Source organism: Streptomyces sp. NPDC039424 (assembly GCF_055639495.1).
Window position 1 is genome coordinate 111,082 of the sequence record NZ_JBVKAI010000002.1, and the last position, 56,130, is coordinate 167,211.

Below are 56,130 nucleotides of genomic sequence, written 5' to 3' on the forward strand. Positions count from 1 at the left end.
CCCGCCGGTGGACTTGCCTGCCCCCTGCGGGCCGGTGAGGAACGGGGCCGGGACGGGAACCGTCGGCCCCAGACAGCCGATGAGCCACGCGATGGCCAGGCACTCGGTCTCGGCGGTGGCGAAGTTGCACAGCCGCTTCAGCAGATCGATGCCCTTGCCGTCGGTGTCCTTGACCGGCAAGGGCAGCTCCCCCGTGAGCTGGGTGCGCCGCCAGCAGACTTCCTGCGGGTCCGGGGTGAGGATGTCCCATCCGGTGGGGTGGATACGCACCGACTGCCCGTCGCTGCGCCCGAGGTCCAGCCATGTGGCCCCGTCGTACCCGGGGGCGACGCGGATGTGCACGGGCTGGACGTCCTCGGTCAGCGCGAGTGCTTCGATGAGGTCGAGGGCTTCCTTCATGGCGGTGCCGTTGAACACGCCGATGCCGTCCTTGAACAGTCCGACCATGAGTTCCTGCCGGTGGCTTCCGGTCGTGCCCTGAGAGCGGATCGGGCGGGCCACGGGGTGGCCGTTCCTCTGCGCGTACACGGTCCCGTCAGCGGTGCGGAAGTACCGGAAGTGCGATTGGGCGTAGTCGGTGATGATCTCGCGGGCGGGGTTCTTCTCGTCGTCGGACATGGTCACAGTCCCAACGTGGTGCGGGCGTTGGTCCACGCGTCAGTGCAGTGCCGCGGAGACTCGCCCTTGGCCTGCGCGGCGGTGAACAGCCGCGCGACATGGGCGTCAGTGAGGCAGCCGCACCGGCCATGCGTGGACAGCACGGCGAGGAACGTGCGGTACACGGTCGCGTGAACCGCACTCCGAGCGGCGGTGATGCACTGCTCTGCCATGGCGATACCACGGTCCAGATAGGTGGGAGTGCGGTGCGGGCACTCGCCCTGCCCGGCCGTCAGGGGCACCGTGAGGGTCTGTGGCGCCCTGCGCGCCGTGGACGGCTCCTTCACTGCCAGAGCGCGCACAGCGTCCGCGAGAGCGGCCGTGGCGCCGTTTCCGTGTCCCAGCCAACGCACGTACGCCATAAGCGACTTGATGTCCACGCCCGGCCGTACGGCGTTCACGGACCGCATGGCGCCCCGGTAGATCCAGTGTTCGCCCCGCGTCGTCGCCACGGTGCGGGTGGCGGGCAGGGTCTCGCGGGCCCACTGGACGGCGTCGGGGGTGTCGAGGTCGACCACGGTCAGCCCGGCCCCGCCGGGGTGGTAGGCGACGGCCACGGCCTCACGCCACGCCGGCGCCCACGCGGGCGAGGTGAGGACGTGCGGATCGGTGGTGGCGGCGGCCCACGCGTGGCACGGGGCGAGGCAACGGCAGGGCCCGGCGGTCTTCATGTTCGGACGTCCGCCGCAGACGTTGCCCATGCAGGAGCGGCAGTTGCCAAACGGCACCTTACCCAGGCGTAGAGGGAGTACGGGCACGTTGGCAGCGGCGAGGCTCAGCGCCACTCGCCGCAGGCGGGTGGGTTGGGTCATGCTGGATGTCTCCAGTTCCTTGATAGGTGACTGGCTGGACAAGGGCGGCCCCGCGTTCATTGGCGTGAGGTGGGGGCCGCCCTTGGCGTAGCTAGCCGTGGAAGTGGTTGCGCTTGAAGATCGCTTTGCGGATGTTGACCGTGGTCCCGCCCTGGTGGCGGTTGCTGCTGAAGACCTGCACGGCGATCCAGCCGCCGAAGATGACGGCGGCGAGAGTGATGAGCTGGGTGATGAGCGCCGTGAGCGCGGTGATGAACGTGGTGAGCAGCAGCAGTCCGCCGCACACCGCGAGGAAGCCAACGCCCCCGAGGGCGACGTTCACGGCCGCGCGGGAGACCGCCGGCTTGACGGCGACCGGTTCCGGCTTGCCCGGCTCGATGGAGTAGCCGGTGACGACTCGGCCGTCCGGCAGGACGATGCTCGCCACCGCCGGGACGCTGCCCGGCTGGACGGGAACGACCGGCGCTGGATGCACGGCGGCGGGGGTGATGGACGTGGGCTGGTGGACTTCCACGGCCCGTACAGCGGGCGCGTGGCGGACAGGTTCGGGGTACATGTGGAATCCCTTCGGGTCGTGGGGCAGGGAGGCGGGGGCACCCCTTGTCGGGTGGGCTGTGGAGGGGGTTTCTGGGGGGTGACCTGGGGTGCCTCCCTGCCTCCCTGCCTCCCTGGACGATCATTGATGCAGGTCAGAGCCAGGGAGGCGGGGCAGGGAGGGGGTCAGGGAGTTCTCCCTGCCTCCCTGCCCCGCGCGGGGGCGCCTCCCTGTCATTCGGAGGCGGAAGCGGAACCGTCCGTGTCGCGGTCGGCGAGGGCTCGGGCGAGGCGGTCGCGGCCGACGACCATGACGCCGTCGGACTTGTATGGCTCGGCCCCGGTGCCGTCCAGTTCGCGCTTGAGGTCGAGGAAGGACCACTTGCCGTAGGCGTCCGCGTCCAGTACCGCGAGCCGCTTGAGGATGTCCTGCGTGCGCACCCGCGTCGCGTCGCCGACCACGGATGCGATGTCCGCGAGGCGGTCGCGCTCCTCGCGGTCCTCGACGACGTGCAGGGTGGTGACGCCGTCGCGCAGGGCCTTGGCCCGGTCGGCGATGGCCTCGGCCTGGTCGTCGTCGATGAAGTGCGTGCGCACGGTGATGGATGCCTGGCCGGCGGGAATGGCGATGCCGTCGGAGGCGACGACCAGGGTGCCCTTGTCCAGACCTTGGCGCAGCAGGTGCGGGGCGGCCCCGCCGTTGACGGCCTTGTCGCCCAGCGCCATCCGCGACTGCTGCTCGGTGCCCAGCGCGAGCGAGGCCCGCGTGTGGGCGCCCTCGCGGACCAGCTTGGGAAGGTTCTGGTCGGTGGGGTCCTGCGTGCCCTGCCACATGAGCACGTCGACCGCACGGCCCTGGTTGTGAATCTTGCGGACGGCCATGAAGTACCGACTGGTGGCCTTGGAGCCGCCGTAGGGGCGGCCCTCCTCGTCCTTGGCCGGGCACATGAACGCCACCTGCGCTTCGTCGACCAGGACGATGAGCGGCGGGAACTTCGCGTGCGGGTCCTTCTGCCGCACCTCCAGACGCCGGTTCATCTCGGTCACCGCGTTCTCGACCATCTCGGTGGCCTGGATGACGTGGTCGTCCGTCGGCCCCTGGATGAGTACAGAGGCGATGCCGACGAAGTAGCGCCAGTCGCCGGCGCCCTTGAGGTCAGCAAGCCAGAACTGCACCGACCGGTCCAGCGCCAGCCACAGGGCGAGGGCGCGCAGCGAGGCAGTCTTGCCCTGGTTCGACAGACCCGTGACCAGCAGATGCCGCTGATACACGCTCAAGGCGGCAGCGTCCCCGCGCAGGTCCTGCCCCCACGGGGCGCGGCCCTTGACGTAGTCGGCGGTCAGACTCTCGTCGGTGACCAGCGGGGACGGGCCGATCGGCTCGTCCAGCGCGCCGGAGTCGGCGACCCACAGCCGGACCGTGCGCGCGGCCTCGGGAAGCGTGATGAACACTTCGTGCTCGTGCCGGGTCAGGTTCTCGGCGAGCTTGCGCCGCCGCTGCTGCACCTCGACCGTCGACACCCCAGACGGCAGGGTCACGTCGACCTCTACCCCGCATCCGGCGATCCGGATCGGCCCGAGCATGGACGCGCCGGCGTCGCCCATCTCCTTAATGGCGTTGCGCAGGGCCGGGACACCGAGGTCGCGCAGGGCCTTGACCACGATCGACGGGGTGATGGGCTCACCCTCCCCGTTCCGGACGTTCGCGGGCAGGGCCCACTGCGGTGCGGCTTGCTGCTTGCTGCCCACGGCCCACAGGGCGAGCAGGGCCAGGAACGGGCCGATCGTGAGGGCGGGGCCCCATACGATCTGCACGATCCGGATGAGCGTGGCGATGAAGTCGATGGTGGCCGTGAGGGGGGTGATCACGTCCCCGACGTGCTTGGAGTTGAGGGCCATCACGATCCCGAGGGCGACCAGCACGCCGATGCTCATGCCGGTGCCGACGGCGACACCCTTGGCCGCGTCGACCGGGGAATGCAGCAGGTCCATCCGGCGGCGGTGCCGGGCCTCGCGGAAGCGCTGCAACCGCTCCTCCCACTCCTCCGCCACCTCGTAGTTCCCGGCAGCCTCCGCGGCGCGGAGCATGCGCTCATAGCGGGCGCCGGTACGGCCGTCCCACGTGCGGCGGGCCACGATCCGGCTCCCGTTGAATGTGTAGAGGCCGTGCCGGGCGACCGCGCGGACCACGGTGCGGGTGTGCTCGTGCGTGACCGTGTGCTTGATAGCGCGTCCGGAGCGCACCCACAGCGGCACGGGCGCGTCCGGCGCCGGGTCGGGCACCACGGTCAGCGTGGTCACAGTGGTCGCATCGGCGGACGGTTCGATGTCCTTTTGCAGGTGAACGACGGTGTCGCTCATGACGGAAACACTCCTGACTGCCCCGGGCAGGGGCGAGGAAGTTGAGAGGGGTCGCCCCGCCCGGCGGCGGGCCGGGCGGGGCGTGTGCGGCTCAGGCGGTGAAAGCGCCTGTCGGCTGCGCGGTCACCACCAGCCGGAGGACTTCTTGGCGGCCTTGGTCTTGGCGGCCTCGCGTACGATCTGCTGCCGCTCGATGTGCAGCGCGGTGATTTCGGCGATGAGCCGCGTCTCGGCCGCGCTCCATGCGGACTCGATACGCTGTTCGGCGCGGTCGGTGCTGCGGCCCTTGACGGTCCGGTAGGAGCCGCCGACGGCGGCGCGCAGGATCGCGCGCCGCTCGGATCCGTCCAGCGGCCACAACTCGCGCTTGCGGACCGCCTCAAGCTTGCGGTTGGTCTCTCGGATCGCTCGGTCCAGCCGGCGCGTGTCGGGCTTGCCCATGGTCAATCTCCTTCAGGGACGTGTGATGGGGCGTGCGCGCGCGAGGGCAGCGGCGGGGCCCGCTAGGTCATGCACCAGCCGGAGTCACAGCCGGAGTCCCACTCGTCGAAGGGCAGGGTGTCGACGCCGTCCGGAATCGCCGCCCGTAGCGGCCGGTTGAAGCGGGTGAGCCAGACGTGGTCTTTGCCGAGCGTGTCGCGGCGGCGGTTGAGGAGTTCTTCGAGCTGGCACGCGCGCTCGAACAGCTCGGGTTCGTTGCGGCGCATGTCGTGCCAGGTCTCGGGCCGGTGGAAGGGGCAGAACCAGCAGGAGGATTTCGGCGGGACGGGCAGGCCAGCACCGCGGATGATGCGGGCGCAGTCGATGCGCCGGATACCGCGCTCCAGCAGGGGGTATTCGATGCGCTCGTGCGGTTCGCAGCGCCGCTTGTTCGCGCGGTCGATCTCGTCCAGGCTGATGCCGATTCCGACCGTGGCCGGCGCGTCTTTCGTGGCGCCGCGGCGTTTGAGTTCGTCCGCGATCACCAGGATTTTGAAGCTGGCCGTGCACGAGCGGGTGCCGGGGGCCCCGTTCGACATCCGTACCGGGATCTTCAGCGACCGGGAGCCCTCCCGGGTGAGGTCCTGATAGAGCGTGCGGACCTCACCCGAGCGCTTCATCACCCGGTCCAACACGACCAGCTCAAGCCCGTGGGCTTGGGCGTAGGGATGGCGTACTGCCGCAGGTAGGCGAGGGTGCCGGGGTGCTCGGAGTCGTCCCCCACGTTCGCCATCAAGAACGTGCGGTAGTCCAGCTCACCCTTGGCCGCGAGGACCAGGGCGGCCGTCGACTGCACCCCACCGCCGAAGCTGAACGCCTTGACCTGTGTGACCGCGAGGCTGCTCACGCGACCACCCGCTTCCACGCGGCCCGAAGACGGACCTCGGAAGCGGAGTGACCAGCCGCCCGGAAGCGGACGGCCATCTCCCGGTAAGACAGGTTCGGTACTTCGCTGTGCCGGATCTCGTCGACCAGTGCATCCAGCGCCGCATCGGTGAGTGCGGGTGCCGACTCCAGCGCGGCAACTGGCTCGCAGGGACCCCATACCGGGAGTTCCCATGAGGGTGTGACGTCGGGTGTGACGCGGCTCGTCACGCTGGTCAGGGCCCGTCCGGTGCTCTCGCCCTTCCGGGCCGTCTCCAGCGTCGACCATGCCCCGGCGAGCGTCTCAGCGGTCTTGGCCTGCACCCGTGCGACGCGTGCCCCGGCTTCCGTCACGGCGGTCAGCCGCGTCTCCTCGGTCGCGGCTTCGGCCCGTAGGCGGGCACGGGCTACGGCCCCGTCGTCGCGGGCTTCCTGCTGAATGCCCCGGATCGTGTCCAGCGCGGCCGGGGTGAGCGCGGTGCGCTCCCACAGCCCGTGGACTAGCCACAGCGCTTTGGCAGCGATCGGCAGCCAGGCCACCGCCAGCCACGCCCCCGTCGACGTCTCGGCGGTCAGGGCGTGCGTGATCAGGACGGCGGAGGCGAGGGCGCCGAAGGACCAGCCGACGGCGGTCACGGCGTTGCTGTGGTCGCCCTGCGCGGCCAACCTGCGCTCATAGGCGAGGGTGGCCAGCCAGCCACCGTCGATGCCCAACCCGACGACCAGGGCGACGTACCAGGGCACGGCCGTGCCCAGCCACATCATGACCACGGCCAGGGTGAGCACCATGGACACGGCCGTCATGGCGACGGCCGGCAGCACGGTCAGCAGCGTCTTGGCGTTGATCCTCATGCCGCACCGCCCAAGGGCTGGACGTCCACCGCCGCCAGCAGCTCCACGCGGTCCATGACACCGCTGGGGATCTCCTGCCACTCCCACGTGGCGTCATCGGCGACGCGGTAGCCGAGCAGGGCCAGCGCATCCGCCCGTTCCTGCAAGGTGGGCACCGGTGCGGTCCGCTCGAAGGGGTGCTCGGGCCATTCCCGGCTCGTGCCGTCGGTGACGACGTACAGCTCCCACTCGCCGACGAAGCTGTTGGTCAGACGCGCGCTGTGCCTCACGCCGCACCCCCGGGCATGCTCACCCCGGAGGTGCGGTTGGCCAGGGTCGCCCGCGCGGCGAGCACCCGGGCCAGCGCGCGGCGCGTGCGGCGGGCGTCCAGCTCGGTCGGCGTGCGGTCGAGGGTGATGATCTGCGCGTCGATGAGGTCGACTTCCGCCAAGATCAGCGGCATCTCTCGCTCGATCGCGTTCAGCTCCGCGTCGGTGGGCTCCAGCCACTCCGCGAACGCGGTAACAGCTTCCTGAACAGTGACGATGTGGTTCATGGGTCGTGTGTCTCCCTAGCAGGTGAAACGGCCCGACAGCGGCGTCCGGGTGGCCTCCCGGGCGCCGCGCGCCGTTGTGGGTGAAGCCGCGTCAGGTACGCGGCGAAGATGGTCTAGCGGTCGTTGACCTCGGTGATCTTCACGTTCCGGCCGTAGCCGTCCCGCAGGCGCACGAGCGTGAAGCAGGACCCGCCGACGTCCGTGATCCGGTGCGGCTCGCCCTCGTACTCGACGTCCGTACCGACCTGGTCGACGTTCGGGTGCTTGGGGTTGGTGATCCGGCGCATTGCTTCCCCTCTCGGGTCGCTGGACTGATGGATGACCGACCCGCCCGCGCGGCGGTGGGCAGATATCCGGCTCCCCTCAGCCCCGCCCGTACGGACTCCGCAGGGTTGCGGGCCCGGACGGGCGAGGGAGGCAACCGGCCGCAGCGCACGTCAGCACGCTGCGGATGGTCTAACGTGCGCGGTTCTTGCTCCGCGCGGGCCGCCTGCTTGAGGCACAGGAGAGGCGGCGATCCTTGGCACGCTGTTGAGTTCTCAACCAACTGACGCTTCCTTCGTACTCACCCCTGCGGGCTTTCCTCCGGGCGGTTGTTGCAGTACCTGTTTTACAGGTACTGCATTGGGGTCCGTCAAGTACAGGCACGGAACTTCTTGCTTCTGCGCCGGGACTTCTTGGCGCACAATCAGAATCGCGCCAGGTCAGGGGAGTTGGTCACCCCGTGCGTGGACAGCTCGCGGAGTTCTGGCTACGGTCGAGAAGTCCCTAGACGTCCCGCCGGGGGTACAGATGTCTAACGAACGTTTGCGGTCCGCCTTGTTGGCGCGGAACATGACTGTTCAGGCACTGGCCGCAGCAATTGAGGTCAACCCGAAGACGGTCGAACGCTGGATCACGCAGGGCAGGGTGCCCTACCGGCGTCACCAGTACGCGACGGCCGCAGTCCTCAAGGTCGACGTCACGGCGTTGTGGGAGGACGCGCGTACGGTCGACACCGCAGCAGACCTTTCCAAGGCCGAGATTGCCACGGTCTACCCGCACCGCCACACGGTGCCGCCCAGCTTCTGGCGTGACCTGTACAGCAGGGCACAGAAGAACCTTGACGTCCTGGTGTACTCCGGCCTCTTCCTGTCGGAAGACCCGCTGTTCCACGACCTACTCAAGGCAAAGGTGGCGGCCGGCGTACAGGTGCGCATCCTGCTCGGCGACCCTGACTGTGGGGCTGTCCGACAGCGCGGCATCGACGAAGGCCACCAGATCATGGACGGCAAGATTCGCAACGCCCTGGTGCTCTACCGACCGCTTATGAAGAGTCACCCGGACATCGGTTTCCGGCTACACGATTCGACTCTCTACAACTCGATCTACCGGTCCGATGACGAGATGCTCGTGAACCCGCACGTCTATGGCATCGGCGCCTACATGGCACCAGCGTTTCATCTGCGCCGCCTGTCGGATGGCGGGCTGTTCGAGACGTACGCGAATAGCATCGAACACACCTGGGAGAACGCACGCCAGATCACAGCCGACGACGTCACGAGCATCACGGGAGCCTGACCATGGGACGCATCGACTACCTGCACGACCCGGACGCCCCGCCGGCCAACTCGGTCGTGCCCTCGGTCGTCGCGTTCGTGCAGAACAATGCTGGCGAGGTGCTGATGATCCAGCGGTCCGACAACGGACGCTGGGCCCTGCCCGGCGGCGGGCACGATGTGGGCGAGTCCATCAGCCACACCGTGGTGCGCGAGGTCTGGGAAGAGACCGGGATCAAGGCCGAAGTCATCGACATGTCCGGGATCTACACAGACCCCGGTCATGTCATGCGATACGACGACGGGGAAGTCCGCCAGCAGTTCAGCATCTGTTTCCGGGCCCGGCCGGTCGGCGGTGAGGTGCGCACGAGCAACGAGACGACACAGGTCCGCTGGGTTGCCCCGGCAGACCTGTCCGAACTCGACATTCACCCCACGATGCGGCTCCGGATCGAGCACGCCATGGACCGGACGCGGGCAACCCCCTACATCGGCTGACGCTTTACGGCCACCACCCGTTCGAGCACGCGCGAGGTGCACGCGAGGATCTCCGGCTCAGCCCGCCGGATGAAGGTGCCAATCAGACTGTCGGGCCCGTACCGTCCGGCGATCTCGTTCACACGGTCAATGGGGTTCGTGGGCGTGCCGTCCGGCGTGGTGTTCATGTCGCAGAAGCAGAGAGCGTCGTTGAGGTGCGCCAGCTCGCGGGGAAACTCGCCCTCCAGCTCCTCGCGCAGACCTCGCGCCTCTGCCTCCATCCACGCGCAGGAGTGGTGCGCCACCAGGTTCACGACCCGTTCGTCAGCGTTGGCCACGTCCCGGAGGTAGCGGGCACCGTCCAGCGGATGAAAGCCAGTCTTGGCGAGGTCGGGCGAGTAACCGATGTCGTGCAGCACGGCCGCGGCTTCCAACAGCTCGGCATCCTCCCCGAGGATGGGCGCGATGATGCGTGCCCGCTCGGCCACGCCCTGACAGTGCCGCCACCGACGCGGCAGCGGCTCGGCAAGCAGCGACTCGGCGAGGGGATAGGCCCACTCCGTCAGCTCCGACAAGCTACGAACGCTCCTCTCGAATCGGCACGGCGCGGACGGTCCGCACCCTGCCCTGTCCTCCCCCCGCCAGCACGCCGGCGGTCTCCAGCTTCTCCAGTGCCTTCGTCACTGTGGGGCGTGAAACCCCGAACCGCTCGGCCAGCGCGGAAGCGCTTGGAAAGGCTTCCCCTACTTCGAGCCCGTCAGCCCTGATGATGTCCGCGATGCGCTGATCGAGCGGGCGCCGGTCCACTTGCGCGCCCGAGCGCACGACGCGCCACCGCTCTCCTGGTGCTGGTTCGGCCATGCCTTGCTTCCGCAGCACACCGAACGCTCGAATTGCAACGCCACGCGAGACCTCGTGGTCGCGTACGACCTCGGCGAGAGACGGAAGCTCCGTCATGCCAGGATCCGCCTCAATCCGCGCCTTCAGCGCGTCAGCGACTCTTAGGAACGTTCCCCGAGGGTTGGCCTGCTGTGACACTCCCTCTCCCTCTCCGCTCGTCCTCACCCCAACTCTCCCACGACTCGCGACCGCTGCCGAGAGACCCCGGACGGGCGACGGCATGACCGCTCGCTCTCATAAGCCGAGACACTTTGGCGGCATCCGTCCGCAGTCATTGAGGTGGAAGGTTCCGCGCAACTCGAATCGCGGGCGACCTTGGAGGCTCAGTCACGTCGGCGTCCGCCATGTCGATCAGCATGCTGAAAAGCCAGACAAGCCTTACAGACCTCAGAACACCAAGCACGAGAAGTGCTTCGATTATCCAGCCGATTACTCCGATCCCCTTGGCGTTGTCTCGCATCAACGCGAACAGAGATCCACCAGAAACAGCAAGCATCGAAATTAGGATACCTGACCAATTCTTGCGCAGACTCACCCCAAAGCGGCGGCGCAGTTCTAGCATTCTGCGCCCATTAGCCGTTGCGTACTGACTAATGGCGGCAGTACCGAATCCACCGATTAGCGCAGAGATTGAAGCCAATGTCATGTAAACATCGCCCCGACGATCGGGGGGGATGCTCTGAAATACGGAAGAATGGATGGAGAAGTGCACCCATGCTAAGTGGACAGTGACAGCGGAAATGGAGAGCCACCAGTCAATCACTGGCCGCTCGCTCCACACGATCCCTAGGCGGTTCTGGATAGTACTTGGTCGCAGCATCGTCTACCCCCACTGTCGATAGGTGCACGATAGCCCTACCCACTGACAGCGGCTGTGAGGTCGCCCCTGTGCTCGTATGCAGCCTCCATGATGGCTTGCACGGCCACCGCGTGGCGCGGCCGCGACTCCTCGTCTCGCACCTCCACACGCTTCTTTGCTGTGACGTGGTGCTTCAGGAAGTCGAGGGCTTCTTCCTTCAAATGACCGTCCTCGGTTGGTGATGTCACCAATGCGCGAGCACGTTCAATGCCACTGGGGCCGACAAGATAACCGAGGCCAGAAACGATGCTCACAGCATCATCTTGCAGCCGCCTATGGCCGCGGGCCCTCGAAGTTGGGCCACTACCGCGTTTCGGCACCTCGACTTTAATGGTGATGCGATGATCTGCATACCGTTCGCCCGCCTCTCTACTAAACCCGAAAAGCGAGACCCCTTCTTGAGGCATGAAGGCAGGATTGGGGCGGAATGTGAACTCTACGTTGTGAACGGCAGATGCGTTTTCTAGCTTTTCCCATACACTCTTGGAGATCACGGGCCATAATGCCACGTCTTCCGTGATCATCCCGCACGCGTTCATCCAACGTTGAATGGCAGACGATCTAGGTGCCGCTTGATTGCCATGCATGATGCCAATGATGTTGGAATAATCGAGAAAGCAAACCGTAGTCGTGTCGATGAAGCCGCGATTTCCTTCAAGTCGAAGCTCTTCGATGTGTCCATGATCGAGGTCTACAGTCTGCATATTCCCCGCCCCGATCCGTCCAACGATCAGGTGCATTTGATTCGAGTAGGCGACGGATTCACCGATATAAGTGTCACCGTCAGGTGAAGTGAATGTTCTAAGGGCCGGAGGTCTATGCATGATTCCGTCCAGGGCGTCCTGCCAGTTCACGGGATCCATGCGTGGGTTGTGATCATCTTTGCCCCGAACTACTTCATAGAACGAGACAGTGCGTAGGCGGCTCTGAGTCACCGTTTCCCCCCGGCTCCAGCGAAGATCCAGCGTTGGCATCGTACGCCGAACTCGGCGCACCTGACGTGGTGTCCGCACAACGCCGCGGATCAATGCTTGCCCATGGCATGGAACCTCTCGCCCCAATCCGGAGATGCTCATCTCTCTTCGTCGGGACCCAGGAGCACCGCTTGTTCGCTCGCGACCATCCGACAATGTGCAAGAGCAGTCGGCTGCGGACTCCAGCGCGAGCGAGGGTGACAGACCCGGCGGGGCAGATCAGCGGCAGCCGAGCTAGTGACCTGAGTCGGAGATTTTCGGGTAGTTCTCGTGATCCGCCCATCGTGTTTGAGACCGGACACGAACAGGTCAGGCAAGACCTGGCGGCCGTACGGCATCGGCTGATGGCAGTCGATCTGACGAAGAACTTCTGACTCAGGTCACTAGCCCGCTCTGAATCTGCGGCACCCTAGCCGGGCCGTCTCCGGGCCGTCCGAGGGTGGCCGTCGACCACCAAGGACGACCAACGCAAATCACGATCGCGCAGGTCTGCGGTGGGGTGCGGAGCAAAGCCGCACCCCACCGGGGGCAGTGTTCACAACCAGCGCTACTGACACCGCCGGACGATCACGCACGCCCTCAACTGGCCGCGCGCGCCCTCTTGTTGACCTCCGCTTTACCTGCCACTCTGAGAGCACCCTCATTTGTGAACTTGTGAATCGGTGAACCATGCCCGTCACGGGTTCGTCGGATTCGTAGGAGGTGGCTCCATCCCATGCTCGTCCGTGACGCCATGAGCACGGTGGTCCTCACCGTCGGCCCCGCCCACACCCTCCGCCAGGCAGCCGCCCTGATGTCCGCCCGCCGGGTGGGCGCCGCCATCGTCCACGACCCGGATGCCGGCGGCATCGGCATCCTCACGGAGCGGGACATCCTGAACTCCGTCGGTCTCGGCCAGAACCCGGACACGGAACACATCCACGCCCACACCACCAACGACGTCGTGTTCGCCGCCCCGACCTGGACTCTGGAGGAGGCCGCCCGCGCCATGGCGCACGGCGGCTTCCGCCATCTCGTCGTCCTCGACCGCGGCGAGCCCGCCGGGATCGTCTCGGTCCGCGACATCATCCGCTGCTGGGTCCCGGCCCGGCAGCACGTCGTACCGGCCTGAACACGGTGACGGGCCGGGCCCGCGAGGGGGCTCGGCCCGTCACCGGCGCACGTCAGCCGCGCAGCGCCCGGACCGCGATCTCCAGCCGCTTGCCGAAGTCGCCGTCGGCCCGGCGGAAGTTGTCGATCGCGCGCTCGGCGATGTCCTCCCGGGAGACCTGGGCGAGAGAGCCCGCCAGGTTCTCGACCAGGCGCTCCCTCTCGTCCTGCGACATCAGCCGGTAGAGGTTGCCCGCCTGGACGAAGTCGTCGTCCTCGGCGTGCACCGGGGCCTCGTGGTCGCTGGTGACGCCGGAGACCGGGAGCGGCTGCCAGAGCGGACGGCCCGTCTGGAAGGGGCCGCCGAAGCTGTTCGGCTCGTAGTTCTTCGCGCCCTTGTGGCGGCCGTCGTACAGGTGACCGTCACGGGAGTTGGTGCGCGCCTCGGTGGCGTGCGGGCGGTTCACCGGCAGGTGGTCGGCGTTGATGCCGACGCGGTAGCGGTGGGCGTCGCCGTAGGCGAAGAGGCGGCCCTGGAGCATCTTGTCCGGGGACGGGCCGATGCCGGGCACGAAGTGGGCCGGGGAGAAGACCGACTGCTCGACCTCGGCGAAGACGTTCTCCGGGTTGCGGTTGAGCTCCAGCTTGCCGATCTCGATGACCGGGTAGTCCGCGTGCGGCCACACCTTGGTCAGGTCGAAGGGGTTGAAGCGGTAGGCCGCGGCCTCGGCGGCGGGCATGATCTGCACACCGACGGTCCAGGTCGGGTACTCGCCGCGCTCGATGGCCTCGCGCAGATCGCGCTGGTGGGAGTCGGGGTCCTTGCCCGCGAGCACCTCGGCCTCCGCGGCGGTGAGATTCCTGATGCCCTGGTCGGTCTTGAAGTGGTACTTGACCCAGAAGACCTCGCCGGCCTCGTTGTTCCACTGGAAGGTGTGCGAGCCGAAGCCGTCCATGTGGCGGTAGGACGCCGGAATGCCGCGGTCGCCGAACAGCCAGGTCACCTGGTGGGTGGACTCGGGCGACAGGCCCCAGAAGTCCCAGACGTTGTCCGCCTCCTGCGAGCCCGTGTACGGGTCGCGCTTCTGGGTGTGGATGAAGTCCGGGAACTTGATGGCGTCCCTGATGAAGAACACCGGGGTGTTGTTGCCGACGAGGTCGTAGTTGCCCTCCTCGGTGTAGAACTTCAGCGCGAAGCCACGCGGGTCGCGCACGGCGTCCGCGGCGCCGAGGTTGCCGGCCACGGTCGAGAACCGCAGGAAGACCTCGGTCCGCTTGCCGACCTCGGAGAGGAACGCGGCGCGCGTGTACGAGGTGACGTCGGCGGTGACCGTGAAGGTGCCGTAGGCGCCCGCGCCCCGGGCGTGCACCACGCGCTCCGGGATGCGCTCACGGTTGAAGTGGGCCAGCTTCTCCAGAAGGAGCTGGTCCTGGACGAGCACGGGGCCGCCGACGCCCGCGGTCTCGCTGTGCTGGTTGTCGGCCACCGGCGCGCCGGCCTCCGTCGTGAGCGGTCCCTGCGTCACGTAAGCCTCCTGCGTCACTTCTGTCATTTGCTGTCACTCGACCAAAGTCAGGTTCGATCCTACATTGGACAAAGTCCAAGTCAAGCTGAGATCCAAAGTCACACCTATTCGGAAACTGGTCACCTTGCTGTTAGGCTGGTGCGCATGAGTGACCTTCTGGAACGGCTGCGCGGACGCGGATGGCGGATGACCGCGCAGCGGCGCGTCGTGGCCGAGGTCCTCGACGGCGAACACGTCCACCTGACGGCCGACGAGGTCCACGCGCGGGCCGTCGCCAAGCTGCCCGAGATCTCCCGGGCGACCGTCTACAACACCCTCGGTGAGCTGGTCTCCCTCGGCGAGGTGCTCGAGGTCTCCACCGACCAGCGGGCCAAGCGGTACGACCCGAACGCCCACCAGCCGCACCACCACCTGGTCTGCGCCCGGTGCGGCGCGATCCGGGACGTGCACCCGACCGGAAACCCGCTGGCCGACCTCCCCGACTCGGAGCGCTTCGGCTTCACGATCTCGGACGTCGAGATGACGTACCGCGGTGTCTGCCCGAACTGCGCGGCGGCCTGAGGAAAGCATTCGAAAGCCCCGGCATCCTGATGGGTGCCGGGGCTTTGCGTTGTCACACACTCCGTAACTACCGCACACGCACCGAGGGCCGGAACCCATTTCTGGATTCCGGCCCTCGGCCTTCAGTAGCGGGGACAGGATTTGAACCTGCGACCTCTGGGTTATGAGCCCAGCGAGCTACCGAGCTGCTCCACCCCGCGTCGGTGAACACGACACTACGTGAAGGATGCGGCGAAGAGCAAATCGCTTGTCGGTCGCCCCCGCGTGACCGTCACGCCGACAGCTCCTGGCGCAACGCGTCCCGCAGTCGGGCCGCTCGCTTCGCGACCTCGGCCGGTCCGAGCGCCACCGCGCGGTCGGCCCACCGCTGTCCCACCGCCAGCTCACCACGACGCGCGTAGACGAGGGCCAGCCGCAGCGCCGCCCGGCCGTGACCGGCGTTCGCGGCCCGCTCCCACCACACCGCGGCCTCCGGCTCACTGCCCTCCCGGGCCAGCAGCAGCCCCAGGTTGAACGCCCCGTTGCGCGAACCGGCCTCGGCCGCCGCCCGGTACCAGCGCGCCGCCTCGACCACGTCCCCCCGGGCCGCCGCCAGCATCCCGACGCGCACCTGCGCCCGCCGGTGCCCCTGGGACGCCGCCCGCTCGTACCACTCCTCGCACTCGGTCTTCTCGTGCACGACCTCACCCAGTTCGTGCGCCGGCTCCGCGGGCCGCCGCGCGTCGAGCACGGTCGCCAGCCGGTAGGCGGCCTCCGCGCTCCCGCCGCCCGCCGCGCACCGCAGGTGCCGCTCGGCCTCCTGCTCGTCACCCTCCCGCAGCCGCGCGATCCCGACCTGCAGCGCCGCCTCCGTGTGCCCGGCGGAAGCCGCCCGCTCGTACCAGCGCAGCGCCATCTCGTCCTCGCCGCGCCCGGCGTACAGGATCCCCAGGTTGAACGCGGCGTCCACGCTCCCGGCCTCGGCCGCCTTGGAGAACCACGGCTCCGCACCCGTCGTGTCGCCCCCCTGCAACAGCAGGATCGCGAGGGCGTTCGCCGCCTCGCGGTGCCCGGCGTACGCGGCTCTGCGGTACCACTGCTCGGCCTGCGTGACGCGCCCCTGCTCGGCGCAGAGCAGCCCGAGGTTGTAGGCGCCGTTGTCGTCCCCGGCGTCCATCGCCGCCCGGTACCACCGCTCGGCGGTCTGCGTCTCGCCGCGCTCGGCGTGCAGCGCGCCGAGCGCGTTCGCCGCGTTGCCGTCGCCGTCCTGCGCGGCCCTGAGCCACCACACGGCCGCGCTCTCGGTGTCCCCGGCGTCGCGCAGCAGGAAGCCGAGCGCGCAGGCGGCCCGGGCCTCGCCGTCCTTGGCGGAGGTCAGGTACCAGCGCCCCGCCTCCTTGAGCTCACCCCGCTTCTCCAGGATCGCCCCGAGGTGCAGCGCGGCCCGCCGGTGTCCGCGCGCGGCGGCCTGGCGGTACCACTGTTCGGCCTCCTCGACAGCGTTGTCGGTACCGGCCTCGTCCTCGCCCGCGACCCTGCGGTCGAGCGCGCGCGCCAGCCGGTAGGCGGCCTCCCGGTGTCCGCGCTCGGCGGCGGCCCGCATCCACTGCTCGGCGCCGGCGTCCGCACGGTGCTCCAGCAGGTCGGCGAGCGCGTACGCGCCCAGCGCGTGCCCCTGCTCGGCGGACTGGCGCAGCCAGTACTCGGCGGCGGGCTCGTCCCCGCGCTCGCGGTGGTGGCGGCCGAGCGCGTGCGCGGCCGCCGCGGAGCCGGCGACGGCGGCGATCCGCCACCATCCGGCGGCCTCCTCGGCGTACCCGCGCTGGTGCAGGAGGACGCCCAGGTTGTTGGCGGCGGCCCGGTCACCGGCGGCGGTGGCTGCGCGCAGATGGGATTCGGCCCCGTCCAGGTCACCGCGGCGCAGCAGCATGGCGCCGAGGACACTCATCGCCTCGACGTCACCGGCCTCGGCGGCGAGCCGCTGACGCGCCTCTTCAACGGCCTCGGCGGCCTCGTCGCGGTCGGCGGGCCGCACAAGGTCGGCAGGCTGCACAAAATCGGCATCCTGCGCATAGTCAGCAGGCTGCACAAAACGCCCTGTCTCCAACAGAGTTGCCTTGTCCCCCATAACGTCCATCGTCGCACCACCTACAACCTGGGTACACCCGGTATACCGCAGCCCGTGAGGTCACTTCAGCGTTTTGTCGACATGCCCACAGAGAGACAAGTCAAACACAGATCGGCCAACTCCCCACGGCGGCGCGGCGAGTTACCGCACCGGCACATGCGTTCGCCGCCCGTCCGCACACCACGAAGGCCCGGATCCATGAGGATCCGGGCCTTCGATTCAAGTAGCGGGGACAGGATTTGAACCTGCGACCTCTGGGTTATGAGCCCAGCGAGCTACCGAGCTGCTCCACCCCGCGCCGTTGCGTTGCAACCGTATCACGGCGCGGGGGGCTACTTGATCAGCCGCTGCCACCACCGGTCTTGTCGGCCTTGGACTGCGCCGCCTCGGCCCGCTGCAGCGCGTCCTCGAGGTCCCGCTGCGCCTTGGCGTACGCCTCCCAGTCCGGCTTCTTCAGGGCCTCCTGCCCGGCGTCGAAGGCCTTCTGGGCGTCCTGGAGCGCCTCCTGGACCGTCGGGTTGGCGGAGGTGGGCGGAGTGCCGGTGTTCTCGTCCGGTGGCGTACTGGTCGAGGGCTTGGCCCCGAAGACCACGTTGAGGGCGTCGTCGAGGGTGTTCTCGAAGGCGGTCTTGCCCTCGTAGGTCACCAACACCTTGCGCAGCAGCGGGTACTTGAGTCCGCCACCGCGTACGTAGACCGGTTCCGCGTACAGCAGGCCGCCGTCGAGCGGCACGGTGAGCAGATTGCCGTACTCGATGTCGGAGTCTCCGCCCTTGAGCAGCTTGATGGACTCGGCGATCTTCTGTTCGGAGTTGAACTGGCTCTGCACCTGTTTGGGTCCGTCGACCGTCGTACTGGTCGGCAGTTTCAGGATTCTGATCTTGCCGTACTCGCCCGTGCCGGCCTCCGCGTCGACCGACATGAAGGCGCTGAGGTTGTACCGGCCGTTGGGCGTGAACGTCGTCGACAGCGAGAAGGCCTGCGACGCCTGGCCGGGCATCTTCATGCTCAGGTAGTACGGCGGCACCGCGTTGCCCGACTTGTTGGTCGGGTCGTCCGGCACCTGCCACACCTCGCTGCCGGTCAGGAAGGTCTGCGCGTCGGTCACGTGGTAGCGGGTCAGCAGCTCGCGCTGGACCTTGAACAGGTCCTGCGGGTAGCGCAGATGGGCCATCAGCGAGTCGGAGATGGCCCCCCTGGACTTCACCGTGCCCGGGAACGCCTTCATCCAGGTCTTCAGCACCGGGTCCTTGGTGTCCCACTGGTAGAGCTTGACCTCGCCGGTGTACGCGTCGACGGTCGCCTTCACCGAGTTGCGGATGTAGTTGACCTGGTTCTGCTGGGCCACGACCGCGCGGTTGTCGTTGGTGGCGGTCAGCGAGTCGGCGGTGGTGTCACCGAGGGTCGTACGGGAGGCGTACGGGTATCCGTTCGTCGTCGTGTACGCGTCGACGATCCACTGGATGTGGCCGTCCACGACCGCCGGGTAGGCGTCGCCGTCGATGGTCAGCCAGGGGGCGACCGCCTCGACGCGCTCCTTGGGCGTGCGGTTGTACAGGATCCGCGAGCCCTCGCCGATCGCGCCCGAGTAGAGGATCTGCGGCTCGCCGAAGGCCACCGCGTAGGCGGCGCGGTTGACCGGGCTGGAGAGGCTGACGCCGCTCTCGCCCTGGTAGCTGGTCATCTTCTCGCCGTCGTCGTCGGAGTAGTCGATCTCCTTCTGGGGACCGCCGACGATCGAGTACGTGGTCGTCTTCTCGCCGTAGTAGACGCGCTGCTGGTACGTGCCGAGGTCACCGGTGGACGGCAGGTCGGACTCGGTGAAGACCGGACGGCCGTCGTTCGCCTCCGTGCCCTTGGCGGCGACCACGCCGTAGCCGTGGGTGTAGCGGAAGTGGTTGTTGATCCAGCTCTTCTTCGGCAGGCCGTCGAGGTTCAGCTCGCGCAGCCCGATGACGGTGTCCTGGTCCTTGCCGTCCTTGGTGTACCGGTCGACGTCCAGGTTGGTCGGGAAGCCGTAGTAGTTCCGCATCTGCTGCAGCTGCTGGAACGTGGGCGAGACGATGTTCGGGTCGAGGATCCGCAGGCTCGCCGCCTTGCCGACGTCGTCGCGCAGGGTGGTCTTGTCCTTGGTGGTGCTCTTGCCCGCGTACTCGGAGACCTGCGCGTCGTCGATGCCGTACGCCTCGCGCGTGGCCTTGATGTTCTTCTGGACGTACGGCGCTTCCTTGGCCTGCTCGTTCGGCTGGACCTGGAACTTCTGGACGATCGCCGGGTACAGGCCGCCGATGAGGATCGCCGAGAGCACCATCAGGCCGAAGCCGATCATGGGCAGCTGCCAGGTGCGCCGCCACAGGGTGGCGAAGAACAGCAGGGCGCAGATGACCGCGATGCAGAACAGGATCGTCTTGGCGGGCAGGTAGGCGTTGGCGTCGACGTACCTCAGACCGGTCCAGTTGCCGGTGGCCTTGAAGTCGCTGGATTTGACCGCCAGCCCGTACCGGTCGAGCCAGTAGGCGACCGCCTTCAGGGCGACGAAGACGCCGAGGAGCACCGACAGGTGGCCGGTCGCCGCGGCCGTGGCGCGCGCGCCCGGGCTGGTGACACGCAGCCCGCCGTACAGGTAGTGGGTGAGCGCGGCGGCGATCAGGGACAGGATCGCGGCGGCGAAGCCGAAGCCGAGCAGGAACCGGTACCAGGGCAGGTCGAAGGCGTAGAACGAGACGTCGAGGTGGAACTGGGGGTCCTTCTGGTGGAAGGGCACTCCGTTCACCCACATCAGCCAGGTCCGCCACTGACCGGCCGCGGACGCGCCCGCGATCAGCCCCACCAGGGCGGTGATCGCGAACAGCAGCCACTTCTTGTACGGGGCGATGCCCATCCGGTAGCGGTCGAGGCTCTGCTGCTCCATGGACATGGCGCTCAGCGGGGGCCGCAGCCGGTGCGCGAGCCAGATGTTGACTCCGACCGCGGCGGCCATCAGCAGTCCGAAGACGAAGAACAGCCCCGTCTTGGTCCACAGGGTGGTGGTGAACACGGACGAGTAGTGCACCGAGCGGTACCAGAGCCAGTCCGTCCAGAAGCCCGCGAACATGGTGAACGCCATGCCGAGGGCGGCGAGGACGCCCAGAGTCATCAGCAGGGTGCGGGCACGCCGGGACGGGCGGCCCACTCTGATCCGCGGCCCCGTCGGGCCTCCGCCGCGGTCAGGCATCTGGAAAGCCAAGGTGCGCACCTCGAAGTTCGCTGTCGATCCGTCAGACCCTCGTGTTCGCGGGCCCTCCGTGGCCCCCCGTGATCGTGGGCCCACACCTATGCAACTTACTCACGGTTTACTCGGTTCCCGATTCCGGCCGGGAACGAGGCAGGATTGTGACCATGTCCAACACTCCCATGGCAGCGAACCCGCTCACCCGGGCCGTGCTCGAGATCGACGAGTACGCCTCCGGCCTCGGCTGGGACCAGCCCGCTCGCCTCTTCGCCCTCGTAGACACCGCGCGGCTGCGGGCCCAGGAACCCTCGCTCGCGGCGCAGCTCGGCCTGCAGGACGAGCCGGAGACCACCGGTCTCACCCCGATCGAGCAGGACGAGATTCCAACGAACAGCCCGCTCGACGAGTTCCTCGGCACCATCGCCTGGCCCGACGCGGTGGTCGGCTGCGCGCTCACCGTGGAGCGCCTGATGCTGCCCCCGTCCGCCGAGGCCCAGGTCCCCGAGGGCCTGAGCGAGGCGAAGCTGGCGAAGTGGGTGGCCGGCCACCCCGAGCGTCAGGAGGTTCGCATGACGGTCGCGGTGCTGCGCGACGGCACCCGCGAGTCGGCGCTGCGCCTGCGCGAGAAGGACTCCCCGACGGAGGTCCTCACCGGCCCCGAGCTGGTGCCGGGGCTGGCGGAGGCGCTGGCGGCGACCTTCGAGGACTGAGGCCGTCCGCTGCCGCGACCCCGCCGGGTCAGCCCTTGGTGGTGCACTTCGGCAGGTCGGCGGTGTCGCCGCCGCGGATGTCCTTGAGGGCCTTGAGGGCGTCCTGGATGGTGTTCACCTTGACCAGCCGGAGCCCGCTCGGGGTGTCCTTGGCGGCGGACGCGCAGTTGTCGGCGGGCGTCAGGAAGTACTGGGCGCCCTTGTCACGCGCGCCGACGGTCTTCATCTCGATGCCGCCGATGGGCCCGACCTTGCCGTCGTCGTCGATGGTCCCGGTGCCGGCGACGAACTTGCCGCCGGTGAGGTCGCCCGGGGTCAGCTTGTCGTAGATACCCAGGGCGAACATCAGTCCGGCGCTGGGGCCGCCGACGTCGGCGAGCTTGATGTCGACGGTGAACGGGAACGTGTGGTCGGTCCCGGCGGAGATGCCGACGATGGCGCGCTTGGGGCCGCTGTCCTTGGACGTCGCCGTCGTGATCTTGACGTCCTTGGTCGTGGTCGCGGTCCGGTTCGCCTTCTCGGCGGTGGCCTGCTCCTTCGCCGGGACGATCTTGAAGACGACGTCCTGTCCGGGCTTGTGCTTGGTCACCAGTTCGGCGACGTCGTCCGGTTCCTTGACCGCCGTACCGTCCACGGCCTTGATCACGTCACCGGCGTGCAGCCGGCCCTCGGCCGGCTCCCCCTTGGCCACCGTGGAGACGATCACCCAGGACTTCACCGGGATGTCCAGCGCCTTCAGCGCGGCGACCTTGGCGCTCTCCTGCGACTGGGTGAACTCCTCGGCGTTCTCCTGGGTGGACTGCTCCTCCGTCTTGCCGTCCGGGTAGAGGGTGTCGTGCGGCACGACCTTGTTGTCGTGCGCCAGCCACCCGTAGACGGCCTCCACGAGGTTCATCCGGTAGTCGGCGCTGGTGACCCGGACGGTGGTCATGTTGAGGTGCCCGGAGGCCGCGTACGTCTTGTGCCCGGAGATCTGCAGCACCGGCTCGCCCTCATGCTCGCCGAGCGTGTTCACGGTCGGCCCCGGGGACATCTCCGAGTACGGCACGGGGATGAAGACTCCCGCGCACAGGAGCGCGATCAGCATCAGGGTGGAGGCGAGCATCGTCGCGGTGCGGCGTGGCATGCATCGACAGTACGGGACGCTTCTGTCAGCGCACCGTCAGGTACTCGAGTGGGACCTCTCCATGGCCTCACGAAAACGGGCGTATCCGTCCAGCTCGGGACCATCGCTCCTGGCCCTGCGTGTCCGGTTGGCCCAACTGCCCCACAGACCGGCGCCTATCGCGGCCACCAGCGGAATCAACAACCAGGCGAGCGCCGCCATGCCGACCTCCCAACCCCATGCGAGTGTCCGCAACTGACTGATCAGCAGATTAACCATCCGCACTGACAACGCTCACGGCAGGGGTGCGGTTACGCAACCGGAGTGCTCAGCAGGCGCCGACCCACTCCTCGGTGCCGTCGGAGAACTTCTGGTGCTTCCAGATCGGCACCTCGTGCTTGAGGTCGTCGATGAGCTTCCGGCAGGCCTCGAAGGCCTCTCCCCGGTGCGGGCACGCCACGGCGACGACTACGGCGAGGTCCCCCACCCCGAGGTCACCCACGCGGTGCACGGCCGCCAGCGCCCGCACCGGATACTCCGCCACGACCTTCTCCGCGATCCGCCGCATCTCGGCCTCCGCACTGGGATGGCACGAATACCCCAGCGCGTCCACATCAGCGCCCCCGTCATGATTCCGCACCGTCCCCACGAACAGCGCGACCCCACCCGCGGCATCGTCCCCGACCACCCGGAACACCTCGTCCACGGACAGGGGCGTCTCCCTGATCCCGATCAGCTTGATGGGGTCCTGAGCAACAAGCTCTCCGGGATGCTCACGCATGGCTGCCATACCCCCATCGTGCCCCACACCCGGGATCACACGAAACGCCCTGCCCAACGGGCACGCGCGCGTACATGGCTCCTACAGTCCGCAGCCGGCCCGCCCGACGCCTGAGAACGAGTCCGCCCAGCCGGACGTCCAGGGGCCGGAGCCCTTGGTGGGATACAGGGGGCGCACCCTTTGGGGGTGCCAGAGGCGCAGCCCAACAAAGGCCCAGGAGGCGCGACCCCGCTGCGTGGACAGAGGCAAAGCCCCGCAGGAGCCCAGGCACGCAACCCTGGCGGGGCACAAGGGCAGAACCCCACAGGGGCCAGGCGGGCAGCCGCGCAGGAGCCCAGTGGTCGAGCCTCTGGCGGGGGCGCAGGGCGCAGCCCCGCAGGAGTCCGGACCGCAGCCCTCAGCGGGTGCAGGGGCGCAGCCCCGCAGGGGCCTGGGGCGCAGCCCCGGCAGGGGCCCGGGCGCGTAGTCCCGGTGGGGCGCAGGGGCGCAGCCCCGGCAGGGGCCCGGGCGCGTAGTCCCGGTGGGGCGCAGGGGCGCAGCCCCGGCAGGGTCCAGGGGCGCAGCCCCGGCAGGGGCCCGGGCGCGTAGTCCCGGCAGGGTCCAGGGGCGCAGCCCCGGCAGGGGCCCGGGCGCGTAGTCCCGGCAGGGTCCAGGGGCGCAGCCCCGGCGGGGTCGAAGGGGCGGGGCCCTGGGGATGGGAATGGGTAGGGGCGGCGGGGGCGGGATCCGTCAGATTCGCCGGCGCGCCTTCCGGGCCCTCCGCACCACGGCCGCCGCACCCAGCAGAGCGACCGTCGCCCCGGCCGCGCCCGCCGCCGTCGCGTCCTTGCGCCCAAGCCGCCGCCCGGCGACGGTGTGCCGCCCGGAAACCTCTTCCAGCAGTTCCTCCAGGACCTCCTCGTTGGTCCACTTCGGCCGCCACCCTGCATCGTGCAGCCGGCTCCCGCTCACCACCCAGGGGTACATCGTGTACGCGAGGTCCCCCGCCGGCGACGGGGTGAGCCCGATCCGGTGCAGCCGCGCCGCCGCCCCCAGCGCGACCGCCGACGGCAGCTCCATCCGCCGGATCCCGCTGAGCTCCTCGACCTCCTCCTGCTCCAGCCACCCGTCGCACCCGACGGCCAGTTCCCCGTCGACCTTCTCCAGGACGGCGTACTCCAGCGCACCGCACAGATCCTCGACGTGGCAGAACTGCCAGGCCGGCCGCGACCCGGCCACGACGAGCAGCCGAGGCGACTCGAAGTACCGGGTCAGCGCCGTGTCGGTCCCGCCGACCAGCACCGCGGGCCGCACGACGGTGACGTTCAGCCCCGGATGCGCCCGCGGAGCGCGCCGCGCCAGCCGCTCGATCTCCAGCAGGTCCCCGACCCCGGTCGCCTCCGCCGTCGCCCGCAGCTCCGCGTCCTCCGACAGCGGCAGCTCGTTGTCCGGCAGCGCCCCGTAGACCATCGCGGAGGTGCACAGCACCACGCGGTGCACCCCGGCCGCCGCCGCCGCGGTCAGCACGGTCTGCGTCCCCCGTACGTTGTAAGCCGTACGCGCCGCCGCGTCGGTCTCCAGATCCAGGTCGAGGGCGAGGTGCACGACGACATCGGCGCCCCGCAGCTTCTCCGCGATCGCCGGGTCCCGCACGTCGAGGATGTGCCACTGGGCGGCCGCACACTCCCCGCGCCGCTCGTCGATGGCGACGACCTGCTTGACCTGGTCGGACTCGGCGAGCCGGGCGGTGAGCAGCGCGCCGACCCCGGTCGCGGCGCCGGTCACGGCGACGACGGGCCCGCGCGTGGCGGGACCGGTTGAATGGTTTCGCGCTGCGCGAACCTGCGGATCTGGGGAACTCACCAGGCGTCTCCAGCGGTTGTCTTCTGTACGAGCGCGAGGGACGCGTACGTACCAGGTGGCATCCATCCTGCCGCAGGCCGAGAGTCGGCGAAGCACCGAGGCCCGATCGGGTCCGGGTGTCTACGCTGGGTGGTGTTGTCGGGCAGCCGCGCCGCCGGGAGAACCGGTGGCCTTACCAGCCGAGGAATCCCGTGAGTGACACCCCATTCGGATTCGGCCTTCCGCCGGAGGAGCCGGAAGACGGCGACGAGGGCAAGAAGAAGGACCAGGAGAGCGGTGGTGAGCAGGGACCGGCCAACCCGTTCGGTTTCGGGCTGCCCGGAGCCGGAGGCTTTGGCGGCCCCGGCGCCGACCACCCGCTCGCAGCCATGTTCGGTTCGCTGAACCCCACCGACCTGGGCGCCGCCTTCCAGCAGCTGGGCCAGATGCTCTCCTACGAGGGCGGCCCGGTGAACTGGGACATGGCCAAGCAGATCGCCCGCCAGACGGTCTCCCAGGGCACCGCGGACGGCGTCAAGGACGCGAGCGTCGGTCCCGCGGAACGCCAGGCCGTGCAGGAAGCCGTCCGGCTGGCCGACCTGTGGCTGGACGACGTGACGTCCCTGCCGTCCGGTGCCGGCACCGCCGTGGCCTGGTCGCGCGCGGAGTGGGTCGAGGCCACCCTGCCTGCCTGGAAGGAGCTCGTCGACCCGGTCGCCGAGCGGGTCGGCGCGGCCATGGGCGATGTCCTGCCGGAGGAGATGCAGGCCATGGCCGGCCCGCTGATCGGCATGATGCGCTCGATGGGCGGCGCCATGTTCGGCACGCAGATCGGGCAGGCCGTCGGCGTGCTCGCGGGCGAGGTCGTCGGTTCCACCGACATCGGCCTGCCGCTGGGCCCGGCCGGCAAGGCCGCGCTGCTGCCGGTGAACATCGAGACGTTCGGCAAGGACCTGGGCGTGCCGAGGGAGGAGGTGCGGCTGTACCTCGCCCTGCGCGAGGCCGCCCACCAGCGCCTGTTCGCCCATGTGCCGTGGCTGCGCTCGCACCTGTTCGGCGCGGTCGACGGGTACGCGCGCGGGATCAAGGTCGACACGGCCAAGCTGGAGGACGTGGTCGGCCAGTTCGACCCGCAGAACCCCGAGCAGCTGCAGGACGCCTTGCAGCAGGGCATGTTCCAGCCGGAGGACACCCCTGAGCAGAAGGCCGCCCTGGCCCGTCTGGAGACGGCTCTGGCACTCGTCGAGGGCTGGGTCGACGCGGTGGTCCACGCGGCCGCGAAGCCGCGTCTGTCGTCCGCGGACGCGCTGCGCGAGACCCTGCGCCGCCGCCGTGCCACGGGCGGCCCGGCCGAGCAGACGTTCGCCACGCTGATCGGTCTGGAGCTGCGCCCGCGCCGCCTGCGCGACGCCTCCCGGCTGTGGGCCTCGCTCACCGACGCGCGCGGTGTGGACGGCCGGGACGCCCTGTGGGCCCACCCGGACATGCTGCCGACGGCCACCGACCTGGACGACCCGGACGGCTTCGTCCACCGCGAGCAGCTGGACTTCTCCGAGCTGGACAAGATGCTCGGCGAGGCCGCGGACGGTTCCACCGGGAAGCCGAATCTCAAGAAGGACGAGGACGAGGGCGACGACGCCGAGTGACCCTCCACGACGACGCGGTCCTCGTACTCAAGGGTTACGAGGACCAGGAAGAGCTGCGCCAGGCCTACCTGGACCACTTGGCGGCACACCCGGACGGCATGTGGAAGGCCTGCGGCGCGGGGCACCTCACCGCGAGCGCGCTGGTGATCGACCCCGAGCACGGCCGGGTGCTGCTGACCCTCCACAAGAAGCTGCGGATGTGGCTGCAGATGGGCGGCCACTGCGAGCCGGGCGACACCACCGTGGAGGCGGCCGCCCTCCGGGAGGCCACGGAGGAGTCCGGGATCACCGGCCTGACTCTGCTGCCGGGCGGCCCGGTGCGCCTCGACCGGCATCCGATCCCGCCGCCGTGCCACTGGCACCTCGACGTGCAGTACGCGGTTCTGGCGCCGCCCGGAGCCGTTCAGGAGATCAGCGACGAGTCCCTCGATCTGCGTTGGTTCGCCTACGACGAGGTGGCGGACGTGGCGGACGAGTCGGTCGTACGGCTGCTGGCGGCGACGCGCGCCAGGCTGTGACCGTGATGTAAGGGGTGACCGCCCAGGCAGTCACCCCTTACCTGCGCTCAGCTCCAGACGTTCCCCTGGTTCTGACCCCGCGCCCCCTGCTGCCCCATGCCGAACTGCGCGGCGACGCCCTGCCCGATCTGGGCGTTCTGCGGCGGCAGCAGTTCACTCGGCTGGACCAGCGCGTAGCCGCTGCCCATGAAGCTGAGCTCCCAGCCCTCACCGGTGTTGCCACGGCGCCGCCACACCCCGGAGGAGTGCGTCTGCGCCTGCATCTGCACGCGCAGCCCGGTCGACCAGGCCACGATCGCGTCGGCGTCGCAGTTGACGTACTTGTCGGGCGTGACCTGCATCATCAGCGGGGCGCCCGAGGTCATCAGGGCGACCTTGCCGCGACCGGTGATGTTGAGCTGGTACTTCCCCGAGCCGGAGATGCCGTAGAGGCTGTCGACGGCGATCACCTCGTGGTGCAGCGAGGAGTCCATGGCCAGGACATAGCTGCTGTCGACCGTCAGCCCGTCCTGCTCCACGTCCACCACATGGACGTGCTGGGCGAGGTTGGCGAGGTAGACCGTGCCCTGCCCGTGGCAGCGCATCAGGTTCAGGCCCTCACCGGTGTGCGCACGCGCGCGTGCCTGGTTGTTGCTCTGGTACTCGGCGTCGAACTCGACGAGGCCCTGGTAGGCGACCATCGTGCCCTTGCGGGCGAGGATGTCGTCGTGGCCCTCCAGGACGACGCGCAGCATCTGCTTGTTCTGCAGGCTGTAGCGCTCCTGGGCCTGGGAGTCGTTGAAGGCGAAAAGCGGGCTCTGCATGGTGTATCTGGCTCCCCCTCAGCCCCGGACTCGGAGGCGGTCGGTGCTGTCCTCGCTGGGCTGGACGACGACGATGCCCTGGCCGGAGAAGGCCATCTGGTAGGCCTCGCCGCTGCCCCGGCCGATCAGCGACTGCGCCTTGAAGCTGCGCTTGCCCTTGACCTTGAGGTTCGGGGACCAGGCGACGAGCGCGTCGGGGTCGACGTACGTCTCGTCCTCGCCACCACCGCAGTCGACGACGATCGGCTTGCCCCGGGAGGTCAGGGCGACCCAGCCCTGTCCGGAGATCTTGGTGTTCCACAGGCCCTGCCCGGCGAACTTCGCCAGGCCCTTGACCCGCTCCACGCCCCAGGTGAGGTGCGCGTCGAAGGCGAGCAGGTTGGTGGCGTTGACGGAGATGCCGTCGCCGTTGAGGTTGATCACGACGACGTTCGCGCCGTAGTCGGCGAGGTAGAGCAGGCCGTCGCCGGAGCACTTCATCAGCGGGGCGCCCTCGCCGGTGATCCAGTCGCGGGCGATCTGGCGCACGGCCGGCGGGTTGGGCTCGTACTGGATGAAGCCCTCGTAGGCGACCATCGAGCCCACGCGCGCGAGGAGGTCGTTTCCGGTCTGCATGGCGACCTTCAGCATGTGGTTGCCGTGGTTCTCCATGCGGGCGGCGACGGGTGCGGGAGCATAGCCCGCGAGTGGCTGGTTCATGACGGGCTCCCTCAGACCTCGTACGGCTGGACGACGATGAAGTTCCCGGGCGCGCCCCGGAACTGCAGGTTGACGCTCTCCCCGGTGTCGCCGGGGTAGGCGTTGCGGCGCATGCGCACCTGGCTGGAGACGATCACCTGGGAGGCGGCCGACCAGGCGACCACCGCGTTGCAGTCGGCGAACGTGGTGGGCGTGACGGGCAGGACGACGGGCGTGCCGTGCGTCTTGACGACGATCGTGCCGGTGCCTTGGAACTGCATGGTGAACAGCGCGCCGCCGGGGATGCCGTGTCCTTCGATGCGGCGGACCTCGTACTGGAGGCTCTCGTCGAAGGCGAGGACGCTCTCGGCGGAGACGCAGATCGCGTCGCCCTGGAGCTCGATCGGGTGCAGGTGCGTGGAGTTCTCGGCGAGGAACACCTGGCCCTGGCCGGTACAGCGCATCAGCTGCATCTCCTGGCCGGTCGCGTTGCCCACGATCCGGCCGGCGAAGCCCGCGCCCTTGTAGCTGAAGTCGACCTTGCCCTGGTAGAGCACCATGCTGCCCTGGCGGGCCAGCACGGGCTGGCCGCCGATGCCGAGGTCGACGCGGACGAGCTTCTTGTTCTGCTGCGTCCAGCGCTGCCCGGTGGGCGTCTCCTTGAACTGCTGGAGCGCGGCGCCCACGCCGGCCGCCTGCGGGGCGCCCTGCGGCACGCCGTACGGCGCGGTCTGCTGGCCGGGGACCTGACCGAACGGCGGCTGCTGGCCGTAGCCCGGGGGCGGGGTCGGCTGCTGTCCGTAACCGGGCGGCGGTGCCGGGGCCTGGGGGGCCTGGGGCTGGGCGTAGCCGGGGGGCGGGGGCGCGCTCGGGGCGGCGGGCTGCCCGTACTGGGGTGCCGGGGCCGGGGGCGGGACCGTGCCGGGTCCGGGCGGGGTCATGGGCGCGATGACGGTCGGCGCGCCGTGCACGTTGGGCGCGGGGGCCGGGGGCGGGGTGGCTGCGGGCGGCGCGAAGCCCTGCGCGGGCTGCGGGGCGGGGGCCGGCGCGGGTGCGGCCGGAGCGCCGAACGCGGGGGGCGCGGTGGCCTGGGCGGGCGGGGCGAAGCCGGGCGCGGCGCCGGCCTGCGGCTGCTGCGGGGCGGCTGGCGCCTCCTCCTCGGCCACTTCGCCGCCGAAGTTCTTCAGCAGCGCCTCGAGGCCGCCGTCGAAGCCCTGTCCGACGGCCGCGAACCGCCACACGTCCTTCAGGTAGAAGTCGCCCAGCATGACGGCCCGTTCGGTGGAGAACTCCGAGCCGTCGAACGAGTACCGGGCCACCTCCTCGCCGCCGGCCACGATGCGGAGGTATCCGGGGCCGATCTGCGACATCTGCCCGGCGCCGTCGAGGGTCGCCGTGAACGACAGCTTCTGGATCTGCGGCGGGATCCGGTCCAGCGTGACCCGGAAGGACTCCGTGTCGCCCGCCTGCGCACCCAGCAGCTGGATGGCCTCCTCGGGCGACTTCGGCTGGTTGAAGAAGATGAAGTACCGGTCGTCGGAGAGACGTTCGTCGGCGTCGAGGCCGAAGCAGCTGATGTCGAAGGTCAGTCCGGGGCCGGAGATCTGCACGCCTACGTACAGATCGGTGCCCGCCGTGAGGTCACTGATCCTGGCCTTGTGGCCGCGTTGGAATTCCCTGGCCATGCGTTACGACCGTCCCCCATCCCGAATGTGAGTGCGTCGCGCAAGGCTAACGGCAAATCCGGACACCCGACGAAGTCGGTACAGACCCGGTACACAACCGTGGTCGGCGGTGCCGGCGGCTTGGTCGCACGGACGGTTCACTCACCGCGTGCGCCGGGTACATGCGGCAACCGCTCGGCGGCGACCACGCCTTCGAGGTAGCCGCGGGCCCGTTCGGTGCGCGGGTAGGCCTCCAGCAGCCGCCAGAAGCGCGGGCCGTGGCCGGGTACCAGCAGGTGCGCCAGCTCGTGGAGAAGGACGTAGTCGACGACGTACTCGGGCATGCCCTGCAGCCGGTGCGAAAGCCGGATGCTGCCCTCGGCCGGGGTGCACGAGCCCCAGCGGGTGTTCTGGTTGGTGACCCAGCGCACGGTGACGGGCCGGGCCCGGCCGCCGAAGTACTGGGCCGACAGCCGCTGGGCGCGCTCGGCCAGTTCGGCGTCGTCCAGCACCCGCTTGCTCTCCTGGGCGGCCAGTTTGTCGAGCATGACGGTCACCCAGCGCTGCTCCTCCGCCTCGGACATCCGGGCAGGGATCAGTACCACGGTGCGATCGCCCTCTCGGTACGCGGAGACCGTCCGGCGGCGCCGGGCGCTCCTGCGGACCTCGATCGCGCTCGCCCCCGAGCCGCTCGGCGGCAGGCTCGTCGTGCTGCGCTGTGGGTTTCCGGCGCGGTGCAGTGGGTCGGCGGGCACGCCCCGACGTTACCCGCTGCGCACCTGGGAAGTCCCGGGTCCGGGACGGTTCGCTGCGCATCCCCCACCATGCGTTTGATTTGTACGACTGATTGGTGAGGTTGATTTATACGACGAATCCCGATGCCTGTGGATAACTTCGGGCACGGATTCGCCGAGCCGGGCATGCTGGCACTCGTCGGCGGAGTGTGACCGAGTCCACCGGCACATGGGGACGTACGTGACTTTCCAGGAATACGGGGGCCTGTCATGCATCCGATGGTGAAACCCGCGCTGAGGCGCGGCTGGCGCGACCTCAATACGGTGCAGTTCGGGATGACTCCGGCGCACGCGATGACGCTCGGTCCGATGGACACGGCGACGGGCAGCTTCCTGGACCTGCTCAACGGCACTCGCGGGCTTGCGCTCCTGCGTGCGGAGGGACGCCGGATGGATCTGCCCGACGGCCATGTCGACGGGCTCGTACGACGGCTGACGCGGGCCGGGCTCCTCGACGACGCGCAGGGGGGCGGCCCGGGCGCCGACGCCCTGCGCGCGAAGCGGGACGTCCTCAACCGGCTGCGCCCCGACCTGGCGTCCCTGTCGCTGACCACCTCCGAGCCGGGCGGCGCGATCGCCCGGCTGGCCGCCCGCCGCGAACTGCGTGTGCAGATCAGGGGCGCGGGCCGGGTCGGCGCCCTGCTGGCCTCGCTGCTGTCCGGCGCGGGCGTCGGCGAGGTGGACGTGCGGGACGTCGGCTGCGTCGAGCCCTGGGACGTCGGGCCGGGTGGGCTGCCCGCCGAGTCCGTCGGCGAGCGCCGCACGGAGGCGGCACGGCAGGCGGTGCGCAGAGCGGCCCCGGGGCGATCGCCGCGGCGCGGCCGGCGGTCGCCGTCGGACAGCGGCGACCCCGGTTTCTCGCTGGTGATCCTCAGCCCGCGGGACGACGTGACCGTGCACGCCCCCGACCCGGTCACGACCGATTCGCTGATCGCCTCGGGGACGCCCCATCTGCACGCGGGTGTCGTGGAGGGGACCGGCGTCGTGGGCCCGCTCGTCCTGCCCGGCGAGAGCGGTTGCGCCGGCTGTCTGCACCAGGACCGTACGGACCGGGACCCGGCCTGGCCCCGCCTGGTCGCGCAGTGGCGGTCAGGGAGGGGCCGCCCGGTGCCGCCCTGCGACCTGACGCTGGCGACGACGGTCGCCGGGCTGGCGGCCGCACACGCGCTGGCCTTTCTCGACGGTGAGTCGCCGGCGAGCACGGGGGCTCGCTGGGAGGTCTCCATCCCCGGCCTGAACTGGCACGCTCGGCCCGTCTGGCCGCACCCCGCGTGCCCCTGCGGGGCCGCGCGGAGAGGTGAGGAACAAGGTAAGGAGAAAGGTAAAGGGGAACACGCCTCCACGGACGGCGAGCCGCACGAGACAATGGCGGTGCAACGGCCGTCGTCGAGTCGACGAAGCACGACAGACGCGGTGCGGCCGACTGGGACTTGGAGGGCGCATGTCTGATCTTCCCCGGAAGGCGGTCACCCGGACCGCCAAGCTCGCCGCGCTCCCGCTCGGCTTCGCCGGGCGGGCGACCTGGGGCCTGGGCAAGCGGATCGTGGGCGAGTCCGCGGAGATCGTCGGCCGTGAGCTCCAGCAGCGCACGGCCGAGCAGCTCTTCAAGGTCCTCGGCGAGCTGAAAGGCGGGGCCATGAAGTTCGGGCAGGCCATGTCCGTCTTCGAGTCGGCCCTGCCCGAGGAGATCGCCGGCCCCTACCGCGCGGCCCTGACGAAGCTCCAGGACGCCGCTCCCCCGATGCCGACCCGCACGGTGCACGCGGTGCTGGAGGAGCGGCTGGGGGCGGAGTGGCGTGAGTTGTTCCTGGAGTTCGAGGACAAGCCGGCGGCGGCGGCCTCGATCGGGCAGGTGCACCGGGGGCTCTGGCACGACGGCCGCGAAGTGGCGGTCAAGGTCCAGTACCCCGGGGCGGGCGAGGCCCTCCTGTCCGACTTGAACCAATTGAGCCGCTTCGCCCGTCTGTTGGGGCCGCTCATCCCCGGTATGGACATCAAGCCTCTGATCGCGGAACTGCGGGACCGCATCTCCGAGGAGCTGGACTACGGCCTGGAGGCGCAGGCCCAGCGGGCGCACGCGGAGGAGTTCGCGGACGACCCCGACGTCGTGGTCCCGGCGGTGGTGCACCAGTGCGAGCAGGTGCTGGTCACGGAGTGGATCGAGGGGATCCCGCTCTCGGAGGTGATCGCGGACGGCAGCCCGGAACAGCGGGACCGCGCCGGCCAGCTCCTGGCCCGCTTCCTGTTCTCCGGCCCGGCCCGCACCGGCCTGCTGCACGCCGACCCGCATCCGGGCAACTTCCGGCTGCTGCCCGACGACGACAGCGAGGACGGCTGGCGCCTGGGCGTCCTGGACTTCGGCACCGTGGACCGCCTCCCCGGAGGCCTGCCCACGCCGATCGGCCACTCCCTGCGCATGACGCTGGAGGGCAAGGCGGAGGAGGTCTACGAGCTGCTGTGCACCGAGGGCTTCGTCAAGGAGTCCATAGAGCTGGAACCGGACGCGGTCCTGGACTACCTCCTGCCGATCATCGAGCCGGCCCAGGTGGACGAGTTCACCTTCACCCGCGGCTGGATGCGCAGCCAGGCGGCCCGCATCGGCGACCCCCGCTCCCCCGCCTACCAGCTGGGCAAGCGGCTCAACCTGCCTCCGGCGTACCTCCTCATCCACCGGGTGACCCTGAGCACCATCGGGGTCCTGTGCCAGCTCGGGGCGACGGTACGGCTGCGCCAGGAGCTGGAGGAGTGGCTGCCGGGCTTCGTGCCCGAGGAGACGACGGAGGAGCCGGCGGCGGAGGCCTGAGCCGCGCATGAACGTGCAACCTTTTGGTAGCGCTACCGGACGAGAAGAGGTTGCCATGATGCCCGACACCGGGAACCGGCCCGGCCGAATCGGTCAGCCGCACGCGGACCGCGAACTCCTCGCGCCATGACCACCGGCACCGACGGCGAACAGGCCCCGGAGGACGTGCTGGTGGCCCTGGCCGATCCGATCCGCCGGCAGATCCTCGCCGCCCTCACCCGGCACGGCGGCGCGACCTCGACCTCCCTGGCGGCCGAGCTCCCCGTCACCCGTCAGGCCGTGGCCAAGCACTTGGCCGTTCTCGACCGCGTGGGGCTGGTCCGCGCCCACCGCAGCGGACGCGAGGTCCGCTACGAAGCCGAGCTGTATCCGTTGAAACGGGCGACGCGCTGGATGGACGCACTGGCCACCCAGTGGGAACACCGCCTGCGAGCGATCAAGGACCTGGCGGAGGAATCCCCGGATCCTTAAGGTCCGGGCCCGGACAACGCACCGCGGGGGCCGGTCCGTTCGGACGGACCGGCCCCCGCGGGAAGCCACCGCCTCCCCGCATCGGGAGGCCACCGCTTCAGGTGTGGTCGGTTACTGCATGACCGCCATGGCGAGCGCGCGGCGGGCGCGCAGCGAGGCGCGCTCGGCCCGGCGCTGCATCCGGCGGGCGGTCGCCAGGCGCACGGCCCGGCGTTCCCGCTCGGCCTCGTGCAGGCGGTCGTGCATATGCGCACGAGCCAGGGCTTCTGGGATGAGTTGCATCTCTCGGGTCCTGTTCTGACGCGAGTCGGTCGCGCCGGTGGTGGTGACGTCTGAGGTCGCGGAGCCTGCGGGCTCGGTGGTGGACGGCTTCATCGGGGCCTGCTTCTTGGGGTCGTGCGTGAGGGGGCGGTCGATCGTTCCTGCGGTGTTCATGCCGTGACCGGGTTCTTGCGCGGGCGGCCACGCGGCCGCTTCCGGGCGACGACGACACCCTGGACGAACAGCTCGCCACCCCAGACGCCCCAGGGCTCACGCCGCTCCTTGGCGCCGGCGAGGCAGGCCTCCATCAGCGGGCAGGTGCGGCAGAGGGACTTGGCGTACTCGACGTCCGCCGGCGACTCGGCGAAGAAGACCTCCGGGTCGTACGAACGGCAGGGGACGGGTACGCCGAGGTTCTCGATGGCGTCGTCGAGCGCGGTGAGCGCCGTGAGCGGGGTCAAGGTGGAGTCCTCCGTGAGGCCGGGCGGGGGGATCGTTTCGGAAGGCGGTACGGACGGGGCGTGCGCTTCGAGTTGCACGGTTCGTCTTCCTCGTCTGGTCGTTCCGGCCCTGTTGGGCCGGGTGGCGGCTGGTACCGGGTTCTTTTCTTGTCCCGAGCCCCTTCGCTCCGTCGTCCCCGTTCGGGGAAAACAGAAGGGCCGCGGATCCCGGGTGGGGTTCCGCGGCCCTGAAGGCGCCGGCCTGATCGGCGATCAGGCTGGATCACTCCAGGGTTCTGGCCCACGGAAGGCCCACATCAGGTGGTGGTGCTGCGTCGTCTGCTTCCGGTATCCGGCACCGGCCGCCGTAAAGGCATAGGCCTGCGCCTGTGCCGCTACCGCTTCCAGTGCCTTGGTCGGTCGCTCATTGCGCTCACGGACGGGAAGGCCCGCGAGGGAAATGGAGGACGCCGGACGCACGGCAGCACGGATGCCGGACAGACCGGTGCCCAGGTTCGAGGCGCCGAGCATGCACAGGGAGACGGTCGAGCGATCGGTCAGTTTGGCCGTGCTGATGGTGCTGGAGTTGATGCTGATCACTGGACTCGCCTCCTCTCGGCGTCTCAGGGACTGGGGTGAACCAGCCCGTTCGGATATGCAAGTAGAACACGGAGAAGGGCCCTTGGAGAAGGCCGCCGCTTCCGTGCCTAGAACCTATGGGGATTCCCGGGGCATGCGCAAACTATTTTTTCGACGAGTTCCCGTCAGCCGTCCGAGCCCTCTTCTGCGACTTCCTCACCGGCGCAGATGGCCAGGACATCGGCTCCGTAGCGGTTGAGCTTGCGCACGCCGACGCCCGGGATGCGGGCCAGCTCGCCGTCGTCGTCCGGGACGGCCTCGGCGATGGCCATCAGCGTCTTGTCGGTGAAGACACAGAACGCCGGCTGACCGCTGCGCCGGGCCTGCTCCGCGCGCCACTCGCGCAACCGCTCGTAGAGGCCCTCGTCCATGTCGGAGGGGCAGTCCTCGCAGCGCATCAGCTTCATCTCGCCCGCGTCGGTGAGCGTGCGGCCGCAGACGCGGCAGCGGGCCGGGGTGCGCTGGGTGCGCCGCGGACCGGCCGTGGAGCCGCTCGTGAAGCCGCGCTCGACGCGCCCCGCGGCCCCGGACGCTCCCGCGGCGGAGCGGCCGGCGGCGCCGGTGGAGCCGGGGCGCAGTCCGTCGAGGAAGCGGCTGGGCCGGCGGACCGGACGCCCACCGGGCGATCGAGCCAGCGCCCAGGAGACATGGAGCCGTTCTCTGGCGCGGGTCACGCCGACATAGAGCAGACGGCGCTCCTCCTCGACCTGCTCATCGGTCTTCGCGTAGGTGATCGGCATCATGCCCTCGGCGACGCCGACCAGGAAGACGGCGTCCCACTCCAGGCCCTTGGCCGAGTGCAGGGAGGCGAGGGTGACGCCCTGGACGGTCGGGGCGTGCTGGGCGTTCGCCCGCTCGTCGAGCTCGGCGACGAAGTCGCCCAGCGTGGCGTCGGGCCTGGCGGCCGCGAAGTCCTGGGCCAGGTTGGCCAGCGCGGCCAGCGATTCCCAGCGCTCCCGGACGGCGCCGGAACCGGCCGGGGGCTCGCTGGTCCAGCCTTCCCCCGACAGGACCGCGCGCACCTGGGACGGCAGGGTCACCACGTCGTCCAGGAGGGAGTCGTTGCCGCCGAAGCGGGCCGCGCCGCGCAGCGCGACGCCCGCCTTGCGCACCTCGGGCCGGTCGAAGAAACGCTCGGCCCCGCGCAGCTGGTACGCGACGCCCACGTCGGCGAGGGCCTGCTCGTAGGTCTCGGACTGGGCGTTCGTACGGAAGAGGATGGCGATCTCGGCGGCCGGGACACCGGAGTCGATGAGCTCGCGGATGCGGCGGGCGGCACCTTCGGCCTCGGCGGGCTCGTCGGTGTACTCGGTGTAGACGGGCTCGGGGCCCGGGCCGCGCTGGGAGACCAGCTCCAGGCGGTGGTCGGCGGCACGGCCGTGCGCCTGGGCGAGCAGGCCGTTGGCGAGGTGGACGACCTGGGGGGTGGAGCGGTAGTCCCGGACCAGTTTGACGACCGTGGCTCCGGGGTGCCTGGTGCGGAAGTCGAGGAGGTGGTCGGGGGTGGCTCCGGTGAAGGAGTAGATCGTCTGGCTGGCGTCACCGACCACGCACAGGCTGTCCCGCTCGCCGAGCCACAGCTCCAGGAGCCGCTGCTGGAGGGGGCTGACGTCCTGGTACTCGTCGACCACGAAGTGCTGGTACTGGGAGCGGACCTGCTCGGCGATGTCGTGCCGGTCCTGGAGGACGGCGACGGTCAGCAGCAGGACGTCCTCGAAGTCGATGACCGCGCGGTCGCGCTTGAGGTCTTCGTAGACGGAGTAGAGCTGGGCGATCTCGGCCGGGTCCCGGGGGGCCTGGCGGCCGGCCTTCGCCGCGGCGAGCGGATAGTCGGCGGGCACGGTCTGGGTGACCTTGGACCACTCGATCTCGGCGGTGACGTCCCGCAGCTCGCCCCGGTCCAGGCGGATACGGCAGGCGGCGGCCGCGTCGGCGACGAGCTGGATCTTGCGGTCCACGAGCCGGGGCATGGCGCCACCGATCGCTTTCGGCCAGAAGTACTGGAGCTGGCGCAGCGCGGCGGAGTGGAAGGTGCGGGCCTGCACCCCCTGCGCGCCGAGCTGGCGCAGCCGGCCGCGCATCTCTCCGGCGGCGCGGTTGGTGAAGGTGACGGCGAGCACGCTGGAGGGCTGGAGGATCCCCGCGCGCACCCCGTAGGCGATCCGGTGGGTGATCGCCCGGGTCTTGCCCGTCCCCGCGCCCGCCAGCACGCACACCGGACCGTGCAGGGCGGTGGCCACCTCGCGCTGCTCGGGGTCGAGCCCTTCGAGCACCGCGTCGGCCGAGTCCGGTACCTGCGGGAAGAGGGGGGAGTGCGTTGCTGCTGTCACATGGCCATGCTGCCAGGTCGCCGGAGACGGCTGAGGCGGTTGTCCACAGGGAGACCCTCGCAGTCGTATTAATGCGGCAGGCGTCACGTCCGGCCGGATACCCCCGGCGGGAATGCGGGCCCGCCTCTCGTGCGTTCCTCCCCTGGACCCCCCAGGCACCCGAGCCATCAGAGGAGCGCGAAGACATGCCGGGCACTGTGACGATGTACAGCACCACGTGGTGCGGCTACTGCCGTCGGCTGAAGAGCCAGATGGACCGCGAAGGCATCGCGTACAACGAGATCAACATCGAGCAGGACCCGGAATCCGCCGCGTTCGTGGAGAAGGCGAATGGCGGAAACCAGACGGTGCCGACCGTTCAGGTGGTCCCCACCAACGGTGGCGCCGAGGTCGTGATGACGAACCCGAGCCTCGCCCAGGTGAAGCAGGCGCTCGGCGTCTGACTCTCGCGCCCCACGACCCCCGACGGCCTGGGCGGCCGATCGGGGGTTTCGTGTGCCGTGAGAGGCAGCTCACGCGATTGTCAGTGCCTCCCCTTACCGTGCACGGCATGGACATGAACAACTCGCAAGACGTGAGCGCCGCGTTCTGGGCGCAGATCCTCGGCTTCACGATCAGCGAGGAGCCGCCCGCGCCGGACACCCCCCTCGGCCGAGTGCTTGCCTTCACCGCCGAGCACGGTGAGGACGCACTCAGGGATGAACATTTCGAGGCCGCGACAGAGGGGCGCCCCCTGCTCCCCTGAGACGCCCTCTCACGTGCCGTATGTCACACGAAGCTCCGCGTCGGCAGCGGCTTGCCGTACCAGAGTTCGATCAGGCGGGCGGCGATGGAGATGCCGTAGGGCGGCAGCACCTCGCCGGACTCGAAGGCGGCGCGCAGCTCTTCGCGGGAGAACCAGCGGGCCTCGTGGATCTCGTCACCGTCGACGTCGATGTCGGTCGAGGTGGCGTGGGCCAGGAAGCCCAGCATCAGGCTGGAGGGGAAGGGCCAGGGCTGGCTGGCGACGTACTCGACCTGGCCGACGGTGATGCCGACCTCCTCGTAGACCTCGCGGCGCACCGACTGCTCGATGGACTCGCCGGGTTCGACGAAGCCGGCGAGCGTGGAGAAGCGGCCCTCGGGCCAGTGGACCTGGCGGCCGAGCAGGATGCGGTCGTCCTCGTCGGTGACGGCCATGATCACGGCCGGGTCGGTGCGCGGGTAGTGCTCGGCGCCGCAGGCCGGGCAGCGGCGGATGTGGCCGGCGGCGGCGATGACCGTGCGTTCGCCGCAGCGGGAGCAGAAGCGGTGGGTGCGCTGCCAGTTCTCCAGACCGACCGCGTGGACCATGAGGCCCGTGTCGCGGGGCGAGAGCAGCAGGCCCGCCTCGCGCAGGCCGGCCGGGCGCGCGGACTGGTCGATGCGGCCGGGGAGCGAGTCCTTCTGGAGGGCGAAGTAGCTGACGCCGTCCTCGTCGATGCCGAGGAAGTAGCGGTGTGCCTCGGTGAGCGGCGCCTCGAAGGAGGGCGTCATGACGAGTTCGGTCCGGCCGTCCGGTGTCTCGTCGATGAGGACCTGGCCGCCGGAGACCACGAAGCAGCGGGTGGTGGGGTGGCTCCACGCCGCCGCGAGCCAGGCCTCGTCGAGCCGGTGGTGGGCGGCCCGGTCGATGCCGCTCGGGGCGGTGAGCGAGATGGGTCGGTCGGCGGTGTGGTCGGTCCAGGTGGTCACGGGTGCTTCCAACTCCCCCGGTGGAACGGATGTGTTTCGGCGGGCGGTTCAGCGGGACGTACGGCAGGAGGGGACCGGATGGGGCGCCGGCCGGGCTTGCGGGGCGGCCCTTCCAGTGTGCCCGGCGGGCGGGGCGGCTCCGGACGGCGCGGGACGGTCAGGGCGCATGGCGCCAGTGCTCGGCGAGGTCCCCCCACAGGTACGCACTGGTCTCGACGCCCTTGAGGAGGAGGTCGAGCTCGACCTTCTCGTTCGGGGCGTGCCAGCCGTCGGAGGGGACGGAGATGCCCAGGAAGAGCACGGGCGCGCCGAGGACCTCCTGGAGGTCGGCGGCGGGTCCGGAGCCGCCTTCGCGGGTGAAGAGGACCGGCTGCTGGAAGGCGCGGCCCATGGCGCGGGCCACGGACCGCAGGGCGGGGTGGTCGAGCGGGGTCAGGCACGGGCGGGTGGCCGAGCCGAAGGTGATCTCGTGCCGGATGCCCGCGGGTACCTGGTCGGCGGCCCAGGCGCGGACGGCCTTCTCGATCTGGTCGGGGTCCTGCCCGGCGACCAGCCGGAAGGAGAGCTTCACCAGGGCCGAGGAGGGGATGATCGTCTTGCTGCCGGGGCCCTGGTAGCCGCCGCCGATGCCGTTGACCTCGGCGGTGGGGCGGGCCCAGACGCGCTCCAGCGTGGTGTGTCCGGTCTCGCCGTGGGTGGCGTGGGACTTCGCGGTGCGCAGCCACCGCTGCTCGTCGAAGGGCAGCTCGGCGAAGAGGGCGCGCTCGCGGTCGGTGAGTTCGACGATGCCGTCGTAGAAGCCGGGGACCGCCACGCGCGCGTGCTCGTCGTGCAGGGCGGCGACCAGGCGGGCGGCGGCGGTCGCCGGGTTGGGTACGGCGCCGCCGAAGGAGCCGGAGTGGATGTCCTGGTCGGGGCCGTACAGGCGGATCTCGCACTCGGCGAGGCCGCGCATGCCGGTGCACACGGTGGGGGTGTCCTCGGCCCACATGCCGGTGTCGGAGACGATCACGGCCTCGGCGGCGAGGCGGTCGGCGTGTTCTTCGACGAGGGCGCGGAAGTGCGGGGAGCCGGACTCCTCCTCGCCCTCGATCAGCAGCTTCAGGTGCACGGCCGGGGCGGTGCGGCCGGCGGTGGCGAGGTGGGCGCGGACGCCGAGTGTGTGGAAGAACACCTGGCCCTTGTCGTCGGCGGCCCCGCGCGCGTAGAGGCGGTCGCCCCGGACGACGGGCTCGAAGGGCTCGCTGTCCCAGCCGTCCTCGCGGGCGGCGGGCTGGACGTCGTGGTGGCCGTAGACCAGGACGGTCGGTGCTCCGGGATCGTCGGCGGGCCACTCGGCGAAGACGGCCGGGGCGCCCGGGGTCTGCCAGACCTCGGCGGTCGGGAAGCCGGTCTCCTTGAGCTTGGCGGCGAGCCAGTCGGCGCTGCGCCGTACATCGGACGCGTGGTCGGGCTGGGCCGACACGGAGGGGATGCGCAGCCACTCGGCGAGGTCGTCGAGAAAGGCGGCGCGGTGCTGCTCGATGTACGCGCGGACGGCGCTGTCCGGGGTCTGGCTCATGCTCACGAGCCTATCGGCCCGCGCCGACATCCTCGGCGGGCGGTTGGTCACACTCCGTCTCCCCCAGGAGCAGCCTTTCCAGCTCGCCCCGGCCGGGCAGGTGCTCGGGCCGTACGACCTCGCCACTGCGCACGTACAGGAAGGCGGCCGTGACCGACTCCGGCGGCACGCCCTGCTGCTCGGCCCAGGCGAGCCGGTACAGGGCGAGCTGGAGCGGGTCGGCGGTGTGCTCGCGGCCGGTCTTCCAGTCGACGATCTCGTACGTCGTCTCCGCGCCCTCGCCGTACCGGTAGACGGCGTCGATACGGCCCCGTACGACGCGGCCGGCGAGGGCGAGCTGGAAGGGGGTCTCGACGCGGTAGGGCGTGCGGTGGGCGTACTCGGTGCGTTCGAAGGCGTCCTTGAGGGCTTCCAGGTCGCGTTCGTCGGCGATCTCCGCCTCGCCGCCGGGCAGCTCCTCCGGCTCCAGCATGGGCAGCGTCAGCTCTTCGAAGCGGGCTTCCACCCAGGCGTGGAACCGGGTGCCCCGGCGCGCGGCCGGTTGCGGGGGGCGCGGCATGGGGCGGGCCAGTTCCTGCGCGAACCCGTCGGGGTCGGCGGTCAGGCGCAGCATCTGTGACGCGGTCAGCGTGGCCGGCAGGGGGACGTCCGTGACGCTCTGCCGGGCCCGCTGGAGCTCCCCGGCGAGGGCGTCGAGGTCGCGGTCCCAGGAGTCGATGGTGCGCGCCTCCTCGGGGGTGAGGTACGTCGCGGGCTCCGGCTCGCCGGGGTGGGGGTGGCCGGTGGGCGGTTCCGGGGCCGACGCCTGGTGCGGGACCGTGGGCCGGTGGGTGGTCCACGCCTCCCAGTCGGCCGGATCCTCGTCGAAGGGGTCGGCTGCCGCGTAGGGGGCCTCTTCGTACGGAGCTTCTTCGGCGTACGGGAGTTCTTCGTCGTACGGGGGTTCTTCGTCCTCGGGTGGCGGTGCGGGCCAGTCCGGGTCGTCGTGGGTGGCGGGGTCGTGGGTGGGCGCCGAGTGGCCGTCCGGTCGGGCGGCGAGGGTCTCGAGGTGGGCGAGCACGGTTTCGGCGGCGGCGCGGCGGCGGGTCAGGGCGGCGGCGTCCAGGGGCAGCGGCCAGGCCTGTTCGGCGGTCGCGGCGTGCAGGGCCGGGTTCTCCTCGCCCTCCTCCGGCTCGTCGGCCCACGCCTCGATCTCGCCATGACCCGCGGCGCAGTGGTCGTACAGCGCCTTGAGGAAGTCGGACGGGCCGCGTGGCTTCTTCTGGTTGGGGCCCCACCAGTGGCCGGAGCCGAGGAGCAGGGAGCGGGGCCGGGTGAAGGTGACGTAGCCGAGGCGGAGTTCCTCGGTGTGCTGGTGGTCCTTCATGGCCGCGTGGAAGGCCTTCAGGCCCCGGGAGTCCCAGGTCTCGACGTCGGGCAGGGTGTCGGCGTCGCCGCGCAGCCCGTGCGGCAGCACCTTGGCCTGGGCGGTCCACTTCTCGCGGCCCTGGCTGCTGGGGAAGGTGCCGGTGACCAGGCCGGGGACGGCGACGACGTCCCACTCCAGGCCCTTGGACTTGTGCGCGGTGAGCACCTTGACGGTGTTCTCGCCGCCGGGGAGGGCGTTGTCCAGGCCCTTTTCGTACTGGGCGGCGGTGCGCAGGAAGCCGAGGAAGGCCAGCAGGGTGGCCTCGTTCTCGTTCGCGGCGAAGGACGCGGCGACGTCCAGGAAGTTGGACAGGGTCTCGCGGCGGCGGGCGGCGAGGGCGTGCGGGGACGCCGACAGCTCGACCTCCAGGCCGGTGACGGCGAGGACGCGGTGCAGGACGTCCATCAGCGGGTCGGCGAGTGAGCGGCGCAGATCGCGCAGTTCGGCGGCCAGGCGGGCGAACCGCACGCGCGCGTCGGGCGAGAACGGCAGTCCGTCGTCGTCCCCCGTGCCGTCCAGGGGCGTGTCGAGGAAGGTGTCGAGGGCGTCCGCGAGCGATATCACCTCGGCCGGGTCGACCCCCTCGACGGCGGCGGCGAGCCGGCGGTCCGGGTCGTCGTCATCGCCCACGCGCGCGTGCGCCACGAGCAGACGGGCGCGCCGCCCCAGCAGGGCGAGGTCCCGGGGGCCGATGCGCCAGCGCGGGCCGGTCAGCAGGCGGACCAGGGCGGCGTTGGCGCCGGGGTCCTGGAGCACCTCGCAGACGGCGACGAGGTCGGCGACCTCGGGCAGGTGCAGCAGTCCGGAGAGGCCGACCACCTCGACGGGGACGTCCCGGGCGACGAGGGCGCCCTGGATCTGGGCGAAGTCGGTGGCCGTACGGCACAGGACGGCGATCTCGCCGGGCGCCTTGCCGGTGCGGACGAGGTGGGCGACGGAGTCGGCGATCCAGTCGAGTTCCTCGGCGTGGGTGCGCAGCAGGGCGCAGCGGACCGTGCCGTCGCGTTCGGCGCCGGGGGCGGGGCGGAGGGCCTCCACGCCCGCGTGCATGGCGCGCAGGGGCTCGGCGAGGCCGTTGGCGAGGTCGAGGAGGCGGCCGCCGCTGCGGCGGTTCTCGCTGAGTGCCTGGCGGGTGGCGGGGCGGCCGTCGGCGTGCGCGAAGTGCTCGGGGAAGTCGTCGAGGTTGGCGACGGAGGCGCCCCGCCAGCCGTAGATGGCCTGGCAGGGGTCGCCGACGGCGGTGACCGGATGGCCGGTGCCGCCGCCGAACAGGCCCGCCAGCAGGATCCGCTGGGCCACCGAGGTGTCCTGGTACTCGTCCAGGAGCACCACGCGGAACTCCTCGCGCAGGGCGCGGCCCACTTCGGGGATCCGGGCCAGGTCCGCGGAGAGGGCGATCTGGTCGCCGAAGTCGAGCAGGTCGCGCGCCCGCTTGGCGGCCCGGTAGCGCAGCACGAGCTCGGTGAGTTCGCGGCGGGCGGCGGCCGTCGTGGGCACCTTGCGCAGGTCGTCGTTGGTGAGCCTGGCGCCTTCGAGGGTGTGCAGCAGGTCGGCGTCCCAGGCGCGCAGGTCGTCGGGGCGTACGAGGTGTTCGGCGAGCTCGGCGTCGAGGGCGAGGAGGTCGCTGACCAGGTCGGCGAAGGAGCGGGTCAGTGCCGGGTAGGGGCCGGGCGCCTCACGCAGCACGCGCGCGGCGAGCTGGTAGCGGGTGGCGTCGGCGAGCAGGCGGGAGGTCGGTTCGAGCCCGATGCGCAGGCCGTGGTCGGTCAGCAGGCGGCCGGCGAAGGAGTGGTACGTGGAGATCACCGGTTCGCCGGGCGGGTTGTCCGGGTCGATGGTGTCGGGGTCGGTGACACCCGCCTTGATCAGCGCCTTGCGGACGCGTTCGGCGAGTTCGCCGGCGGCCTTGTTGGTGAAGGTCAGTCCGAGGACCTGTTCGGGGGCGACCTGGCCGGTGCCGACCAGCCAGACCACGCGGGCCGCCATCACCGTGGTCTTGCCCGAGCCGGCTCCGGCCACGATCACCTGCGGGGCGGGCGGCGCGGTGATGCAGGCCGTCTGCTCCGGGGTGAAGGGGATGCCGAGGAGCTCCTTGAGCTGCTCGGGGTCGGTGATACGGGCGGGCATGTCGACAGAGGCTAGCGGCGGGCACTGACAACCGGTGACCGGTCGACGCTCAGCGCCGGTGGAAGCCCTGATCAGCGCGGGTGGTGCGATGCGTCACGTGCGTCACTCGACCACATGTCGCCCCTCGGGCCGCGCGCTGCACGAGGCCCGGAACGAGCAGTGCGCGCAGTGCTGGCCCGCGCTCGGAGTGAACCGTTCGTCGAGGACCTTCCCGGCGGCGCTGGCCAGCAGCTCGCCGACCCATTCCCCCTCCAGGGGCTCCTGGGCCTGCACCTTGGGCAGGGTCTCGCCGCCGTCCCGCTTGGCGGCGCCCTGCCTGAGCTGGACCAGTTCGGCGCCGCCGGGCTCGGGGCGGACGCCGTCGAAGGCGTCGTCCACGGCGCCCTCACGGACGGCGAGCTGGTAGACGGCCAGCTGCGGGTGCCGCTCGACCTCGCGTGCGGTCGGTGTCTGCTTGCCGGTCTTGAAGTCGACCACGTACGCGCGGCCCTCGCCGTCCGCCTCGACCCGGTCCATCTGGCCGCGGATGCGCACCTCGTAGTCGCCCGCCGCGAGGCTGACGTCGAAGTCGTGCTCGCTCGCCACCGGGGTACGCCCGGTCCGGTCCAGCACGTGCCACTGCAGAAAGCGTTCGAGCGCCACGCGCGCGTGCTCCTTCTCCTGCGCCGACTTCCAGGGCGCGTCGAAGGCGAGCGCGTTCCACACGGATTCCAGGCGCTCCATGAGGACGGCCAGGTCGGCGGGGGTGCGCCCGGAGGCGACCTCGTCGGCGAGGACGTGGACGACGTTGCCGAAGCCCTGCGCGGCCGTCGCGGGCGTGTCCGCCTTCACCTCGCGGCCCAGGAACCACTGGAGGGCGCAGGTGTTGGCGAGCTGGTCGAGGGCGCTGCCGGACAGCACGACCGGCTGGTCGCGGTCGCGCAGCGGCATCCTGCTCTCGGTCGGCTCGAACATGCCCCACCAGCGGTAGGGGTGCGCCGAGGGGACCAGCGGCCGGCCGTCCTCGTCGGCGAGGGCGGCGAGCCGGGCCAGGCGGCGGGCGGCGGCCTCCCGCAGCGTGGCGGACGCGCGCGGGTCGACCGTCGTGGCGCGCAGCTCGGCGACGAGCGCGGCCACGGACAGGGGGCGGCGCGGGCGGCCGGTGACGTCCTGGGGCTGGACGCCCAGTTCGGTGAGGAACCGGGAGGGCTGGTCGCCGTCGTCCGCAGGCGCCTTCACCGCGGTGACGACGAGGCGTTCACGCGCGCGCGTGGCGGCCACGTAGAACAGGCGACGCTCCTCGGCCAGCAGTGCCCCGGGGGTGAGTGGTTCGGCGAGTCCGTCGCGGCCGATGCGGTCGGCCTCCAGCAGGGAGCCGCGGCGGCGCAGGTCCGGCCACAGGCCCTCCTGGACGCCGGCGACGACGACCAGGCGCCACTGGAGGCCCTTGGAGCGGTGCGCGGTCATCAGGCGTACGGCGTCGGGTCGTAGCGCGCGCCGGGTGAGTGTGTCGGCGGCGATGTCCTCGGCCTCGATCTGCTCCAGGAAGTTGAGGGCGCCCCGGCCGCCGGTGCGCTCCTCCGCGCGCGCGGCGGTCGCGAACAGCGCGCACACCGCGTCCAGGTCGCGGTCGGCGTTGCGGCCGGCCGCGCCGCCGCGCCGGGCGGTCCGCTCCAGGCGTGTCGGCCAGGGCGTGCCCTCCCACAGATCCCACAGCGCCTCCTCGGCCGTGCCGCCGCCCGCCAGGCGCTCCCGGGCCTTCCTGAGCAGCGCGCCGAGGCGCTGGGCCCCGCGCGCGTACGCGGGGTCGTGCGCGACCAGGCGCTCGGGTTCGGCGAGCGCCCGCGCGAGCAGGTCGTCCGAGGGCGGCGGCAGCGGGTTGCCGGCCGCCCGTTCCTCGTCGCGCAGGGCGCGGCCGAGGCGGCGCAGGTCGGCGGCGTCCATGCCGGCGAGCGGGGAGGCGAGCAGGGTGAGGGCGGTCTCGGTGTCGAGCCAGCAGGGGTCCTCGGTGGTCTGTTCGGAGGTCTCGGGGTGTCCCGCCGTCTCCGCCGATGCGACGGCCCTGAGTGCCGTCAGCAGTGGTGCGACCGCCGGTTCGTGGCGCAGGGGCAGGTCGTCGCCGTCGATGTCCAGGGGGACGCCGGCGGCCGTGAGGGTGCGCCGGACCGTCGGGATGGTGCGGGATCCGGCGCGCACCAGGACGGCCATGTCGCTCCAGGGCACGCCGTCCTCCAGATGGGCCCTGCGGAGGATGTCGGCGATGTTGTCCAGCTCCGTACCGGCGGTGGGGTACGTGTAGACCTCGACGCGGCCTCCGTCCCGTACCGGGGTCAGCTCGCGGTGGGCGCGCACCTTGTCGGCTGGGAGGCGGGTCAGGGGCATGCGCTGGGTCAGCAGGCGGGTCGCGGCGAGCAGGGCGGCGCCCGAGCGGCGGGAGGCGCGCAGGACCTCCACGGGGGCCGGGCGGCCGTCCGCGCGCGGGAAGGCCTGCGGGAAGTCCAGGATGCCGTTCACGTCGGCGCCCCGAAACGCGTAGATCGACTGGTCGGGGTCGCCGAACGCGACCAGGGTGCGACCGCCGCCGGCCAGCGCGTGCAGCAGGCGCACCTGGGCGGGGTCGGTGTCCTGGTACTCGTCGACGTACACGGCGTCGTACTGGGCGGCGAGCCGGGTGGCGACCTCCGGGCGGCGGGCGAGGAGCACCGCGCGGTGGACGAGTTCGGCGTAGTCCAGCACCCCTTGCAGGTCGATGACGTCGAGGTACTCGGCGAGGAAGGCCGCCGCGGCCTGCCAGTCGGGGCGGCCGATACGGCGGGCGAAGGCGCTCAGGGCGTCGGGGCCCAGGCCCAGCTCGCGGCTGCGGGCGAGGACCGCGCGGACCTCGTCGGCGAAGCCCCGGGTGGTCAGGCAGGCGCGCAGTTCGTCCGGCCAGCGCACATGGGTCAGGCCGAGCCGCTCCAGCTCCGGCTGGCCCGCGAGCAGCTCGCGGACGGTCACGTCCTGCTCGGGCCCGGAGAGCAGGCGCAGCGGCTCCGCGAACAGCTCGCTGTCCTGGTGGGCGCGGACCAGGGCGTAGCAGTACGAGTGGAAGGTGGTCGCCCGGGGGGCGCGGGCCGCCCCTATGCGCAGGGCCATGCGGTCGCGCAGGTCGACGGCCGCCTTGCGGCTGAACGTCAGTACCAGGATCCGTTCGGGGTCGCCGCCCCGGGCGATCCGCGCGGCCACGGACTCGACGAGCGTGGTGGTCTTGCCGGTGCCCGGACCCGCGAGAACCAGAAGCGGACCGGCCCGGTGGTCAACCACGGCGCGCTGAGCGGCGTCCAGAAGGAGGGGATCCGGCTGGGCCTGCGGGGTACGCACCAGTCGGTAAGCGCCACGGTTCCCCTGCCGCACCGGGGGGTGCGGCAGGCGCCTGGTGGAGGAAGAGGAGCTCACGTGGTTCGCCGGTCCTGGTGGGTGTGCTGGTTGGCAGGCGGTCGCGCGTGCGGGACGGTGGCCGCGGGGTGAGCGGGACGCGTGCAGCAGACGCTACGCCGGTGAAGGAGACGGAAGCAGGGCTTCCGGTTCTTCCCTCACGGCGCTCCCGCCACGCGAGTCCCACCTCTCACGAACGTACGCCATGCCACGGACGTGCCCCGTTTCCCTCGTACGGGCCACGGGCTCCCCTCGCGGGCGTCCGATGGCGGAAGCTGTCAGGTGTGACCCTCCGCGCTCTCGTCCCCGTCCCACCGCGCCCGTCTCATGTCGAGGCGGGGCAGGTGGCCCTCGGACGCTCTGCCCGCCTCCCTCAGCGGGGTGCCCTCGGTGCGGTAGTGATCGAGTGCGCGCAGTTCGTGGCCGGGGAGCAGGACACCGTCCGCGCGGACGACCCGCCACCACGGGACGGCTCCCCCGTACAGGGCCATCACCCGGCCCACCTGGCGCGGGCCGCCCTCCTGGAGCCACTCCGCGACGTCCCCGTACGTCATGACCCGCCCCGGCGGAATCCGCTCGGCGACGTCGAGGACCCGCTCCGCGTACTCGGGCAGTGCGTCCGCGTCCCCCGCGCGGGTGTCCTCCGGAGACCTCTGCTCGCTCATTCGACCCATCCTGCCGCACCCCACCGACAACGGGACGCGTACGACGGCGGGACGCTCCCTCGCCCCGCGGCGGCGCTTCCGGCAGACTGTGCGCCCCCGCATTTGCACCCTGATGCCCCCGTGTGTCGGTGCGGCATGCCACCATCGTGCGGGCGGTGACTGGTGATACGAGACCAAGAAGAGACGATGAAGCAGCAGGGCGTGCACCCCGAAGGCGCGGCGGGCACCTCTGCCGCCGCGTCGCGCCCTGATCCGCACCGGCCCGAGGAGCCCCGCGCCGAGGCCGCCGCGCCGGACACCGACCGCGCCGACGAGGTGCACGCCGACGCCGTCGAGGGCGACGAACCGCTGCTCCCCGCGCGCGTGCACCGTCCCTCCGACCTGATGCGGCTGCTGGTGGGCGTGCTCGCCATCGCCGTACTGCTGGCGATCGCCGCGTTCGCGCACGGCACCACCTCGGGGCTCGAACAGGACATCAACAAGGGCACCGGGCAGGCACCCGATCTGCTGATCAAGATCGCGGGGCTGGCGTCGAGCATCGCGATCCTCCTGGTGCCGGTCGCGTTCGCGATCGAGCGGCTGATCAAACGGGACGGGCTGCGCATCGCCGACGGCGTGCTCGCGGCGGTCCTCGCCCACGGTGTGACGCTCGCCACCGACCTGTGGGTCGCCCGGGCCGCCCCGGACTCCATCCAGGAGGCGCTCACCCAGCCCTCGCCCGGGGACATCCACGCCCTGACCGACCCGGTGCACGGCTACCTCGCCCCCGTCATCGCCTATATGACGGCCGTCGGCATGTCCCGGCGGCCCCGCTGGCGCGCGGTGCTGTGGATCGTGCTGCTGCTCGACGCCTTCTCGATGCTGGTCACCGGCTACACCACACCGTTCTCGATCATCCTGACGGTGCTGATCGGCTGGACGGTGGCGTACGGAACGCTGTACGCGGTCGGCTCGCCCAACGTACGGCCGACCGGTCAGACGCTGATGGCGGGGCTGCGGCACGTCGGTTTCCACCCGGTCAGCGCGGCCCGCGAGGAGGCCCCGGACGCCGAGAACGGGGACCGGGGCCGACGCTACTTCGTGACCTTGGAGGACGGCCCGCCGCTGGACGTCACCGTCGTCGACCGGGAGCAGCAGGCGCAGGGGTTCTTCTACCGCGCGTGGCGCAATCTCACCCTGCGCGGCTTCGCCACCCGCTCCAGCCTCCAGTCACTGCGCCAGGCGCTGGAGCAGGAGGCACTGCTCGCGTACGCGGCCATCGCGGCGGGCGCCAACGCGCCCAAGCTGATCGCCACCTCCGAGCTGGGCCCCGACGCGGTGATGCTCGTCTACGAGCACACCGGCGGGCGCACCCTCGACTCGCTGGCCGACGAGGAGATCACCGACGACCTGCTGCGCAACACCTGGCACCAGGTGCAGGCCCTGCAGTCGCGGCGCATCGCGCACCGCAGGCTGGCGGGCGACGCGATCCTGGTGGACCGTTCCGGCACGGTGAACCTCACCGATCTGCGCGGCGGCGAGATCGCGGCCGGCGACCTGCTGCTGCGCATGGACGTCGCCCAGCTGGTCACCACGCTCGGCCTGCGGGTGGGCGCCGAGCGGGCGGTGGCCTCCGCGGTCGGCGTCCTCGGCCCCGACGCGGTCGCCGACTGCCTGCCGATGCTCCAGCCGATCGCGCTGACCCGCTCCACGCGCGCGACCCTGCGGAAACTGGCCCGGGAACGGGCGCAGCGTGAGCGCGACGCGGTCCTCGAGGCGTCCCGGCAGGCCAAGCTCGCCCGCCTGGAGGAAGCCTCGGAGGACGCCAGGCCCGCGCTCGAAAAGCCCGACAAGAAGACCGTGCGCGCCGAACAGCGGGCCGAGAAGCGGGCCATCGACGAGGCCCTGGAGGAGGCGCGCGAGGAGGATCTGCTGACGCAGATCCGGCACGAGGTGCTGCGGATCAGGCCGCAGGCGCCCGTGGAGCCGGCCCGGCTGGAGCGGGTGCGGCCACGCACGCTGATCAGTTTCATCGCCGGCGCGATCGGCGCGTACTTCCTGCTGACGCAGCTCACGCACATCGAGTTCGGGCCGCTGGTCGCCCATGCCCAGTGGGGCTGGGTGCTCGCCGCGGTGCTGTTCTCGGCGCTCAGCTATGTCGCCGCGGCGATGGCGCTCCTTGGATTCGTCCCCGAGCGGGTGCCGTTCGTGCGCACCGTGGCGGCGCAGGTCGCGGGGTCGTTCGTGAAGATCGTGGCACCGGCCGCGGTCGGCGGTGTCGCCCTCAACACGCGCTTCCTGCAGCGCGGGGGCGTGCGCCCCGGCCTCGCGGTGGCGAGCGTCGGCGCCTCGCAGCTGTTCGGGCTGGGCTGCCACATCCTGATGCTGCTGTCCTTCGGCTATCTCACCGGCACCGAGAAGACGCCCTCGCTGTCGCCGTCCCGGACGGTGATCGCCGGTCTGCTGACCGTGGCGGTGCTGGTGCTCGTGGTGACCTCGGTGCCGTTCCTGCGGAAATTCGTCGTCACGCGCGTGAGGTCGCTGTTCGCCGGTGTCGTGCCGCGCATGCTCGACGTGCTGCAGCGGCCGCAGAAGCTGGTCACCGGCATCGGCGGCATGCTGCTGCTGACCGCCTGCTTCGTGATGTGCCTGGACGCGTCGATCCGGGCGTTCGGCGACGACTCGACCTCACTGAGCATCGCCAGCGTCGCCGTGGTCTTCCTCGCCGGCAACGCGCTCGGATCGGCGGCGCCCACCCCCGGCGGCGTCGGCGCGGTCGAGGCCACCCTCACGGTCGGTCTGATCGCCGTCGGCCTCCCCAAGGAGGTCGCCGCGCCGGCCGTCCTGCTGTTCCGGCTGCTGACCCTGTGGCTGCCGGTCCTGCCGGGCTGGCTGGCCTTCAACCACCTGACGCGCAAGGGCGCCCTGTAGAGGCGAAGGGGCGTACCTCGTACGGCCCGCGCCCCGCGCGGGCGGCCGGGAGCGACCCCAGGATGGGAGCATGCCGAACCCCTCCCGCATCCGAGCCGCCGCCGCCCTGACCGCCGCCGTGCTGCTCTCCTCGCTGCTGGCGGGCTGCGGCGACGGCTCGGAGGACGGGGACCTGACGGCGCAGAAACTGGACTGGCAGGACTGCCCGGCCCCGTCCGAGGCGGAGGGCGGCGGCAGTTCCCCCTCGCCGCTGCCGGACGGCACGAGGTGGCAGTGCGCCACCCTGAAGGCGCCCCTGGACTGGAGCGACCCCAAGGGCGACACCATCGGCCTCGCGCTGATCCGGGCCAAGGCGAGCGGAGCGGCGAGCGGGCGGATCGGCTCGCTCGTGTTCAACTTCGGCGGCCCCGGCGGCAGCGGCGTCACCACGCTGCCCGCGTTCGGCGAGGACTACGCGAAACTGCGCACCCGCTACGACCTGGTGAGCTTCGACCCGCGCGGAGTCGGCCGCAGCGACCCCGTGGAGTGCGAGAGCGACGCGCAGCTCGACGTGTACTTCCAGCAGGACGCCACCCCGGACGACAGTGCCGAGCGCACCGAGCTGCTGGACCGCACCAAGAAGTTCAACGCGGCCTGCGAGAAGCACTCCGAGCAGATCCTGCCGCACGTGCGGACCACGGACGCGGCCCGCGACATGGACCTGATGCGCCAGGTCCTCGGCGACGCCAAGCTGCACTACTTCGGCATCTCCTACGGCACCGAGCTCGGCGGCGTCTACGCCCACCTCTTCCCCAGGAACGTGGGCCGTGCCGTCTTCGACGCGGTCGTCGACCCCACCGAGAACCCCGAACAGAGCTCGCTCGGGCAGGCCAGGGGCTTCCAGCTCGCGCTCGACAACTTCGCCGAGGACTGCACCTCGAAGACCACCGACTGCCCGATCGGCGACACCCCGCAGGACGTCAAGGACCGCATCGCCAAGCTGCTGCGCGACCTCGAACGCAAACCGATCCCCGGCATCCTCCCGCGGGTGCTGACCCAGACCGCCGCGACCAACGGCATCGCGCAGTCGCTGTACTCCAAGGACTTCTGGGAGTACCTCACGGAGGGCCTTGAGCAGGCGTACGAAGGAGACGGCAGGATCCTGATGCTGCTGTCCGACTCGATGAACGGCCGCAACGAGAACGGCGAGTACAGCAACATCACCGCCGCGAACGTGGCCATCAACTGCTCCGACGAGAAACCCCGGTACTCCGCCGCCTACGTCGAGCGGAAGCTGCCCGAGTTCCGTGCCGCCTCCGCGCTGTTCGGGGACTACCTGGCCTGGGGCCTGGTCACCTGCACCGACTGGCCCGTACCGGGCGCCGCCGACCACCCCGACGTCCGGGCGCCCGGGTCGGCGCCGATCCTCGTCGTCGGCAACACCGGGGACCCCGCGACGCCGTACGAGGGCGCGAAGAAGATGGTGGACGCGCTCGGCAAGGGTGTCGGTGTCGAGCTGACGTACAAGGGGCAGGGGCACGGCGCGTACGACAGCAAGAACAAGTGCGTGCAGGGTGCGGTGAACGGCTATCTGCTGGACGGGAAGGTGCCCGCGGCCGGGACGGTCTGCTCCTGACCCACCCCGGACCTTTGATAGAAAACCGCAGGCCAGAAGGTTATCCACAGGCCGCAACGGGCTCGGTCCGATCCGCCTACCATGGCCTGACCGCTCACCGCGGACGAGTCGCGGGGGCTTGGTGAGGGGGTGCGCATGACGCGTTTCGTACGGTGGACGGCCACGGTCGCCGCCGCGGTGCTGGTGGCCGGGTGCGGCGGCGGGTCGTCGGGCGAGGGCGGCGACGAGGGGAAGCGGCGCTCCGATCCGCCGTCGGCGTCGCCCGGCTCCCCGTCGGCCGCGGACCTGCCTTCGTCGCTCACCTCGCAGAAGCTCGACTGGGGCCGCTGCGAGGCCCGAGGGGACTCCCCCGCGCCGGGCGGTGACTGGCAGTGCGCGACGCTGAAGGCGCCCGTCGACTGGAGCAAGCCCGAGGGCGCCACCATGGGCGTCGCCCTCATCCGGGCCAAGGCCACCGGCGACGACCGCATCGGCTCGCTGCTGTTCAACTTCGGCGGACCGGGAAGCTCCGGCGTGTCGACGATGCCGGCCTTCGGGTCCACCATGTCCGCACTGCACGAGCGGTACGACCTGGTGAGCTGGGACCCGCGCGGGGTCGGGGCCAGTGAGGGCATCCGATGCCGCAGTGACAAGGAGAGCCAGGCCGCCGAGGCGGTGGACGCCACCCCGGACACCCCGGCCGAGGAGAAGGCCTACTTCCAGGACGCGACCGCCTTCGGCAAGGGCTGCGCCCGGGCCGCCGGGAAGCTGATGGCCCATGTCTCGACCACCGACACCGCCCGCGACATGGACCTGATCCGCCAGGTCCTCGGTGACGCGAAGACGCACTACTTCGGCTTCTCCTACGGCACCGAACTGGGCGGCGTGTACGCCCACCTGTTCCCTTCGCACGTGGGACGGCTGGTCCTCGACGCGGTGGTCGACCCGAGCGCGGACTCGGTGGGCCACGCCGAGAACCAGGCCAGGGGCTTCCAGCGGGCGCTGGACGACTACCTGAAGTCGAAGGGCGAGGACCCGAAGCAGGGGACCCGGAAGATCGTCGACCTGCTGAAGCGGATCGACACCGAACCGCTGCGCACGTCGTCGGGACGGAAGCTGACCCAGACTCTGGCGGTCACCGGCATCGTCCTGCCGCTGTACAGCGAGTCCCGCTGGCCGGAGCTGACCAACGCCCTGGACGCGGCGGAGCGGGGGGACGGATCGGATCTGCTGTCGCTCGCCGACGAGTACAACGACCGGGACTCCTCGGGGCACTACGGCACGACGGCCCATTCCCAACGGGTCATATCGTGCCTGGACGACAAGGAGCGGCCCACGCTCCAGGAGACGAAGAAGCTGCTGCCCGAGTTCGAGAGGATCTCGCCGGTCTTCGGGGACTTCCTGGGCTGGGACGCGGCCGGCTGGTGCCACGACTGGCCGGTGGCCGGACAGTACGAGACACCGGAGGTGAGTGCGCCGGGAGCGGCGCCGATCCTGCTGGTCGGCAACACCGGGGACCCGGCGACGCCGTACGAGGGCACCCGCAGGATGGCCGACGAACTGGGCCGGGATGTCGGGGTCGAGCTCACCTGGAAGGGCGAGGGCCACGTGGCGTACGGCCGCGGGAGCGACTGCGTCGACTCGGCGGTGGACGCCTATCTGCTGAACGGGACGGTACCGAAGGACGGCAAGGTCTGCTCATGACGACGGCGGGCCGCGGCTCGGTCCGACCCGCGATCCGGGACTGTTCAGGGCGAGGTTTCCTCCCCGACGGCCGTTGCCTCGTCCCCCGCCGCCTGCGCCTCGGCCGGGCGGTCGAGCTCCCACAGCACCAGGCCGAGGCTGTCCAAGGAGTCCGCGAGGTGCGGCCGGTGATCGGGGTCGGTCTCGGCCAGGTCACGGTAGAGGGCCACGGCCTCCCGGAGCGGCGGCAGCGCCTCGGCCGGGCGGTCCAACTCCCACAGCGCGCAGCCGACGCTGTCCAGGGCGCCGGCGAGATCGGGGCGGTGATCGGGGTCGGCCTCGGCCAAGTCACGGTAGAGGGCGACGGCTTCCTGAAGCGGGGGCAGCGCCTCGGCCGGGCGGTCCAGTCGCCACAGCATCAGGCCGAGGCTGTCCAGGGAGTCGGCGAGATCGGGGCGGTGATCGGGGTCGGCCGCGGCCAGGTCACGGTAGAGGGCCACGGCCTCCCGCAGCGGCGGCAGCGCCTCGGCCAGGCGGTCCAACTCCCCCAGCACAAGACCGACACTGTCCAGCGAGCCGGCGAGATCGGGGCGGTAGCGGTCGGGGTCGTCCTCGGACAGACCGCGGTAGAGGGCGACGGCTTCCTGAAGCGGGGGCAGCGCCTCGGCCCAGCGGTCGAGCCCCCACAGCACCAGCCCGAGGCTGTCCAGGGAATCGGCGAGGTTCGGGCGGTGATCGGGATCGGCCGCGGCCAGGTCACGGTGGAGGGCGACGGCCTCCCGCAGCGGTGGCAGCGCCTCGGTGCGACGCCAACGTCTTCGCTCCATGACTCACCGCTCCCCCGGCTGAGCTGCTGTTATAGCCGGGGAGTACAGGAACCACCTCGGCCGCGGGCCACCGAAGTCGGCCTCCTGGCCATCGTCGGACGGTGCGGCGGTCCTCGGCAACCGCGCGAACCGAGTACGAGGTCAACCGCTGTCGACCGACCACGACAGAAGCCCACGGCATCTGAACTGGTCAGAGCCGTGGGCTTGTTCTGTCTTACTGGTCGGCCTGCGGGAGGCTCAGTAGACCGGCTTCTGCGGTTCGATCTGGTTGACCCAGCCGATCACGCCGCCGCCGACGTGCACGGCGTCCGCGAAGCCCGCGGACTTCAGCACGGCGAGGACCTCCGCGCTGCGGACACCCGTCTTGCAGTGCAGGACGATCTTCTTGTCCTGCGGGAGGCTCTCCAGGGCGGTGCCCATGAGGAACTCGTTCTTCGGGATCAGCTTG

Annotated in this window: 51 protein-coding genes and 2 tRNA genes (2 of these 53 cut by a window edge); 15 read left to right on the forward strand and 38 right to left on the reverse strand. The window is 70.8% G+C overall.

Going from position 1 to position 56,130, the window contains the following annotated elements:
- The 11 genes from ACZ7L0_RS05320 to ACZ7L0_RS05370 all read right to left on the reverse strand — a co-directional run.
- A protein-coding gene (locus ACZ7L0_RS05320; protein ID WP_471241591.1) for an ATP-binding protein crosses the window boundary here: on the reverse strand, window positions 1-618 show its 5' portion. It extends 861 nt beyond the left edge of the window; only the first 618 of its 1,479 coding nucleotides appear in the window; the start codon lies at window positions 616-618; the stop codon falls past the left edge of the window.
- A 2-nt stretch (window positions 619-620) separates the two neighbouring features.
- Complete coding sequence (locus ACZ7L0_RS05325; RefSeq protein ID WP_471241077.1) at window positions 621-1,469, reverse strand: bifunctional DNA primase/polymerase; 849 nt, start codon at window positions 1,467-1,469, stop codon at window positions 621-623.
- 91 nt (window positions 1,470-1,560) lie between these two features.
- Entirely contained in the window at window positions 1,561-2,025 is a 465-nt protein-coding gene (locus ACZ7L0_RS05330) for a hypothetical protein (RefSeq protein ID WP_471241078.1), read from the reverse strand.
- Between the two features lie 212 nt (window positions 2,026-2,237).
- The gene (locus ACZ7L0_RS05335) at window positions 2,238-4,364 is read right to left on the reverse strand and encodes an ATP-binding protein (RefSeq protein WP_471241079.1); all 2,127 of its coding nucleotides are present in this window, start codon (window positions 4,362-4,364) and stop codon (window positions 2,238-2,240) included.
- 123 nt (window positions 4,365-4,487) lie between these two features.
- Window positions 4,488-4,805 carry a hypothetical protein gene (locus ACZ7L0_RS05340; protein WP_471241080.1) on the reverse strand — a complete coding sequence of 106 codons (318 nt, stop codon included), beginning with the start codon at window positions 4,803-4,805 and terminating at the stop codon, window positions 4,488-4,490.
- A 62-nt stretch (window positions 4,806-4,867) separates the two neighbouring features.
- Entirely contained in the window at window positions 4,868-5,476 is a 609-nt protein-coding gene (locus ACZ7L0_RS05345) for a phosphoadenosine phosphosulfate reductase (RefSeq protein ID WP_471241081.1), read from the reverse strand.
- On the reverse strand, window positions 5,464-5,691 hold the full coding sequence (locus tag ACZ7L0_RS05350; RefSeq protein ID WP_471241082.1) for a hypothetical protein: 228 nt from the start codon (window positions 5,689-5,691) through the stop codon (window positions 5,464-5,466). Before ACZ7L0_RS05350 ends, ACZ7L0_RS05345 begins: the two co-directional genes overlap by 13 nt.
- Window positions 5,688-6,560 (reverse strand): protein spdB, encoded by an 873-nt coding sequence (locus tag ACZ7L0_RS05355; RefSeq protein WP_471241083.1) that lies wholly within the window; start codon window positions 6,558-6,560, stop codon window positions 5,688-5,690. The genes ACZ7L0_RS05350 and ACZ7L0_RS05355 overlap by 4 nt, the downstream gene beginning before the upstream one ends.
- Window positions 6,557-6,829, reverse strand: a complete 273-nt coding sequence (locus tag ACZ7L0_RS05360; RefSeq protein ID WP_471241084.1) for a DUF6303 family protein — start codon at window positions 6,827-6,829, stop codon at window positions 6,557-6,559. Before ACZ7L0_RS05360 ends, ACZ7L0_RS05355 begins: the two co-directional genes overlap by 4 nt.
- Window positions 6,826-7,095 (reverse strand): DUF6284 family protein, encoded by a 270-nt coding sequence (locus ACZ7L0_RS05365; protein WP_471241085.1) that lies wholly within the window; start codon window positions 7,093-7,095, stop codon window positions 6,826-6,828. The genes ACZ7L0_RS05360 and ACZ7L0_RS05365 overlap by 4 nt, the downstream gene beginning before the upstream one ends.
- A gap of 113 nt (window positions 7,096-7,208) precedes the next feature.
- On the reverse strand, window positions 7,209-7,382 hold the full coding sequence (locus ACZ7L0_RS05370; protein WP_471241086.1) for a hypothetical protein: 174 nt from the start codon (window positions 7,380-7,382) through the stop codon (window positions 7,209-7,211).
- A 505-nt stretch (window positions 7,383-7,887) separates the two neighbouring features.
- Here ACZ7L0_RS05370 and ACZ7L0_RS05375 point away from each other — a divergent pair.
- Both ACZ7L0_RS05375 and ACZ7L0_RS05380 read left to right on the forward strand, forming a co-directional pair.
- On the forward strand, window positions 7,888-8,655 hold the full coding sequence (locus ACZ7L0_RS05375) for a helix-turn-helix domain-containing protein (RefSeq protein WP_471241087.1): 768 nt from the start codon (window positions 7,888-7,890) through the stop codon (window positions 8,653-8,655).
- A 2-nt stretch (window positions 8,656-8,657) separates the two neighbouring features.
- Entirely contained in the window at window positions 8,658-9,131 is a 474-nt protein-coding gene (locus ACZ7L0_RS05380; RefSeq protein ID WP_471241088.1) for an NUDIX domain-containing protein, read from the forward strand.
- Here ACZ7L0_RS05380 and ACZ7L0_RS05385 read toward each other — a convergent pair.
- From ACZ7L0_RS05385 to ACZ7L0_RS05400, 4 genes are all read right to left on the reverse strand, one after another.
- Entirely contained in the window at window positions 9,119-9,685 is a 567-nt protein-coding gene (locus ACZ7L0_RS05385) for an HD domain-containing protein (RefSeq protein WP_471241089.1), read from the reverse strand. The two genes, ACZ7L0_RS05380 and ACZ7L0_RS05385, sit on opposite strands and share 13 nt — an antisense overlap.
- Before the next feature lies 1 nt (window position 9,686).
- Window positions 9,687-10,148 (reverse strand): GntR family transcriptional regulator, encoded by a 462-nt coding sequence (locus ACZ7L0_RS05390; RefSeq protein WP_471241090.1) that lies wholly within the window; start codon window positions 10,146-10,148, stop codon window positions 9,687-9,689.
- A gap of 133 nt (window positions 10,149-10,281) precedes the next feature.
- Window positions 10,282-10,722 (reverse strand): hypothetical protein, encoded by a 441-nt coding sequence (locus tag ACZ7L0_RS05395; protein ID WP_471241091.1) that lies wholly within the window; start codon window positions 10,720-10,722, stop codon window positions 10,282-10,284.
- A 143-nt stretch (window positions 10,723-10,865) separates the two neighbouring features.
- On the reverse strand, window positions 10,866-11,732 hold the full coding sequence (locus ACZ7L0_RS05400) for a hypothetical protein (RefSeq protein ID WP_471241092.1): 867 nt from the start codon (window positions 11,730-11,732) through the stop codon (window positions 10,866-10,868).
- 826 nt (window positions 11,733-12,558) lie between these two features.
- Here ACZ7L0_RS05400 and ACZ7L0_RS05405 point away from each other — a divergent pair.
- A complete protein-coding gene (locus ACZ7L0_RS05405) occupies window positions 12,559-12,954 on the forward strand; it encodes a CBS domain-containing protein (protein WP_471241093.1) in 396 nt (131 codons plus the stop codon).
- 52 nt (window positions 12,955-13,006) lie between these two features.
- Here the strand turns inward: ACZ7L0_RS05405 and ACZ7L0_RS05410 are convergent, their stop codons facing one another.
- Window positions 13,007-14,458, reverse strand: coding sequence for a catalase (locus tag ACZ7L0_RS05410; RefSeq protein ID WP_471241094.1), 1,452 nt, complete (start codon window positions 14,456-14,458; stop codon window positions 13,007-13,009).
- Window positions 14,459-14,602: 144 nt separating this feature from the next.
- On the opposite strand from ACZ7L0_RS05410, the gene ACZ7L0_RS05415 reads away from it, so the two are divergent.
- Window positions 14,603-15,019, forward strand: coding sequence for a Fur family transcriptional regulator (locus ACZ7L0_RS05415; protein ID WP_471241095.1), 417 nt, complete (start codon window positions 14,603-14,605; stop codon window positions 15,017-15,019).
- 126 nt (window positions 15,020-15,145) lie between these two features.
- On the opposite strand, the gene ACZ7L0_RS05420 is transcribed toward ACZ7L0_RS05415, so the two are convergent.
- From ACZ7L0_RS05420 to ACZ7L0_RS05435, 4 genes are all read right to left on the reverse strand, one after another.
- Window positions 15,146-15,219: transfer RNA gene (locus ACZ7L0_RS05420), tRNA-Met, on the reverse strand.
- A 71-nt stretch (window positions 15,220-15,290) separates the two neighbouring features.
- On the reverse strand, window positions 15,291-17,135 hold the full coding sequence (locus ACZ7L0_RS05425; RefSeq protein WP_471241096.1) for a tetratricopeptide repeat protein: 1,845 nt from the start codon (window positions 17,133-17,135) through the stop codon (window positions 15,291-15,293).
- A gap of 215 nt (window positions 17,136-17,350) precedes the next feature.
- Window positions 17,351-17,424 (reverse strand) — tRNA-Met (locus ACZ7L0_RS05430).
- 42 nt (window positions 17,425-17,466) lie between these two features.
- Window positions 17,467-20,340 carry a UPF0182 family membrane protein gene (locus ACZ7L0_RS05435; protein WP_471241097.1) on the reverse strand — a complete coding sequence of 958 codons (2,874 nt, stop codon included), beginning with the start codon at window positions 20,338-20,340 and terminating at the stop codon, window positions 17,467-17,469.
- A 164-nt stretch (window positions 20,341-20,504) separates the two neighbouring features.
- Here ACZ7L0_RS05435 and ACZ7L0_RS05440 point away from each other — a divergent pair, with 164 nt between their 5' ends.
- Window positions 20,505-21,047, forward strand: coding sequence for a PPA1309 family protein (locus ACZ7L0_RS05440; RefSeq protein ID WP_471241098.1), 543 nt, complete (start codon window positions 20,505-20,507; stop codon window positions 21,045-21,047).
- A gap of 28 nt (window positions 21,048-21,075) precedes the next feature.
- Here the strand turns inward: ACZ7L0_RS05440 and ACZ7L0_RS05445 are convergent, their stop codons facing one another.
- The 3 genes from ACZ7L0_RS05445 to ACZ7L0_RS05455 all read right to left on the reverse strand — a co-directional run bounded on the left by ACZ7L0_RS05445 (window position 21,076) and on the right by ACZ7L0_RS05455 (window position 24,775).
- Window positions 21,076-22,173 (reverse strand): YlbL family protein, encoded by a 1,098-nt coding sequence (locus tag ACZ7L0_RS05445; RefSeq protein WP_471241099.1) that lies wholly within the window; start codon window positions 22,171-22,173, stop codon window positions 21,076-21,078.
- Window positions 22,174-22,480: 307 nt separating this feature from the next.
- The gene (locus tag ACZ7L0_RS05450) at window positions 22,481-22,942 is read right to left on the reverse strand and encodes a molybdenum cofactor biosynthesis protein MoaE (protein WP_471241100.1); all 462 of its coding nucleotides are present in this window, start codon (window positions 22,940-22,942) and stop codon (window positions 22,481-22,483) included.
- Between the two features lie 720 nt (window positions 22,943-23,662).
- Window positions 23,663-24,775, reverse strand: coding sequence for an SDR family oxidoreductase (locus tag ACZ7L0_RS05455; RefSeq protein ID WP_471241101.1), 1,113 nt, complete (start codon window positions 24,773-24,775; stop codon window positions 23,663-23,665).
- A gap of 191 nt (window positions 24,776-24,966) precedes the next feature.
- On the opposite strand from ACZ7L0_RS05455, the gene ACZ7L0_RS05460 reads away from it, so the two are divergent.
- The gene (locus ACZ7L0_RS05460) at window positions 24,967-26,400 is read left to right on the forward strand and encodes a zinc-dependent metalloprotease (RefSeq protein ID WP_471241102.1); all 1,434 of its coding nucleotides are present in this window, start codon (window positions 24,967-24,969) and stop codon (window positions 26,398-26,400) included.
- Window positions 26,397-26,918 (forward strand): NUDIX hydrolase, encoded by a 522-nt coding sequence (locus ACZ7L0_RS05465; RefSeq protein ID WP_471241103.1) that lies wholly within the window; start codon window positions 26,397-26,399, stop codon window positions 26,916-26,918. The genes ACZ7L0_RS05460 and ACZ7L0_RS05465 overlap by 4 nt, the downstream gene beginning before the upstream one ends.
- Window positions 26,919-26,965: 47 nt before the next feature.
- Here ACZ7L0_RS05465 and ACZ7L0_RS05470 read toward each other — a convergent pair whose 3' ends face one another.
- The 4 genes from ACZ7L0_RS05470 to ACZ7L0_RS05485 all read right to left on the reverse strand — a co-directional run bounded on the left by ACZ7L0_RS05470 (window position 26,966) and on the right by ACZ7L0_RS05485 (window position 30,818).
- Window positions 26,966-27,721 (reverse strand): AIM24 family protein, encoded by a 756-nt coding sequence (locus ACZ7L0_RS05470; RefSeq protein ID WP_471241104.1) that lies wholly within the window; start codon window positions 27,719-27,721, stop codon window positions 26,966-26,968.
- A gap of 18 nt (window positions 27,722-27,739) precedes the next feature.
- The gene (locus tag ACZ7L0_RS05475) at window positions 27,740-28,420 is read right to left on the reverse strand and encodes an AIM24 family protein (RefSeq protein WP_471241105.1); all 681 of its coding nucleotides are present in this window, start codon (window positions 28,418-28,420) and stop codon (window positions 27,740-27,742) included.
- An 11-nt stretch (window positions 28,421-28,431) separates the two neighbouring features.
- Window positions 28,432-30,084: a TerD family protein gene (locus ACZ7L0_RS05480; RefSeq protein ID WP_471241106.1), complete on the reverse strand. Its 1,653-nt coding sequence runs from the start codon at window positions 30,082-30,084 to the stop codon at window positions 28,432-28,434.
- Between the two features lie 137 nt (window positions 30,085-30,221).
- Window positions 30,222-30,818, reverse strand: a complete 597-nt coding sequence (locus tag ACZ7L0_RS05485) for a M48 metallopeptidase family protein (protein WP_471241107.1) — start codon at window positions 30,816-30,818, stop codon at window positions 30,222-30,224.
- Window positions 30,819-31,067: 249 nt separating this feature from the next.
- On the opposite strand from ACZ7L0_RS05485, the gene ACZ7L0_RS05490 reads away from it, so the two are divergent.
- The 3 genes from ACZ7L0_RS05490 (at window position 31,068) to ACZ7L0_RS05500 (ending at window position 34,131) form a co-directional block, all read left to right on the forward strand.
- Window positions 31,068-32,306 (forward strand): TOMM precursor leader peptide-binding protein, encoded by a 1,239-nt coding sequence (locus ACZ7L0_RS05490; protein WP_471241108.1) that lies wholly within the window; start codon window positions 31,068-31,070, stop codon window positions 32,304-32,306.
- Window positions 32,299-33,660 carry an ABC1 kinase family protein gene (locus ACZ7L0_RS05495; RefSeq protein ID WP_471241109.1) on the forward strand — a complete coding sequence of 454 codons (1,362 nt, stop codon included), beginning with the start codon at window positions 32,299-32,301 and terminating at the stop codon, window positions 33,658-33,660. The genes ACZ7L0_RS05490 and ACZ7L0_RS05495 overlap by 8 nt, the downstream gene beginning before the upstream one ends.
- A 126-nt stretch (window positions 33,661-33,786) precedes the next feature.
- Entirely contained in the window at window positions 33,787-34,131 is a 345-nt protein-coding gene (locus tag ACZ7L0_RS05500) for an ArsR/SmtB family transcription factor (RefSeq protein WP_471241110.1), read from the forward strand.
- Between the two features lie 111 nt (window positions 34,132-34,242).
- Here ACZ7L0_RS05500 and ACZ7L0_RS05505 read toward each other — a convergent pair whose 3' ends face one another.
- The 4 genes from ACZ7L0_RS05505 to ACZ7L0_RS05520 form a co-directional block, all read right to left on the reverse strand.
- On the reverse strand, window positions 34,243-34,566 hold the full coding sequence (locus ACZ7L0_RS05505; RefSeq protein WP_471241111.1) for a hypothetical protein: 324 nt from the start codon (window positions 34,564-34,566) through the stop codon (window positions 34,243-34,245).
- The gene (locus ACZ7L0_RS05510; RefSeq protein WP_005480495.1) at window positions 34,563-34,931 is read right to left on the reverse strand and encodes a WhiB family transcriptional regulator; all 369 of its coding nucleotides are present in this window, start codon (window positions 34,929-34,931) and stop codon (window positions 34,563-34,565) included. Before ACZ7L0_RS05510 ends, ACZ7L0_RS05505 begins: the two co-directional genes overlap by 4 nt.
- Before the next feature lie 174 nt (window positions 34,932-35,105).
- Complete coding sequence (locus tag ACZ7L0_RS05515; protein ID WP_471241112.1) at window positions 35,106-35,432, reverse strand: hypothetical protein; 327 nt, start codon at window positions 35,430-35,432, stop codon at window positions 35,106-35,108.
- Between the two features lie 164 nt (window positions 35,433-35,596).
- Window positions 35,597-37,801 carry an ATP-dependent DNA helicase UvrD2 gene (locus tag ACZ7L0_RS05520; RefSeq protein WP_471241113.1) on the reverse strand — a complete coding sequence of 735 codons (2,205 nt, stop codon included), beginning with the start codon at window positions 37,799-37,801 and terminating at the stop codon, window positions 35,597-35,599.
- Between the two features lie 185 nt (window positions 37,802-37,986).
- Between ACZ7L0_RS05520 and ACZ7L0_RS05525 the strand changes: the two genes are divergently transcribed.
- Both ACZ7L0_RS05525 and ACZ7L0_RS05530 read left to right on the forward strand, forming a co-directional pair.
- Window positions 37,987-38,244 (forward strand): mycoredoxin, encoded by a 258-nt coding sequence (locus ACZ7L0_RS05525; RefSeq protein ID WP_471241114.1) that lies wholly within the window; start codon window positions 37,987-37,989, stop codon window positions 38,242-38,244.
- A 107-nt stretch (window positions 38,245-38,351) separates the two neighbouring features.
- Window positions 38,352-38,546 (forward strand): hypothetical protein, encoded by a 195-nt coding sequence (locus tag ACZ7L0_RS05530; protein ID WP_471241115.1) that lies wholly within the window; start codon window positions 38,352-38,354, stop codon window positions 38,544-38,546.
- A 23-nt stretch (window positions 38,547-38,569) separates the two neighbouring features.
- On the opposite strand, the gene nudC is transcribed toward ACZ7L0_RS05530, so the two are convergent.
- The 5 genes from nudC to ACZ7L0_RS05555 all read right to left on the reverse strand — a co-directional run bounded on the left by nudC (window position 38,570) and on the right by ACZ7L0_RS05555 (window position 48,668).
- A complete protein-coding gene (nudC, locus tag ACZ7L0_RS05535; protein ID WP_471241116.1) occupies window positions 38,570-39,514 on the reverse strand; it encodes an NAD(+) diphosphatase in 945 nt (314 codons plus the stop codon).
- 157 nt (window positions 39,515-39,671) lie between these two features.
- Complete coding sequence (locus tag ACZ7L0_RS05540) at window positions 39,672-41,075, reverse strand: dipeptidase (protein ID WP_471241117.1); 1,404 nt, start codon at window positions 41,073-41,075, stop codon at window positions 39,672-39,674.
- A 10-nt stretch (window positions 41,076-41,085) separates the two neighbouring features.
- On the reverse strand, window positions 41,086-44,610 hold the full coding sequence (locus ACZ7L0_RS05545; protein ID WP_471241118.1) for a UvrD-helicase domain-containing protein: 3,525 nt from the start codon (window positions 44,608-44,610) through the stop codon (window positions 41,086-41,088).
- A gap of 102 nt (window positions 44,611-44,712) precedes the next feature.
- Window positions 44,713-48,024 (reverse strand): ATP-dependent helicase, encoded by a 3,312-nt coding sequence (locus ACZ7L0_RS05550; protein WP_471241119.1) that lies wholly within the window; start codon window positions 48,022-48,024, stop codon window positions 44,713-44,715.
- A gap of 257 nt (window positions 48,025-48,281) precedes the next feature.
- Entirely contained in the window at window positions 48,282-48,668 is a 387-nt protein-coding gene (locus ACZ7L0_RS05555) for an MGMT family protein (RefSeq protein ID WP_471241120.1), read from the reverse strand.
- A gap of 186 nt (window positions 48,669-48,854) precedes the next feature.
- On the opposite strand from ACZ7L0_RS05555, the gene ACZ7L0_RS05560 reads away from it, so the two are divergent.
- The 3 genes from ACZ7L0_RS05560 (at window position 48,855) to ACZ7L0_RS05570 (ending at window position 54,876) form a co-directional block, all read left to right on the forward strand.
- Window positions 48,855-51,578, forward strand: coding sequence for a lysylphosphatidylglycerol synthase domain-containing protein (locus ACZ7L0_RS05560; RefSeq protein ID WP_471241121.1), 2,724 nt, complete (start codon window positions 48,855-48,857; stop codon window positions 51,576-51,578).
- 70 nt (window positions 51,579-51,648) lie between these two features.
- A complete protein-coding gene (locus ACZ7L0_RS05565; protein WP_471241122.1) occupies window positions 51,649-53,193 on the forward strand; it encodes an alpha/beta hydrolase in 1,545 nt (514 codons plus the stop codon).
- A 135-nt stretch (window positions 53,194-53,328) separates the two neighbouring features.
- The gene (locus ACZ7L0_RS05570) at window positions 53,329-54,876 is read left to right on the forward strand and encodes an alpha/beta hydrolase (protein ID WP_471241123.1); all 1,548 of its coding nucleotides are present in this window, start codon (window positions 53,329-53,331) and stop codon (window positions 54,874-54,876) included.
- Between the two features lie 44 nt (window positions 54,877-54,920).
- Here ACZ7L0_RS05570 and ACZ7L0_RS05575 read toward each other — a convergent pair whose 3' ends face one another.
- The gene (locus ACZ7L0_RS05575; RefSeq protein ID WP_471241124.1) at window positions 54,921-55,682 is read right to left on the reverse strand and encodes a tetratricopeptide repeat protein; all 762 of its coding nucleotides are present in this window, start codon (window positions 55,680-55,682) and stop codon (window positions 54,921-54,923) included.
- A gap of 237 nt (window positions 55,683-55,919) precedes the next feature.
- Window positions 55,920-56,130, reverse strand: partial view of an adenylyltransferase/sulfurtransferase MoeZ gene (gene moeZ, locus ACZ7L0_RS05580; RefSeq protein ID WP_471241125.1) — the 3' end only. It continues 968 nt past the right edge of the window; 211 of the gene's 1,179 nt are visible here — the last part of the coding sequence; its start codon lies off the right edge, out of view; the stop codon is at window positions 55,920-55,922.

Bases quoted from the DNA above. Each gene is read 5' to 3' on its own strand.
- ACZ7L0_RS05500 (WP_471241110.1), top strand. From the start codon at position 33,787: ATGACCACCGGCACCGACGGCGAACAGGCCCCGGAGGACGTGCTGGTG.
- ACZ7L0_RS05470 (WP_471241104.1), bottom strand. From the start codon at position 27,721: ATGCAGAGCCCGCTTTTCGCCTTCAACGACTCCCAGGCCCAGGAGCGC.
- ACZ7L0_RS05370 (WP_471241086.1), bottom strand. From the start codon at position 7,382: ATGCGCCGGATCACCAACCCCAAGCACCCGAACGTCGACCAGGTCGGT.
- ACZ7L0_RS05495 (WP_471241109.1), top strand. From the start codon at position 32,299: ATGTCTGATCTTCCCCGGAAGGCGGTCACCCGGACCGCCAAGCTCGCC.
- ACZ7L0_RS05480 (WP_471241106.1), bottom strand. From the start codon at position 30,084: ATGGCCAGGGAATTCCAACGCGGCCACAAGGCCAGGATCAGTGACCTC.
- ACZ7L0_RS05440 (WP_471241098.1), top strand. From the start codon at position 20,505: ATGTCCAACACTCCCATGGCAGCGAACCCGCTCACCCGGGCCGTGCTC.
- ACZ7L0_RS05400 (WP_471241092.1), bottom strand. From the start codon at position 11,732: ATGGATCCCGTGAACTGGCAGGACGCCCTGGACGGAATCATGCATAGA.
- ACZ7L0_RS05490 (WP_471241108.1), top strand. From the start codon at position 31,068: ATGCATCCGATGGTGAAACCCGCGCTGAGGCGCGGCTGGCGCGACCTC.
- ACZ7L0_RS05505 (WP_471241111.1), bottom strand. From the start codon at position 34,566: ATGAACACCGCAGGAACGATCGACCGCCCCCTCACGCACGACCCCAAG.
- ACZ7L0_RS05560 (WP_471241121.1), top strand. From the start codon at position 48,855: ATGAAGCAGCAGGGCGTGCACCCCGAAGGCGCGGCGGGCACCTCTGCC.
- ACZ7L0_RS05450 (WP_471241100.1), bottom strand. From the start codon at position 22,942: ATGGCAGCCATGCGTGAGCATCCCGGAGAGCTTGTTGCTCAGGACCCC.
- ACZ7L0_RS05570 (WP_471241123.1), top strand. From the start codon at position 53,329: ATGACGCGTTTCGTACGGTGGACGGCCACGGTCGCCGCCGCGGTGCTG.
- ACZ7L0_RS05405 (WP_471241093.1), top strand. From the start codon at position 12,559: ATGCTCGTCCGTGACGCCATGAGCACGGTGGTCCTCACCGTCGGCCCC.
- ACZ7L0_RS05575 (WP_471241124.1), bottom strand. From the start codon at position 55,682: ATGGAGCGAAGACGTTGGCGTCGCACCGAGGCGCTGCCACCGCTGCGG.
- ACZ7L0_RS05445 (WP_471241099.1), bottom strand. From the start codon at position 22,173: ATGCCACGCCGCACCGCGACGATGCTCGCCTCCACCCTGATGCTGATC.
- ACZ7L0_RS05545 (WP_471241118.1), bottom strand. From the start codon at position 44,610: ATGCCCGCCCGTATCACCGACCCCGAGCAGCTCAAGGAGCTCCTCGGC.
- ACZ7L0_RS05540 (WP_471241117.1), bottom strand. From the start codon at position 41,075: ATGAGCCAGACCCCGGACAGCGCCGTCCGCGCGTACATCGAGCAGCAC.
- ACZ7L0_RS05435 (WP_471241097.1), bottom strand. From the start codon at position 20,340: ATGCCTGACCGCGGCGGAGGCCCGACGGGGCCGCGGATCAGAGTGGGC.
- ACZ7L0_RS05365 (WP_471241085.1), bottom strand. From the start codon at position 7,095: ATGAACCACATCGTCACTGTTCAGGAAGCTGTTACCGCGTTCGCGGAG.
- ACZ7L0_RS05335 (WP_471241079.1), bottom strand. From the start codon at position 4,364: ATGAGCGACACCGTCGTTCACCTGCAAAAGGACATCGAACCGTCCGCC.
- ACZ7L0_RS05340 (WP_471241080.1), bottom strand. From the start codon at position 4,805: ATGGGCAAGCCCGACACGCGCCGGCTGGACCGAGCGATCCGAGAGACC.
- ACZ7L0_RS05330 (WP_471241078.1), bottom strand. From the start codon at position 2,025: ATGTACCCCGAACCTGTCCGCCACGCGCCCGCTGTACGGGCCGTGGAA.
- ACZ7L0_RS05425 (WP_471241096.1), bottom strand. From the start codon at position 17,135: ATGGACGTTATGGGGGACAAGGCAACTCTGTTGGAGACAGGGCGTTTT.
- ACZ7L0_RS05555 (WP_471241120.1), bottom strand. From the start codon at position 48,668: ATGAGCGAGCAGAGGTCTCCGGAGGACACCCGCGCGGGGGACGCGGAC.
- ACZ7L0_RS05355 (WP_471241083.1), bottom strand. From the start codon at position 6,560: ATGAGGATCAACGCCAAGACGCTGCTGACCGTGCTGCCGGCCGTCGCC.
- ACZ7L0_RS05565 (WP_471241122.1), top strand. From the start codon at position 51,649: ATGCCGAACCCCTCCCGCATCCGAGCCGCCGCCGCCCTGACCGCCGCC.
- ACZ7L0_RS05325 (WP_471241077.1), bottom strand. From the start codon at position 1,469: ATGACCCAACCCACCCGCCTGCGGCGAGTGGCGCTGAGCCTCGCCGCT.
- ACZ7L0_RS05475 (WP_471241105.1), bottom strand. From the start codon at position 28,420: ATGAACCAGCCACTCGCGGGCTATGCTCCCGCACCCGTCGCCGCCCGC.
- ACZ7L0_RS05525 (WP_471241114.1), top strand. From the start codon at position 37,987: ATGCCGGGCACTGTGACGATGTACAGCACCACGTGGTGCGGCTACTGC.
- ACZ7L0_RS05375 (WP_471241087.1), top strand. From the start codon at position 7,888: ATGTCTAACGAACGTTTGCGGTCCGCCTTGTTGGCGCGGAACATGACT.
- ACZ7L0_RS05530 (WP_471241115.1), top strand. From the start codon at position 38,352: ATGGACATGAACAACTCGCAAGACGTGAGCGCCGCGTTCTGGGCGCAG.
- ACZ7L0_RS05415 (WP_471241095.1), top strand. From the start codon at position 14,603: ATGAGTGACCTTCTGGAACGGCTGCGCGGACGCGGATGGCGGATGACC.
- ACZ7L0_RS05380 (WP_471241088.1), top strand. From the start codon at position 8,658: ATGGGACGCATCGACTACCTGCACGACCCGGACGCCCCGCCGGCCAAC.